Below are 53,230 nucleotides of genomic sequence, written 5' to 3'. Positions count from 1 at the left end.
GTGCGAGCCATAAGCGTTCTATCTTGTTGACCCACGGCGAGTATACCGGCTGAAATAGTAATCTGAATTTGGGATTATGCTTGAGCCAAGCTACGGTCTTACGGCTCTTATGAATAATGTAATTGTCAAGGATGAGCGTGATGGTTTTGGCTTTGCGGTAATGTCGCTTAAGCTTCTCCAACATGGCAATAAACAGCTCTGACGCTTTGCTATCGCGGCTTACACAAAGCACTTTCCCGGTGCTGGCATGCAGGGCTCCAGCTATGTAATGCTTACGGTTGCTGCCTGGGGTGACAACGCGTTTTTGCTGTCCTTTTGGCATCCAATCTGCCCCGATTTTTGGGTTCAAGTCGATGTCTACTTCATCTTCATAGAAAACCGGATGCTCGACGCAACACTGCTCAAGTGCCTGATTTATAGCGGCCATTTTCTCCTCTTTGTGTGGGTCTTTGATACGCAATCTCGGAGCCGAGCGGCGCCAGACCATTCCTGCTTTGGGTAGTAATCGGCGGACGGTGGATGCAGCGATGCTGAGCTTAAGCTGTGCATTAATCACCATGGCAAGCAGTTCACTGCTCCAGCGGCTACGTTGGTAACCAAAGTCCTGTGGGCATAGCTGAATAAGCAAAGATAGACAGAGCAATATGGGGTCTATGGGCAAGCTTGCCGGCCGTCCCAGCGGCAGAGATTTAAGCCCATCAACGCCGCTTTCGGTATACCAGCCTAACCAACGACCAATACTGGAGCGTGCTGCACCAGTAGCATGATGAACGTCAGTAATCGACAGCCCTTGATGCAGCATCAGCATAACGATAAGACGTCGAGCGAAGTGTTTATCCTTGGTTTTATGGATCAATTTCTGTAGTTGTTTGCGCTCTGCGCGACAAAGTGGTGGTAAGATGGCCATTCTCAGTCCTCGGCGAGTGGTGGGTTTGTTTGGCGATAGATCAGATCGCTCAAACAGGACTGAGTTCCCTTCCTTTGATCTACTATTTGGAACAGCTATTTAGCCATGCAAAGCAAACCGAGTAATCTTTACTACCAATTTTAGAATTTAACAATGGGTGGCTCATTAAACCCAAAAGTTATTTACCAATTTATATAGTAGACTCGATCTTATTATTGATACTTCTATAAACTAAATATAAGTGTATTAATTCAACCAATGCAAAATTAACTATTACGATGGTGAAGAATTTCAAACTCCCAATAATCCACAAGCCAAATAAAAAGAACACTCCTAAATTTCGAAACTTAGACCATGCGAAATAGTTTGCTGGATATTCTTTACCTGCAAAAAAAGATAGCAGTTTAAAATTAAACGAGATAGCAGTAGCTGCATACACTAGGATCATACTAAGTAATAATATGAGCAATTTAAAGCTAAACACATTCATCCATGTGAAAATCGATTCATACCAAAATTCAAGCCTAAAATCAACGGCAAGACCGATAGCAACAGATAAAGCCAATACAACGCTCATACCCAATATACTAATTTTATTCATACAATTTCCTTAAGATAAAAATCGTGGAATTCCATTTCACACAAGGATAAATAGAGTTAACGAGGGGGATTAAAATGTGACTGAAGTTGTTTGATTCGCTCTGGGATCAAATCCATTTTATTGTCGGTGTTTAAGTCATCACAGTTTTCAGCAACAACCCGTTCTACGCCATTTTTATCAGTAAAATAGAGTTTTTCGCAGTCGCATCTCAGTTTAGCGATGAGCGGCTTTTCCGCTTTAGCTTGGCGAACCTCGGCAACCCAGCAGGAATCAGCACAACCGCAGGAATGATAAGTCAGTTCCTCGCTTGAGACAGGCCAATCCAGCTGATATTCGCCAGCCAGCGCATTGCCCACACATGTCACAAGAGCAAACAATATGAATAATAGATATCGAATCATTTTTAATTATCTAAAGCTTAACTGATTTTCTTTAGGACTAAGGATTAAACCACCTTGTTTAATGCTTAACCCAATAAAAATCATAATCTTACGACCGCGCCATTAACAATGGGTATCCATTTTATTTTCCTTTTAATCTTTAACTCAAAAAGCCTTCGATGAGCGAGTATTACCTTGACTCATCGGGAGAGTCCATATATAGCTCATTAAACCTTGGCGTTTTTATCATCTAGCTCTCGCTCTATTTCATCGGCTGCGGACTCAATACTTTCGATATTTTCCTCCTCGATATTACTCGCAGAGTCATCTGATTCTTTCTCTGCTTTAGAAGAAAATACACTGTCCATATGGTTATTGAACTCTTCTTTCACAAGTTCTTCTTGTTGAGCATAATCTTTGTCAAATAGTTCTTTAAACGCTTCAAAGAATGGTTCTGTTTTTCTGAATTCCTTGAATAAAGGCCACTCAATTATTTCTTGTTCTGATAAATCGCCTGCACCGACAACAGTTTTTAATAATTTTGCAGCACAATCATTATCTTGATTTAGCACAGCCACAGCCAACTTAAACTCGTAACCAGTTGCGCTCCAATCAAACCGCTTTAACACAGCTTGTGATTTATCTTTTTGATCAGACCTTAAGTAAGCTTGAGCTAAGTTAATAGCCATCATTCTTTTAATGGTTTCGTTATGGTGCTTAGGTAAAGAAATAGCAAACTCTAAAAGATCTGCTGCGAGCGAATTTTTTCCTTTTGAAACTAAATTGTAGCCAACCTCATTTAAGCTATTATCAGCATTTTCACGATCTACAGGGAATAATTTACGCCAGAGTACATGAGCTAATTTTACCGATATCTCGTAAATGACTTTATAAGCCCGTGAAAGATATTCACCATTAACCGTCAAGCGATCACCAACTGAAATATCTTTTATATCACAACCATGCTGCTTACAAACTTTTATATATTGGCTAGATACGATACCATTTGCATGAACAAATAGATTTCTACGCTCAGTTATCTCAATAAACTCACTCCAGACATCCAAGTCTTTTCTTAGTTTAATATCGAATTTACTTTCAAGTATAGAGAAGTGTTCAGAGTGGCTTTTTCTTAATATTGACTCGATTTCCTTTTCTAGCACTTGCTCTTTTGCATCATCCAAAGATTCAAAAGATAGTAAATCTACATAAGTAATTTGACGAGAACTGTCATTAAGTAACTCAGGTTTGTTTGTGTATAACACCCTTAACAATGAACCAAGGAAACAATCAAACTCACTCACATATGAGACTAAAAAATTTCGTGGGATTAACTGTATAGATGTTCTTAAGCTGTTTGACTGCTCTCTTAATCTTCTAACTCTGCCTTGGCGTTCAACGGGAACAGAGTAGATTTTCTTTTCATCATCTTGCTCTGTTATTTCACCATATTTTTCTAGGTAATCACCATGAGCTTTTGTCAATTTAGATGCAACAGTTGCCACTGTTGATAAGACTAGTGGCGCACTTTCGTTTAAAGCATCCATGTTTTCAATAAAGTCAAAAACGACATCACTAATTTTCTTTTCTTCCATAATGCTCTCAATCTGGATTAGTGCTCAAACACCTAACAATTAAACTAACTGGCGAGCAAAAGCGTAGCTTTTGTGAGTCCAGCGAACAAAGTGAGCGACAGTTAAGCTCAATGTTGAACGAAGCCGCTTTGCGGCAGAAACAAGATAAATCAAAAAAGATCGGACAGGCACTTTTTATGCCTTAACAATCGACCAATAACACCTGAGCCGCAGGTGTACACCATCCCCTCGGAGTTGCCGCAGGGCGAATAGACAAATTGCGTGAGTCTCGCCACGGATGGCGAGCTAGCTTTCGCAGGTGCAGGGACGCATCCTTCGGAAGCGATAGCAAATTTGCCAATGAGCACAAGGGGCTTTCAACTCCGCTGCAAAGAGGCAAGAGGGAATTGCTGTTGATCCCCTCTTGGTCGACTCTTGTTTAAAAATCAGGGGTTAAATACCCACGACTTTGATTTATGGTAGAAATATCGACTACTTTATTTCGGGAGTACCAATTCACCAGAGTCATACGCCCTATCAAATTCTGCTTTGGCATCGGCTTTATGGTTTAGGCAGTTAACCATATGTTCATCTGACTTATAGTTTTTGCAGTCTTCGGGGACGATATAGTATTTGCGCCATGCTTCGGCTTTACGTATACGTGCGGCTTCGTTTTGCTGAGCTATACGTTGTTGTTCCGCAGCCTGTTGCATTGCAATTTGTTGCTGTTGATATTCAATAATCTTGCGTTCTTTTACGGCTTGTTGGCGAGCAAGTTCGGTTTGCTTTTGTTGCATAGCATACTCATTAAGCCCTTGCGTCAGGCGGTATTCGATATAACTCAAATAGCCAATTCGCACTAACAAAGTAACCAAACCCGCTAGCAAGATCCCTAAGGTAATTTGTAAAACTGGTTTCATTCCAAAATCCATTTCTATTCTGAACAGCTTTTTTCATCAGAAAACATCAATACTACGGGTTACGCCCGAACTGGCATTGTTGCACCAGTGACCTTCTAAAACATGGATGTTTTAGTAGAGCCTACAGGGACGTATGCACGGCGTGTCACTGGTGTAACAGTGCAAAGGCCTGCGGCAGGCAATGAGTGATACAGTTACTTTGCAGCGATGCAATTGCTAGTTAGTAACACAAAGTGAACCAGCAATATTATTGGGTATGGGATGAAACCCCACGACCTTGATACATCTCGGCCGCTAGGTCGTAATCACCCCATAATTCATCAAGTCACAAAGCATTAACTTCAATTGTTAAGTATTTAATTATGCTTTAAACGCCTAAAAAACAACGTAATCAATAGCATCAACAATGTGAAATCCATAGTCCCACCACCGCCTTCGGATGATTTTTCAGGTTCACCAGTATCATTAACGATAAATGTCACATCAAACGTCAATTGTGCGCCCAACGGATCAGTTGCGGTGACCGTCATCAAGTATTGACCTTTAGTCTTAACTGCACCGTGGAATATTCCATCCTCACTAGCTATTAATCCACTCGGTACATTCTTATATGTATAAGTCACAGCCTCACGATCAGGATCAGCAACAATTTCTGAAAGCATACCATAATACTCTTGATCCTTTTCAAGATACTCAATACCAATCTCCGCAGTTAACATAGGAGCATCGTTAACGTTAGTCGGTGTAATATAAAAGATCTCTGTAGATAATGGAGGAATATTCACTCTCACTTGAATGGGACTGGCTGGAGTTGGATCAATTAAATTTTTTGAGGCAAACATATCTTCATTAGTAAAAGTTCCACGAATATATTCACCATCCCAAATCAATCTTTCATGTATATATTCAGTTTGAAAACCGGTAACCACAAGGTTGTTTCCATTTAGAAAATGCTTCTTAATATTTATCGCCAAAGGAACATCTTGAACAGCTGGAACAGAGCCTTTAGGTAAACCACCTTTATATATAAGAGGATTAGGGTTAGAGAGGGTAAACGTTGTAATATTAGGTGACATTAAGTTAACGAAAAAACCTTTCTTGTCGTTAGTGAGCTGAAACCAACCATCTGCAATAGCATACACCTGGGAAGACTTATAAAAATACTTTTCTTCATCATCAAACACATAAGAATGTCTTCCAGAGCGTTCAATAAAATAATTTTCACTCTTTAAATAAATAGCTTCTTTGGGATAACTAACACTATTCTTCATTTTAGATAGAAAAAACTTATTATCTTCTGATGAGTATTTATAATTCAACAACATATCACTACCCACAATAAGTTCTTTCCCATCATTAATTGTATATATAGCTTCAACACCACTAAATCTAGATGAATCAACTCTTTCTGGGATAACTATTTCTTGAAAAACTACAAAGTCATTAATATCAGACTGCCATTTCAAAACATATAACTTAGGCTCTACCTTCGTTTCATTAATCCCCACCCTTTCTGGAGAGAAGATGACTTCATCACGACCCTCTAATCGATATAACTTGTAGGTACTATTTGATATGAGCGATTTATCAGCTAAGATTTTTTTACGTTCGCAAGAATCTATCACACCATTTACACTTAACTTACAAACACTATAATCGTAACTGGTTTTTCCTGTATGAGTATCATCATAATTAGGGTGTAAAGCAATAATGGTATCTTTATTTACAAATTCAACCTGTTCTACATATGAACCGTACTGATCTGAACTAGATGAAAATTCTACTTCTTGAGACAATGATAACTCATTACCTTCAAGAGTAAATCTAACTAATTTTCTAGCTCCGTCATAATTTGACTCAGATAAGGCGTAATAGTTTTTATTATATTCACCTATAGGTTCCACATTAATATAACCAACGAGATCTGATGCTATACCAAAACTGGCGGAGCTAATATAATCCACTCCATTATTATCAACATTATACTTCCATAAATAAATTCTTTTATCAGCAGAAAATTCATCACCAGCAGTACCAGATATTAATATTTCTTTTTTAGCCTCAGAGAAAGCCACCTTTAAGGATGATTTAGGCAGGTTATTTTCATACGTCTTATCAATTGAATAAGGGCTTTCAACCGCTATAGCTGATACTGAAAAAAAAGATAAAATCACTAATATACTTCTATACATACAGACACCTCACCCAACATCAGTATAATTATTAGTTAATCAACATACTCACGTAAAAATCATCAATTCCAACGGATAAAATCGACAATCATTAGATCCTTAAAACCAATACTAACGTCAAAAATTAACCCACATTCAGTGTTGACATACAAACCAGCACCATCAAAACGTTTCAACTTTGTCGTTCGACAAAAAAGCTCTGCCATGGCTACCGCACTTGGCCAACACCCATTAGCCAAGGGATTCCACTGCTGTAATGCTTTTATAGAATCTAGAATCTAGCACCTAGAGTCTTATCGCATATTGTTCAGGAGGTGTTCTTGCGAAATAAAGACACATCTTCCTGATGCAAGTGAACTGAATCGAGGTCACGATTAAGTTTCATCCTTGTTAAAAACCTAAGATAACGTTGTGCTGAACATCTGTCTACCACTTTCACATTACAAATTAGATAGTTAAGTGATGACTTAAGTTTATTTGAACGGATGCAGGTTTACTCAAGCCCACAAAAAACCAAGGGGCCCGTGGGCCCCTGGTTGATAGCGTGTAAAAGAGCTTTATGCCGTAGCTAACAAAGGCTGATTTTTCGTTTTACGCAGATGATAAGCAGTGAAGAGCACAAACCACAGGGCGCTTACGGCGAATCCAGCTAAGGTTGAATGCATAATCCCCATGGCCAAATAGCCTAAAGTGGCGCCAAAGGCGATGGCTAAGGCATAGGGTAGCTGGGTCATCACATGGTCAATATGGTGGCAACCTGCCCCCGTGGCCGACAAAATACTGGTGCTGGAAATCGGCGAGCTATGATCACCAAACACTGAACCTGCAAGCACTGCGGCAAGCATTGGCAGCATTAACGCGATATCGCTGGCTGCGGCCATGTCGCCAGCCAGTGGCAACATAATACCAAAGGTGCCCCAACTGGTTCCGGTGGCAAATGCCATGGCGCAGGACAACACAAACACCACCGCAGGCAACACTTCAATTGGCAAGTTACCGTTGGCGAGGGAGGCCAGATATTTGCCTGTCTCAACATCGCGAACAACCGCACCAATCGCCCAGGCAAACAGCAAAATATTAATGGCGGGTAACATGGCCATCACGCCTTGCGGGGCGGCTTTAAGCCAGTTTTTAGCGCCTAAATTTAACCGCAGCGCAAGCACAATTGACACCGCCAAGCTGCACAGTGCGCCATACACTAGCGAGGAGCCCACATTGGTGTTTTCAAAGGAGCCAAGTACGCTAAATGGCAGCCCTTTTTCATCCAACACTGCCGCACCAGAGGAGATCATAAAATACACGGTCGCGCCGGTGAGGGTTAGGATCGGCAATACCATATCGATCATGCCACCGTTACTTTCTTCAGGGCTTTCCATATCTAAGCCGATTGGACGAGGCTTAGACGGATCCCAAAGCTTTCCCTCCAGCGCCCATGCTTCATGTTTACGCATCGGGCCGATATCCATTTGAAAGATAATCACCACCAGCACCATCAACAGGGTAAACACGGCATACAGATTCATCGGGATCATCTCAACAAAGGCTGAGATAGGGCTTTGATCGCTAATGCCGTGGGCGGCCATAATGCCACCGATAAGTGCGATAATATAAGCGCCCCAAGAGGAGATGGGCATCAGTACGCACACGGGCGCAGCGGTGGAATCTAAAAGATAAGCCAGTTTGGCGCGGGAGATTTGAAAGCGATCTGTCACCGGACGGCAAATGGCGCCAACCGACAAACTATGAAAAAAGTCGTCAATAAAAAACGCAAACACCATCACGCCTGTTAAGCCTTTTGCGCCGCGACGGGTCTTCGCGCGCTTAGCTGCCCACTCGGCAAAGGCGCGGGTGGCGCCAGAAACCGTCATCAGACTAATGAGTCCGCCAAGCAATAACATAAACAGCAACATATTGATATTGTCGCGATTAAGTGCGCCATCGACCCAAAAAATCTTCAGCACGGTATTGAACATATAGTGCAATGAATCAAGGGGAGAAAACTGATTGAGTAACAAACTGCCGGCCACAATCCCTACGCCAAGGGATAACAGTACGCGACGAGTGATGATCGCCAAGGCGACGGCTAACAAAGGGGGAAGTACTGACCAACCTGAGTCAGCAAAATGACTAATGTCCATGATCTCTTTTCACCAAAAAACGGGTGGAGATCTACCGAGAGGATAAAGAAACAAAACCTATAGGGAGGTATTACTCCTCAGCCCCTTCAGGTAGCGCTCCATAGTGGATGACTATGGCAGTCTTGCACCTATTTGATGCAAAACCAGCAGCTCGGTTTGATGACCTGGCTACTTCGGCGCTGACTCCTTTCCTTGTACATCTGCGGCATCACCCTCCGCACAAGTAGTCATAGGCAGCGCGCCTCTACTTAAAGGTATTCGAGCGGGCATTCTAGCGAGATGGGAACTGATAGCAAGTATTTTGATCCCATTCGCGCATAAAACAACGAATCACCTACAAGTTGGCAACGGAAGAAACATCTGCTTTTCAACCGTCGCAATGGCGCCAAATGGGCTTATACGAGTAAATGTTTGCCAAAGAAATCCAAGGTTCTTGCCCATGCAAGCTCAGCCGTTGGCTCATCATAACGGGCGGTGGAATCATTGTGGAAACCATGATTCACATTCGGGTAAAGATAAGCGACGTAATCGGCTTTATTGGCCTTTAGCTGGGCTTCATACTCGGCCCATGTATCGTTAATCCGTTGATCTAATGCGGCAAATTGCAACATCAGAGGGCCTTTAACTCGGCTGCGCAGCTCAGTGGCCGCTGGGGTGCCATAAAAAGGCACGCCTGCAGCAAGCTCGTCCGGCATGGTTGCGGCAAGCATATTGACGATATAGCCACCAAAGCAGAAACCGACGGCGCCGAGTTTGCCATTACTCTGCGGGTGCGACTTTAAAAAGCGCGCGGCGGCGATAAAATCCTGCTCGATTTTGGCCCTATCGAGGCTCGCTTGCATGGCGCGGCCCGCATCATCATTACCGGGATAACCACCAAGGCTATAAAGCGCATCGGGGGCAAAGGCGATATAGCCCTTGGCCGCTAAGCGGCGAGCCACATCTTCGATATAGGGATTAAGGCCACGGTTTTCGTGTACCACCAATACCACAGGGGCTTTTTTACTGAGATCTAAGGTCTTAGGATCGCCCGCCTTTTGGCCTGGGATCAGCAACGCGCTTGGCAAAACTAAATAACCCCGCCCTTCGCCATAGCCTTCGGGGGACGGAAACTTCACATAACTGGCTTGGATTGTGGGATCGTTAAAGGACACTTGCTCGGCTAAGGCGTAATTAGGCATCAGTGCGCCCGTCAGTGTGGTCATGGTAAAACCCAGTGCCACTAAACCTGCGAGGCGCGCCATAAACTCACGACGATCGATTACGCCGTGGGCATATTCGTCATACCAGTCAAAGGCTTCCTGAGGAATGACAGGGAAAGGTGGTGTGGTTAGTTCTGGCTTATGATCTGGGCTCATCGTTCTTTCTCCATTAAACAAGCTAACCACTGGTTTATATTCCCTAGCTTGTGAGTTATCTAGCGGCCTTACCAAGAGTAAAGGATGAGAGCTTGTCAGGGCAATTAGCTTTATGCCGCCGATTTAATAATTCTCCACTCATCAATAGCCAATTTATTGTTGATCATGCACCCGAATTGGCGTGAGCTTTTTATTCCCTAGGGGCATTTTTGTGTATAATGTCGCCAAACAACATATTAATATCATTACATTTCAATAACATAAGTTACCAATGGAGTTCAAATGGCAATAGGGATATGCAGGGTACTTTGTACCACTGTCACGCTCACGCTTGGGTTAACGGCTTGCGATAATCAGGTTTCTGATAAGTCAGCAAGTATACCCGCTTCGCGCGAGTATCAGATTATTTCTACTTCACACCTCAACGATGGTTTCGAAACCCGTAAAGTGTTGCAGGCACGATTGCTGCTGGATTACCAGTTACAAGATACAGAAGGTAAGGTGGCCAGTTTAACCACGCCACTAACCCATAATGCCCGCTTTTTTATCCAACCTAATCTGCTGCAAATTAGCGATTATGGCATGCCGATCCCGGTGAGTAATATCGACCCAAAAGCCAAATCCAATGAACTCGCTCAGTTGGTTAAAGATGGCTTTAATGTGGAATTTAACAATGGTGAAGTCCGCCAACTGACACCCATTGCCAAGATGGATCAAAAAGATATCAAGGAGTTATTTGAGCGCTGGCAAAATCTTAATAACTTGTTTAAACAAGCCCCAACCTTGCCTGTGGCGCTTGAGCCTCGCGTCGGTTATAGCACAAGCGCCCCGATGGATGGGCGCTTAACTTGGACGGTTGAGCAGGTCAGTGAAGATAAGTTGATCGCCGTGTTACAAGGTGAAAAAGGCAAGTATAAGGCCTATGGCAAGTTCGAAGTTAACCGCAAAACCGGTTGGTTAGAGAGCATGGCGTTTTTTCAACGGGAAGAGCGCCAAGGCAGCACTTTCACCCACCGTACCGTGATGGCGCCTAAGGATAGGCCGTATATCATGAGCACGCTTTGGCATGCCGATGATAGATTTGATGCTGAGCGCGATAGGGATGATCGGCAAAAGGAGCTATACCGCATTAGCGAGGTTCCGCAGGAGTATCGCCCCAATAATGAGGCATTTATAAAATCCTTATTACCAGACCAACAAGGTATTTTAGATAATGTTGGCCCTTGGGGTACTGATACCCCTGAAGATCTGCAATTGCGCTTTGTCCACAATATGAGCCCGCAATATGTGGAAGCCGATGTACGTTATGAGGACTTAAGCGCCTTTGATGCTAACGGTAAACCGATTGACATTCACTTCTGGCAGCACGGTAAAGGTTGGGCGAGGAATTATAATCCCTCGATTGAATCTGCAACCGATATTATTGCGACGGGGTGGGATAACACCGCGAATAAACTCAAGCAGATAGACCATATTAATGCCAAGCTAACGCTTATCCCACAGACGAATAAGATCGTCGAAAAGTCGTGGGATGAATTGCTGGCAACACCTTACACCTTTGGCGATGCCAGCCTAACAATCCAGGTGCTCGATGCCGAGGCGAAACTGTTTAAAGTCATATCAAAGCAGAGTGATGATCAGAGTATTAATCTGCCTTTCCAACAGTTTAAAGGCATGATCGCAGAGGCCCGTCGCGAAGGTAATTATCCCTCCTGGTTAACGGCGACGGAAAAGGAGCTGCTAGAGCAATTAATTGGGGCCGATGAGAGCCATCACCTCACCAGCAACGCACTGTTACTCAAGCTCGATGAGATCCCCAAAACCGTGGTGTTAATCGAGAAACAACCCCAGCCGGAGTTGACTCAAACCAAGACGATTCGCTTTGTACAATTTACCGAGTACAACAAAAATCTGGCGAATCCTCCCACCGAGTTTGGTAACGCCAGCCTAGGTAGCTTCACCAATCCGACGCTAGATAGCGCTAAAAATGAGGTCAATACAATCCAAGGGATAAAACTGGTGTCTGACAATGGCCATAATCTGTATATTCCCATGTCAGCGGCTTTGGCGACCGCCTGTAAACCTGAAATAGAACAGGGTTTTAATGAGGGTAAAAATCCCGTCACTTGGCAGTTTGTTCCCAATGCCCTAAGCGGCAGTGCCTATATGTTGATGACTCCGGATCATGTGCGGCAGTTTTTCTACGATAAACAGATCAAGGGTAAGATCCGTTGCCAAGGTGATATCAGTTGGCAGCCTTTAGAACTGGCCGCGACAGACCGCCCTTGGTTAATCGATTTACAATCTTGGCTGACGCAAACGGGATATGGCAATGAGCCGAGTAGCAATCTTAACAATTACTTTAAGGTCGAAGATGCCCAAGGCAATCTGTTAACCATTCGACTCCCCGAAAATACTCAGCAGCCGATTAACGAGGTGCTAGTCGATGGGCGCTATTTGAGTATTGCAGGCCCCGCCGCCAAGGTGAGTTATATGACGATCGCCAAAGAACCCAGCGATATCCCCTATGAATTCACCTTTAAACCTTTGCCTTAAGGAGCGGTTATGCGTCCATTTACTGTAAAACTGCTCCTAGGAGCACTCGTACTTATCAGTACCCATGCCAGTGCACAAAAGGTGTTACTCGATGCCCATTGGAAGGTTGTCAAAGATGAAAAACAGGCTCAGTACTATCTAAAACAATCGACCGAAGTGATCGACGGCCATTATAAGGCTGAGGTTTATTACAAAAACAAAGATATGCTTTTTTGCGCCAGTGCCCTCGCCGATAACAACATAGGTAAAAAACTCACCAGCGAACAATTTCGCGGTGCATATCAATGTTACTTTGAGGATGGCAAACCATACGAGCAAGGCTTTCGTAACGAGCAAGGCCAACTTCATGGCTTGCTTAAAAAATACATTGCCACCGGCCAACTGTATGTTGAATCGCACTATGAAAATGGTGTGAAACAAGGCCTCGAAACGGGTTATTGGAATGGTGGCAATATCCGCTACAAAACCACCTTTAAAGATGGCCAAGAAGTCGGCATCAGCGAACATTTTGGCCCAGAAGGTGAAGTCACCGCCAAGATCTGCAATGACCCAACCTGCGTGAGTCAATATTTTAATCTTGGCAAACTTAACCGTGAAGAACATCGCGTTGATGGTCTATTGCAAGGTACTGAGACTACTTGGGGCCTAAATGGGCAAGTCATCTCGACCCAAGAGTATGTTAAAGACAAAAGGCACGGTGACTATTTTGAATATTTTGACAATGGCAACGTCAAACACCATTACCAATATCAAGCTGATTATAAGGTTGGTGAGCAACTAACTTACTATGAGAATGGTCAGATCCAATTAAAGGAACTGACTAACGATAAAGGTGATGCGCTCCAAGCCATTGAATACGATGAACAAGGGCAAATTAAAAAAACCACCGACAGCAAATACCAAGGTAATCGTTGGGTTTATCGTAAACAGCAGCGCTTTAGTAAAGGCCAACTGATTGAGAGCGCAGAAAACGATCTACTCAAAAACTGGTCACTTAGCGAAGACTACGAGCAAGGCGAATTAGTGAATCGTCGCGAGGAACTCGATAAAAAATTGACTGGCTTGTATGTTGAATCCGTCAAGAGCCGAAGTGGCACAGACATTATCACCCGCGAGCATTTTAACGCAGGCAAGCGTGAAGGCCCCTATGAAATGGTGAAATTCGACCATGAAACGGGTAAGCGTTGGGTGGCTGAACAGGGTCAATATACCAATGACAAGCCCTCGGGCAAATGGAAGAAGCAGCAAGAAGATGCCAGCCTCACCTTTAGCTATGATGACAATGGTGAACTCCATGGCGAGTTTCGTAATGAGACAAGTTCAGGGCAACTGCTTGAATTAATAAATTTTAACCATGGCAACCCCGACGGCTTAGTGCAACGTTACGCCAACAATGGTCAATTGTATGAAAAAGGCGTATACCGCAATGGTCAACAGGATGGCGATTGGATATTTACCGATGGTGAGTACGGTTTCCGCCCAATACCCAACCCTGAAAGACGTTATTGGTATGGTCGCTTTGATCAAGGTAAACAAGTCGGCCATTGGGAACTGCGCTCATCTGAAGATTATGTGCTCCAAATCGCCAATTATGACGAGCAGGGCAGGCTTGATGGTAAGCAATACGAGTTTGAGGAGCATGGCTGGATAGAAGTGATTAATCGCTACAATCATGGGCAGTTTTTGAATCAGGAAACACCGCCGCCGGTAATTGCTCCTGACCCTGTTTTCTCAACGTTTTAGCTTAATCAATTAACGTAAACCTTGGCGCAGGGCACTGCATTATGTCCTGCGCCAAAGACATAAATTCAACAGAGTAATTACATAGGCCGCACATACCTTGGCCTTAAGACCCAGAGCAAGGAATCAGCATGTTCTATACGACATTTCGCTTTATCAGCCTCTCGACTGCCGCAGCCAGCCTAGTCAGTGTCCATGCTCTGGCAGCGCAAAATCTATCTTCCATGATGGTCGAAATTCGCCAGCAGGACGGTATTCCCAGCTATTACAATCTCGCCACTGGTATGCCGTTAAATGGCGATATTGCCATCGTTCGCGATAACCAAGGCTATACCTTAGGGCAATTTTCTCAGGGAATACCTAATGGGAAATGGCAAGTATTTCATACTAATAACAGCAGAATTGTTGAAGGTAATTACCAACAGGGCTACCAAGATGGCACCTGGCGACTGTTCGATTTAGAAGGCGCCATGACCGAGGAGCAGCAATTTGCCAAGGGTGTCCCCATTGGCGAATGGAAAGAATTTAACGCCACTGGCCATGTTAACCAAAGCACTGTCTATCAAAATGGCCAAAAATCCCAAGTTAAGCGCTTCTTCCCCAGCGGTAAATTGCAGGCGCAAGAAAGCTACCTCGATAACCTTCGCCACGGCAAATGGGAAAGCTTTTATGAAAACGGCACCCTCTCCCAAAGCCAAACCTACGCCAATAACCAACTCACCGGCCCCTATCTTGAACAAAACTCTGTAGGCCAAGTGGTCGTAAGCGGCCGTTTTGATGCTGATGGTCGTCGCCAAGGATTATGGGAAACCTTTTACGATGACGGCACCAAAGCCAGTGCCAGCCAATTTAATCTTGATAAACTTGAGGGTGAAGAACGCACCTTCTACCCCAGTGGTGAACTGGCGAGCCTGTGCCACTATCAAGCGGGGCTGCGCCACGGTAAGTGCCAGCAATTTAATGAACTGGGCAAACTCCAAGTCGAAGAGCAATACCTCAACGATGTGCTAGAGGGACGCCAGCAGTACTTTAGCCTTGAGGGCGTACTGACCAGCGATTTGAACTACAAGCAGGATATGCTCGCAGGCGTGCAAAAGTACTTTCACCCTAATGGCCAACTTAAAGAACTGCGCACCTACCAGGACTCGCAACTGGCTGATAATGGTCAATATCCGTTGCACGGCCCTTCTGAGCGTTACGATGCGGACGGTAATCTTATCGAAAAAAGCAGCTACAACATGGGCTTAAAGGATGGATTATTTGAGCGCTATAACGGCGGTAAACTGCAAACCGCAGAGGTATGGAAGCTAGGTCAACGTGACGGAGAATTTCGCCGTTACCACACCAATGGCCAGCTCCGCAGCTTAGATGTTTATGTGGATGGCAAACTCACCGGCCGCTCTGAATCCTTTTACGAAGATGGCACTGCCAATGAGCGCGGCGAGCGTATCGAGGGCGCTTGGGTCGGTAAATACGAGTCTTTTTATGATAATGGCAAACCGAAAGAACTTGCTCACTATGCCCGCAGCAAAGCGGATAACAGTAATAGTTATCCCCTCGACGGCCACTTTAGTCGCTGGTACTACAATGGCGACCTTAATGAAGAAGGCGAATATAAAGCAGGCTTAAAAGAAGGCCTTTGGGTCCAATATGCTTCTGGCCTTAAGCAAAAAGAACAAACCTTTGTTAACAGCAAACTCAATGGCGATTACGCCGAATATTACCAAGGTCGCCGCCGCGTCACTGGCCAATATGAGGATAATCAAAAAACCGGCCTCTGGATTGATTACCGCTATGAAGCCAAAGATCCAACCTACGGCGCAATCCCCGAGGGCAATATCAGCCAAAAAACCTACTGGAAAGATAATAAACGCCACGGCACTAGCGAGTACTACAGCTTTAAACAAGTGGTTTATCGCTTAGAAACCTATGATAACAATGATAAAACGGGCTCCTATGCCGAATATTATCCCAATAATGGCCAGCTTAAACTTAGCGGCACTATGGATAAAGGCCTGCAAACAGGATTATGGGAAAGCTGGTATGAGGATGGCATTTTAGCCGCCAGCAGCGAATTTTTAGATAATCAGCAGCATGGCAGCAGCAAAGAGTATTACAGCAATGGCCAGCTCAAACTCGAAGCCCAATACACAAAAGGCGAACTCGACGGCGAGCGCAGGGAATACCATCAAAATGGTAACCCTAAACTGAGTGAAACTTGGCTAAAGGGTCAGAAGGAAGGCGAAGCTAGCTATTATCACGTCAATGGCAAACTCGCCGAGCAAGGCACTTATCTTAAGGATCGCCGGGAAGGTTTATGGCAACAGTTTTGGCCCAATGGCGAAAAACGCAGTGAAGGCAGTTATATCGCCGATCGCCAAGCGGGGGATTGGAATCATTACGATCAGCTCGGCAAGTTGATCAATACCGAGCACCATGGCTAAGAAATTGCGTTAGATTGCATGCAGTTTGCCTAGTTTGTGACTCGCAACATCGGCTAAGCAAAAGGTATTAATCGATAACTGGGGTTTTGAATAAAAAAGCGATCTCGCTCAAAATTTTATGCCTAACCCCAAATCTAAAAGAATATTCATGCAAAGTGTGCCATAACCAATGTCTATACTAACGGCATTTTTCCGCTTTGGATCAACTGCCTATGAAGACATTTATCAAAGACGAATTTGCCCTGCTACTCGGAATACTCACATTAGTATTCTTCAAGACTGGCGGTGATAGTTTGCTCGCCGATGGCACGGCTCTCTCAACCTATATTCCCGTTTCACTCGCCCTACTCGGAGTGGTAACTTGGGCGATTTTCTCCGTGGTGCGTCACTCGGATGCGCTTGCCATCAAGCTCGGCGACCCTTACGGTACCTTGATTTTAACCCTGTCGGTAATTTCGCTCGAAGTGGTGATGATTTCTTCGGTGATGTTAACGGGCGAGCCAAATCCAGTGATGGCAAGGGATACCATGTTTGCCGTAGTCATGATTATTACCAATGGCTTAGTTGGTATCACTCTGCTACTTGGTGGCTGGCGCTATCATACTCAGCACTTTAATTTAGATGGGGTGAAATCCTATTTAGTGGCGATTATTCCCCTCGCCCTGCTCTGTTTAGTGCTACCTAACTTTACCGAGGGCGGCACCATTGGCAGCATGTCCAAGCCCATGTCTTGGATGCTCATCATCATCTCGATTTTGCTCTATGGCATCTTTTTGGTGATCCAAACTAAGAGCCATAGCCACTTCTTTGTCGATGCCGACCACGAGGACCACGAAGAGCATCACGGCATACTGCGCAGTAATATCTACCACACTATGCTGTTGATTGGTTATTTGCTGGTGGTGATTCTGCTCGCCAAAACCCTTGCTATGCCCATTAATTACAGCGTGGCCTCTCTCGGGGCGCCGCCAGCACTGGGCGGCTTTATTGTCGCCTGTTTGATCTTATCTCCAGAGGCCGTAGGTGGCTTTAAGGCTGCACTCAATAATCAACTGCAACGGGCGATGAACCTCTATTTTGGTTCAGTGCTCGCCACCATAGCTCTCACCGTGCCCTCAGTATTGATTGTCGGAAGTGTGATAAATCAAGAGGTACACTTAGGCCTTTCTGCGGCGGATATGGTGCTTTTAGCCACCAGTTTAATGGTCTGCAAAGTCAGTTTTAGCAGCGGTAGAACCAATGCTCTCCATGGTGCGACCCATATAGTGCTGTTTATTGTGTACCTTTTCCTGATGTTTGAGCACGCCTAAATAGCGCTTACATTTAATAGTAAAACCCATTAGCCGAGGATTTACCTCGGCTTTTTATTGGCCTACGGTTGCATCTTATTTGGCCGTAGCAGGCTCCCAAGCAATAATCCACAGCCCAAACCGCCAAGATGCGCGGCATTATCCACGCCGCCAAAGAGCCCCATCACAAGACTTGCAGTAACAAATAGGGTCAGATTCAGGGCGAGTGGCATATTGTCCGCCAAGGGCAATAAGCCCAACCAAATCCACATGATCAACACCCCAAATAATCCCATAATGGCGCCCGAGGCACCGATACTGATCATCGCCTCATACCAGCTAATACTGGCAATGCTCGCCACTAAACCACAACATAAATAGACCCCGAGTAAACGCCATTTACCCAGCAGTGGCTCCAAAAACATCCCCGCAAAAAACAGTCCGTATAAGTTAAAAACCAAATGCATCAAGCCGCCATGTAAAAACACATTGCTGATCAACCGCCAAACTTGTTGATCCAAAACCAACTGGCGAAGGTTTGCGCCCCAATCGAGCAACAGACTGTTTGGAAAGGCGATAAAGTGCTGGCTGGCAAAGGCCATCAACATAAATATCAAGCTATTGATATAAAGCAAGATTGGCGTGATAACAAAACCCTGCCGAGGTTTAAATTCAGCCAAAAAGCCATAAAGCTCTGCCTTAGGTTTTTCTATGCTTAGCTGCGCCACCAAAGCCTGAGATGCCTGTGTCTCGTCCAGTTTTAGCATCAAGCTCATCAGTAACCACACAATGGCAGCAAAGCTTAACCAGGCGATAATCCACGCTAATTTATGGCCATTACGCGCCTCGAAGGGCTTATTCACTGGCATCAAGACAGTTTGATAACCATCGAAATACACTGAGCTTTTTTGAGCAGCGGTCAGTAGCTGAGTGTAGCGGGTCGACGGGCCGATACGGTCAAGATAGACAAAGTCTTCAGGCTTAAAGGCATTAAAATCCTGCTGGCTCTGATGAATAAACTCTTGAAATAGCGCTTCTTTCTGCTGAGGTTCGAGTCTATTACTGATCGTTTTCTCATAAACTTTGCCATACCATGCCAAGGCTTTAGCACCGACCAACCAACTCTCGTTACGTTTAGCAAAAATCGGCATCGCAATATACAGGCTCATACGCAACTCACTATTACCCTTGCCAATCGGCTCAATATTGCGCTGTACGCCGATATGTTTTTTATCGATATAAAACTGATTTAATTGGTAATACTTGGTTTGCGGCTGGTGCAATAGTGCATTGATGGACTCGAGTTGAGTCAACTTGCCCGTTGCGCTATTAAGGTATTCCTGCGCCACGATAGTGGGCACGGCTAGCAACAGCACGGCAATCACAAAATAGATAAAACGGCTATTACTCTTGGTAAAGCGGAATAACTTAAGCCGAGGTCTTAAGTAGAAAAACAGCAAGGGCCAAGGCAATATCAGCGGCAGCCAAAAATTGATAATCGATTCGTCAATGCTCAGCAGTTGGAACTCGATAATCAACAGCCAATGGAGCAAGCTGTAGCCTGAGACAAATATCAGGCAGAGCAGTATAAAGGGCACATAGATCAACTGGAGTTTTTTTAAGACTAACGCCACACGCATATCATCCTTGAGAGAAAAAACCTGCCAATAATACGGTGTATCGCCACACAACGCACCCTCTACGGGGTGATTAATTGACTTTTAGTTAAGCCTATCAATCATCTACAACACAAGTGCTAGAAAAATGACAATAAAAAGGCCAGAACGATTCTGGCCTAAAAACGGTCAACCTATCCTGTGACGGGACATGGATAAGCAGGAAACGCCTGCCTTAGGTCTCGCTGACCTTAGCAAATTGCTGCTGATTGCGCTGCTTCTTATATTGCTTAGCATCCGCGGGGATCGGAGTGACTTTGCCTGTTTCTAACCAAGTACGTAAACGGTTAGCATCGGCCATATGGGTATACTTACCATAGGCATCGAGCACAACAAAGGCCACTTGGCGTTTGGCCATTTCGGTACGCATCACTAAGCAGTGCCCTGCTTCATTGGTAAAGCCCGTTTTAGTGAGGTGGATATTCCAGTTATCTTTATAAACCAAGCGATTGGTATTTCTAAAATCGAGGCTGTACTTTGGTTTGCCAAAGGTTACGGTTTTCTTTTCGGTCGAGCTTAACTGGCCTAACATGGGATAGCCTTCGCTAGCCTTTAGTAACACCACCAAATCCCGCGCGCTCGAGACGTTCTTCTCTGACAATCCAGTAGGCTCTACATAGCGAGTGTTTTTCATCCCTAGGGCTTTCGCCTTAGCATTCATCGCTTTAATAAAAGCTTTATGGCCACCGGGATAATGGTGGGCAAGACTTGCGGCGGCACGGTTTTCAGATGACATTAATGTCAGCAATAACATTTCTTTACGGCTAATTTCACTGCCAATACGCACCCGCGAATATACGCCGCGCATTTCCTTAGTATCATTGATATTGATAGTAAGCTTTTCATCCATAGGTAACTTAGCATCTAGGGTTACCATCGCGGTCATTAGCTTAGTCACGGAGGCAATGGGCCTTACGGCATCGGGATTACTGGAATAGAGAATTTCATTAGTTTTAAGATCAACGACTAATGCACTATTAGCTGCCACCTCCTGCTTAGCAGGGGCTTTTTTAGCAGAAGTTGCTTTAGTGGCGGTGCTTTTTGTAGTGACAGAGGCCGAATCGGCTGAATGCGCTGTCGCGGCAACAGTTAAACTGCTGCATACCAAGATAAAACTACCAAGCAGAGAAGGGATCTTCATGTAGAATTCACTGAGTCGTTAATAAGTCGAATGTGCTACGGCACAGGGTTGAGGCTAAGTATAAGAGGTATATGCCGAAAGGAATAGAACTGAACACGACTTTTATCAGCAATATCAGCACTTTTGATGCTCGACTTATAACAAAACCTTTAGTTTTTACCACCTGTAAAAATAACAAACTTAGCATTAAATATCACCAATAAATAAATTGGCAATCAGGACCACTATAAATAGCGACATTTTAAGTATAAAACACCAACATCATAAAAATCTCTACGAGAGCATGTCGACGTTTCAGGGTTATTTTTGCAGCAATTTGACAGGCGATTATGCAAGGCAAAGTCCGTGCTGTGTCGTTATGATACATAAACGGATGATAACGCGGCAGAAACGGTGAACCAAATGCTGCCCGAAGGGTTCTTCTGGCAAGCCCTTGTTCTTACTTTCTGTCATAAGAGCCGCGCGTCATTTGAGTAGAATAACGACACATCGTTTCGCGAGCACGAGCTTGCCTGAACGAACAAAATACAATCTCGAAACGTCAACACCCTAGGCTAATTGCCAATCAGACGAGCCGCCATTTCAATAAAAGCGTTAAAGCGTGATGGCAAAGGCCGAGTGCTCTTATGTACTAAATACAACGACTCTTGCACTTTTTGTTCAAGATCAACAGTCCATAAGCTCTGCCTTGGCGTAAAGGCGTTAACTGTACTTAAAGGAAGCACAGTAAAGCCCAATCCTTTCGCAACGGGCAGCAGAATTTGGCTCAATTGGTTAACATAACCTGTGCGGCGGATGTGATGAGTAAAAGCTATAGCAGGCGCTTTGCTGCGCAATTCTCTAAGGGCGGCAACCTTTGGCTCCCCCCCAAAATTGACCCGCAATACTTGCTGGAGGTAATAATCACCATCGGGATGATCAATAAAGCCAATACGCTCAAGGAGTTCAATCCCAATTTCCTCCGCCATATATTGGCTTGGGAGCACCAACGATAACTCAGCATAACCTAGGGCTTGATAAGTGAGTTCGGCCTCCTCCCCTCGTTTTGTCACTATTCCCATATCGAGCTGGTTAGTTAAAATCCCAGATACGATTCGCTGATTAGGCGCCGCCTCTATCTTCACACAAAGCTCAGGATACTGGATTTGGCGTTCAAGAAAATCAGGATAAAGTAAACTCGCAATCGCACCAGAACAGCCAAATCGGCACTCACCCGCATGGGCATTATCCGTTTGTATACGAGCGAGCAGTTCTGTTTCGGCGTGCTGATATTGTCGGGCATGCTGATAAAGCATGGCTCCGGCCTCTGTTAACTCAAACCGCTTCCCCTTTCGAAGTAATAGCGGCACACCGACTTGTTCTTCAAGCTTTTTAATATGTTGGCTAACCCCTGGCTGTGTCATAAACAGTTTATTAGCCGTATGAGTAAAGTGCCCGACCTCAACGAGAGTGACGAACGTGGCTAACCATTGTTGATTAAGCATAAACATTCCCGAATCGACTACCCCTACCAATAATAACCATAAATTATCAAAATAAGAAAAAATGATAATTTTTATTATTCAAGTCAACTTCATACACTAACGCTATACCCAATGAGGCGGTGATGGTTCAACTTCATTGGTACTTATTCCATTCTCAGTAAGGAGTTAACATGAGCAAACCTTATCCACGTACTTTCTCGCATATTGGCATTTCAGTTCCCGATCTCGATGCTGCCGTTAAATTTTACACTGAGGTTCTCGGTTGGTATTTAATCATGCCACCCACTGAAATTATCGAGGATAATTCGGCTATTGGTGAAATGTGTAGTGATGTATTTGGTCCCAATTGGGGATCTTTTAAAATTGCTCATTTATCAACAGGCGACAGAATTGGCGTCGAGCTATTCCAATTTGCCAATCAAGTAAACCCAGAAAACAACTTTGAATATTGGAAAACAGGCGTATTCCATTTTTGTGTTCAAGATCCAAACCTGGAAGAGTTAGCGGAAAAAATTGTCGCTGCTGGAGGAAAGAAACGCATGAAGGCACCAAGATATTATTATCCAGGCGAAAAACCTTACCGCATGATCTATATGGAAGATCCCTTTGGCAATATCCTCGAAATATATAGCCATAGCTATGAACTACATTATGCCTGCGGCGCCTATCAATAAGCCATTACTAAATAAGCTGCCTATATTTTTCGTGTTGGTTTTATCCATAGCGATATTGATATAGGCAACTCAATAACTACGATCAGCTTCAGCGTCTCACGGTTCGGAATATTAGCATCAGGGTAAAACCAATCATCAGCACAGAAGACTTGACATCTTTAAATATTTTTAAGACTTAAGTTGCAAACCTGTAGCCTATTGTTACAACTTCAGTTATATTGCACTTCATCAGGGATAGAATACTTTAGCATGCTGATTAGAAAGCCTTTTTAGACCAAGCTTTAGTCAGCGCTATAGTGTAAATTTGTGTCAGGATGATATTTTATCTATGCTTCTCCCGCGCAACACCACTCCTTGATAACAGAAAATAGTGCGACACCTATCGGTATAAGTTGATACCGAAGGTTTGCAACGTACTTTTGATTAATATTTATAAGGGATTGATGATGTTAAAAAAAATACTTACCCCCATGTTAACTATTTGTCTATTACTTTCAGGTTGTGCTTCAGTGCCGATGGCATCGAAGGAGGAAGATACTAAATTAAAAACCTTCCAAAAACCGGCTGAAAATAAAAGTGGCATCTATATTTACCGTAATAGTTTTGCAGGACAAGCACTGAAGAAAAATATCTACATTAATGGCAATCTAATTGGTGAGTCAGCAAACAAAGTTTATTTTTACAAAGAAGTTGATCCTGGTGAGCAGAAGTTATCGACCGAATCTGAGTTCAGCGAAAATGATTTAACAGTGAAAACAGAAGGGGGTAAAAATTACTTCTTCGAGCAATATATCAAGATGGGTGTTTTTGTTGGTGGCGCAGGCATAAAAGCCGTATCTGATACAGAAGGCATGAAAAACGTACAAGAATGTAAACTTGCCAAATAGTCATTTTAAAAGGATTTAGAATTGAAAAAGTTTAACTTCATTCTGTTGGCCATGAGTCTTATGCTGTCTAACATAGCATTTTCAGAAGGCATACCAGAAAACCTACCCTTTAATATAGAAGTAACACAGCAAGAAAGTGAGCTAATTTCATTTAGAAATTTATCAAATGAAAAAATTATCATTGATATTTATGGAGAAGAAATAGCATTAGAAAATAATTCTGGGGCTATTTTTAACTGTACTGGGTATGGCTTTGTTGAGATTCAATTTAAAGATACTCTTCATGACTACTTCGAAGTTGCCTGTAAATCATCAATTACAATTAAGAACTGAGAATGCATATAAATGAAAAGCACAAATTTTAAAATGAAATTAATGTTTGTTTTAATATCAGCATTTGCATTATCAGGTTGCGGAGGAAGTAACTCTGATGGTTCATCGAAGTCAACCTACAACTCCTGCAAGATCATAAGTTCACAAGCAACGTTTGCCGCTGACAAAGATAATGACCTTAAGCAATGTTGGAACGCTCCAGGAAACGGTTATGAAAGCAAAGGAGATGCTATGCAATGGTGTGAAAGGCAGATTAATGCATATATGTCTTCGCGTTATGTTATTGGGCACACAGTGTCTTACATGGTCGAGTCAACCTACTGTAAGTAATTGAACATATAATAGAAAAACCAGCCAAAAGGCTGGTTTTTTTATATTTATCCAATGCAATTGGGTCGCAGTTTTTATCTGCAACCCAATACCGCACTTAGGCTTGTGGGCGCATCGCTGGGAATAGGATCACGTCACGGATAGTGTGAGTGTTAGTAAATAACATCACTAAACGGTCGATACCGATACCTTGACCTGCTGTTGGCGGTAAACCGTGTTCCAGCGCAGTGATATAGTCTGCATCGTAGAACATGGCTTCATCGTCACCCGCGTCTTTGGCGTCAACCTGCGCCTTAAAGCGGCTGTCTTGATCTTCAGCATCGTTTAACTCGCTGAAACCGTTAGCCACTTCACGGCCACCGATGAAGAATTCAAAACGGTCGGTAATGAAGTGATTGTCATCGTTACGACGTGCCAGTGGCGAAATGTCCGCTGGGTAGCCAGTGATGAAGGTCGGTTGCATTAGCTGCCATTCAGCGGTTTCACCGAAGATTTCTTCTAATAGCTGACCACAGGTCCAGAACTTCTCGATCTTGATGCCTAAGCTAATAGCCAGTTCACGCATGAATTCAAGATCTTTCACTTGCTCATAGGTCATGGCTTGGATAGTCGCGTTGTCAGGATTGTACTTCTGAATCGCTTCTAACATGCTTAAACGGGCATATGGGCCACCGAAATCAACAGTGTGCTCGCCGTATGGCATTTGCGCGCTGCCTAACAGTTCAATCGCGATAGAGCTTAACAGTTCTTCGGTTAAGTCCATCAGATCTTTGTAGTCAGCATAGGCCATATAGAATTCCATCATAGTGAATTCTGGGTTATGGCGTGGCGACAGACCTTCGTTACGGAAGTTACGGTTGATTTCGAACACACGCTCAAAACCACCTACCACTAAACGCTTGAGGTATAACTCTGGCGCGATACGCAGGTACATTGGCATGTCCAGCGCATTATGGTGCGTGATAAATGGACGGGCAGAAGCGCCGCCTGGGATCACGTGCATCATTGGGGTTTCAACTTCCATGAACTCTTTTTTGATCATGAAGTTACGGATAGCTGCAACCACTTTTGAACGCATTACGAAGGCTTGACGAGATTCTTCGTTAACGATTAAGTCCACATAACGTTGGCGGTAACGGGTTTCTTGGTCAGTTAAGCCGTGGAATTTTTCTGGCAGAGGACGCAGTGCTTTAGTCAGCAGTTGGTACTCTTCCATGTTCACGTACAGATCGCCTTTACCAGACAAGTGCAACTGACCAGTTACGCCGATGATGTCACCGATATCCAAACCTTGGTATTTATCCTTCAGATCCGCTTGAACGCCCTTTTCAGCATAAGCTTGGATGCGACCAGACACGTCTTGGATCACTAGGAATGGGCCACGTTTTGCCATGATACGGCCAGCGATGCTGGTTCTAAAACCTAAGGCTTCGAGTTCTTCCTTAGTGTTTTGACCGTATTTTTCCTGCAACTCAGCCGCTTTATGGGTGCGACGGAACGTATTAGGGTGAGCATTCGCGCTGCAGTTCGGGCGAATGCTGTCTAGCTTGGCACGACGCTCGGCAATCAGTTTGTTTTCATCTTGTACTTGTTCAGTCATCTTATTTCTCGTCTATACCTTTGAATTAATTACAGCCCTGATTTCAAACTGGCTTCGATAAACTTGTCCAGATCGCCATCGAGTACCGCTTGGGTATTGCGCGTCTCCACGCTAGTGCGTAAGTCTTTAATACGGGAATCATCCAATACATAAGAACGAATTTGGCTGCCCCAACCGATGTCAGATTTGGCATCTTCCGCGGCTTGCTTTTCGGCATTTTGCTTATGCATTTCTAATTCGAACAGTTTGGCTTTTAACTGTTTCATCGCCGAATCTTTGTTCTTGTGCTGTGAACGGTCGTTCTGGCACTGCACTACCGTGTTGGTCGGTAAGTGGGTAATACGTACCGCAGATTCGGTTCGGTTTACGTGCTGACCACCGGCACCCGAGGCGCGGTATACGTCGATACGTAAGTCAGCAGGGTTGATATCGATGGTGATATCGTCATCAATCTCAGGGTAAACGAATACCGAGCAGAAAGACGTATGGCGACGACCCGATGAGTCAAATGGTGATTTACGCACTAAACGGTGCACGCCAGTTTCGGTACGTAACCAACCAAAGGCATATTCACCGGTAAACTTAATGGTCGCGCCCTTAATACCAGCCACGTCACCGTCGGTCACTTCCATCAGCTCAGGACTGAATCCGTGGGCTTCACCCCAACGCAGATACATACGCAGTACCATGTTGGCCCAATCTTGCGCCTCTGTACCACCACTGCCCGACTGAATGTCTAAGTAACAGTTTGAGGCGTCCTGTGGACCAGAGAACATACGGCGGAATTCGAGTTCGGCCAAACGGCTCTCTAAATAATCCAGCTCTTTGGTGGTTTCATTGAAGGTGTCTTCGTCTTCTTCTTCGATGGCAAGCTCAAGTAGACCTTCAACGTCTTCTAGACCTGAGTCCATATCATCGATAGTTTTTACGACGGCTTCGAGGCTGGCGCGCTCTTTACCTAGGGCTTGAGCACGTTCTGGCTCGTTCCACACCTCAGAACTTTCAAGTTCACGGCTGACTTCTTCTAGACGCTCATGCTTAGCATCGTAGTCAAAGATACCCCCTAAGAAGCTGCGTACGCTCGGCAAGCTCCTTAATTTTGAATTTTACTGGATTAACTTCAAACATGGATTTTTAACTTCGCTTATTTTTGCCGTTTTAATGGGTTTCCCATCAAAGCAGGCGGCGCTTAACGGTAATTGCAACCGCGCATTTTAACCTAACAACGCTGGTAAACCTAGGGCGTGATAGCGTTTCACTGCGATTTTATCAGCATAAAAAGCACCGTTAGGGTCAGCAGATTAACAGACAAAGCCGAGTTAAGACTGTGATCTTACATGAAATTGCCAGCTTGACGCCCCGATTCAATTAAAAATTAAGTTTACTAAACAGTGATAATCACTAAAAACTGCATAGGATTAAACAAGATACAGATAAAACACATATAAAATGCTGAGATAATCACAGTATTCCACCAATAAACTTTCATCAGCGCACAGTCTGACGCCTGTTTGTGATGACAGCAGCAATTTAGCATCAAACTTCCCTCGACCATAAGCGTCTTCTAAAGCGCTCTAGTTATACTCAAATCCACCTTAAGCCTGCCATGCAGCAAGCACCCTACAAATATAAAAGGCCATGGGATGATAGAACTTCGAATCGATAATCAGATAGTCTCGGCCGAGCCGAGCGATAACCTATTACACGCAGCCCGTAAGGCGGGTATTGCTATTCCCAGCCTGTGCGATCCCACTGACGCCTCACGGCAATTGGACACGCAAGCCCATGCCGAAAAGCAGGACTGTAACCTCTGTCTGGTGCAAATCGAAAATAGCGATGCCAGTCTGCGCTGCGTTAAAGCCTGTGAAACCCCAGCCCAAACAGGCATGAAGGTCATCACCCAATCGGCGTTTTTAACCAAACAGCGCCAAGCGGCACTGAACACCATCTTGAGTGATCACTTTGCCGATTGTGAAGCGCCCTGCCAACAGGCCTGCCCTGCGGGGGTCGATGTACAAAGCTATCTCTACCACATTGCCCAAGGTGACCACACCCAAGCGATTAAAGTCATTAAAGACACTCTGCCACTGCCGCTGTCGATTGGCCGTGTCTGCCCCGCGTTTTGCGAAACCGAATGCCGCCGCGGCCTCGTCGACGACCCTATTGCCATCCGCCAACTCAAGCGCCACGCTGCCGATTTAGATTTAGCCGATGACGAGCACGGCAATAGCTATCAACCGCCACGCCTCGCTGACACGGGTAAGAAAATTGCCATTATAGGCGCAGGTCCTGCGGGCTTAAGTGCGGGTTATTATCTTTCGAATCAAGGGCATAATGTCGAGATATTTGAAGCCATGCCCAAGGCGGGCGGTTGGCTGCGCTACGGTATTCCCGAATACCGTTTACCCAAGGCGATTCTCGATAAAGAAATCGAGCTGCTGTGTCGTAATGGTTTAATCATTCATACCAATACTCGCCTCGGCCATGAGATCCACTTAGCCCAGTTGGTCACCGACTTCGATGCGGTGTGCCTTGCGATCGGCGCCCAAAAAGCGGTGCCAATGAATTATAAAGGCTCGGAGCTGGCGGGCTGTTATCTTGGAGTAGATTTTCTTAAGGATCATTGCCTCGATAAGCAATTGAAGTTGGGTAAAAAAGTCGCAGTCATCGGCGGCGGCAATACCGCCATCGATTGTGCTCGTACAGCGGTACGTGAAGGCTGCGATGTTACTTTAATCTACCGCCGTACCCGCGCCGAAATGCCCGCCGAAGCTTACGAAGTACACGAGGCCGAAGTCGAAGGAGTAAAATTCCACTTCTTAACCAATCCCATTGAAAATCATAGTGATGCCAATGGACATGTACAGTCGGTTACCTTTAGTATAATGGCGCTCGGCGAAGCCGATGCTTCAGGCAGACGCGCCCCCGTGGACACAGGGGAAACCTTTACCGAAGCCTTTGATACTGTTATCGCCGCCGTCTCGCAGGCACCAGACCTGAGCTTTATGCAAGATCCCATGGGGCAACTCAGCCATGGCGAGCTGGCACTCAGTCGCTGGAACACCCTCATTGGTTGTGAGCAAACCATGTCATCGGGTGTGGAAAAACTGTTTGTGATGGGCGATGCCCGCCGCGGCCCAGCGACTGCCGTTGCCGCGATCGGTGATGGCCGAAAAGCGGCAAAAGCCATTGATAAAATGCTTCAAATTGGCCTTAGCTGTGATTTACATGCCCACGATTTTAACTCGGTAAAAACCATTCCGAGCGGCCTTAAGCAAGCGAAAGCAACATCAGAAGCTGCACCAACGCTTTATCCCCATACGCCACGTCAGCCCCGCTTGAAAATGCCCGAACTCACAGCACTACAACGGCTGCTGAATTACAGTGAAGTCGAATTGGGCTTTCCCGCAGATGCCGCTATGCAAGAGGCGGCACGTTGCCTTGAGTGCGCCTGCCAGGCCAATACCGACTGTAAACTGAGGGATTACGCCACGGATTATGGTGTTGAGAGCAAAAGCTTACTCACTGAAAATGCACGGCATTTCAGCGTAGATAAGAGTTCACCCTTTATTCAATTCGATGCCAACCGTTGCATTAGCTGCGGCAAATGCGTTGATGTGTGCCAGCAGCAGAGCGGCCACTGCGCCATCCAATTTACCGAAGATTCCTATCAGGCGCTGCCACAGGAAATCAGTCAAAGCCAAGTGCGCCGCGCGCCGAGAGTTGGCTTTAGCGCAAGTATGGCCGATAGTCGCTGTGTACAATGTGGCAACTGCGTGCAAGTGTGTCCCACTGGCGCACTGGTCGATGCGCGGGACAAACGCCAAGGTGATAAAACAGCACTTAAAACCGCCTCGACGATTTGTACTTACTGCGGTGTAGGCTGTCGTCTGGATCTTAAAATTGACCCTAACACCAATCGCATTCGCCATATCGAAGGCAATAAAGACTCGGTTGTTAACCAAGGCATGTTATGTGTTAAAGGGCGTTTTGGTTTCGATTTTATTCACAGCGACAAACGCCTAACAACGCCATTGATACGTAAAAAAGGCGAGCTACAACCTTGTAGTTGGCCCGAAGCCATCGCCTATGTGGCGAAATGCTTAACCGAGATAAAACAGCAAGATGGCAGCAACGCGATCGCTAGTCTCGCCTCGGCCAAAGCGACTAACGAAGATAACTTTGTGCTGCAAAAGTTTGTCCGCAGCGTTCTTGGTACCAATAATATCGATCACTGCGCCCGCCTATGCCACTCATCGACGGTAACGGGCTTACAGCAGAGTATTGGTAGTGGCGCGATGACCAATGATATTCCAAGTATTAAGGACTCGGATGTTATCTTTATCATCGGTTCAGACACCACCTGCGCCCATCCGATTATTGCCTCAAAAATCCAGCAGGCGGTAATGCAGCACGGCGCACGATTAATCGTGGCCGATCCTAAACGCGTAGGCATAGCAGAAAAGGCCGAACTCTATGTTGCCCACAGACCGGGCACGGATGTGATGCTATTAAACGCCATTATGGCGGAAATTATTCGCCACGATTGGCAAGATAAAGCCTATATCGCCGAGCGTACTGAAGGGATCGAGGGCCTCTATGCGGAATTAGCGAAGGAGGATTACTCCCTCGAAAACGCCGCCCTAATCACAGGCGTTAAGGCTGAGAATATCGCCCGCATCGCGCGTACCATAGGCACTGCACAAAAAACGGCGGTTTACTACGCCATGGGCATCACTCAGCATACGACAGGCCACGATAACGTCACCGCCATTTCTAACCTGCAACTACTCTGCGGCAATATCGGAGTATCAGGGGCGGGTATCAATCCGCTACGCGGCCAGAGTAATGTGCAAGGGGCTTGTGATATGGGTGCATTACCCAACTACTTCACAGGCTATCAAAAGGTCACGGATATTCATGCCAGAATGCGCTTCGAAAACCACTGGCAAACGCCGTTATCGGGGGAAATTGGCGTCACGGCAACCCACATGATGCACGACATTGCCAAGGGCAAAATCAAAGCCTTATATGTGATGGGTGAAAATCCAGTGCTGAGCGATCCCGATCAAGCTCATGTGCTTAATGCACTGAGTCAAATCGAGTTTCTGGTAGTGCAGGATATCTTTTTAACCGAGACGGCCGAGCTTGCCCATGTGGTCTTGCCCGCCGCCGCTTTTGTAGAAAAACGCGGTCACTTTACCAATACCGAGCGCCGGGTGCAGCGACTCGAGCAAGCGCTTGCCTCACCGGGGGAAGCCTTACCCGATTGGCAGATCGTACAAGCGCTGGCTAATGCCATGGGCGCAAACTGGGATTACAAAGATGAAGAGGCTATTTGGTCTGAAATCAATGTATTAACACCCCAGTATCGCGGTATTCGTTGGGAAAGATTAACCACAAGTGCAGAGGGTAAAGTGCCTCAGGGTATTCAATGGCCCTGTCCAGATGAAAATCATCCGGGAACACCGATTATGCACCAGAGTCAATTCACCCGCGGTTTAGGCTTATTTACGCCCGTCAGTTATCGTCTTCCCGCCGAAATGCCCTGCAACGAGTACCCACTGACGCTATCAACGGGGCGGCTCTTAGAACAATTCCACACAGGTACACTCACCCGTAAAACACCGGGACTGGATTTACTCGGCGCACCTAAAGTGATGATTTCAGTCTATGATGCCGAGCAACTCGGGATAAATAATGGCGACAAAATTAGCCTTATCACCCGCCGCGGCGAGATTGAGATAGATGCCTTTGTGACTAAACGCGCCCAAGCCGGTGTACTGTTCTTGCCGTTCCATTTTGTCGAAGCCGCAGCGAACAAACTCACCATCAATGCCTTAGATCCCGTGGCTTATATCCCTGAATATAAGGTTTGCGCAGTAAGAGTTGAAAAGGTGACTAAGCGGGTTATCGAACCAGCCTAAACAGATATTTGGGGATACGACTCAATAAATGGATATAAAAAACGGGAGATGTTATCTCCCGTTTTATTTTATAACTCAATAATTAATCAGTATTAAATTTTAAACTGCCCAACTAACTTGCCAAGATTGGTCCCTTCCTGCGACACAGTCTGACTCACCCTTGCCGCATCTTCACTGGAATGCAGCAGCTCATTCACGATTTCTTGGATAGCATAAACGTTACGGTTAATTTCCTCGGTCACAGAGCTTTGCTCGGTCGCCGCAGTGGCAATTTGGGTACTCATATCGTTAATCGCCGTTACCGCCGAGGTAACCGAACCTAAGCTTTCAGAAATAGCACGGGAAGATTCAACCGAGCGCACACAACTCTGCTGACTCTCGTCCATGGTTTTCACCGCCTGCGAGACCAGCTTATGCAGCTCAGATAGCATTTCATTAATTTCTAAGGTGCTTGCCTGAGTTCGGCTGGCTAAGTTACGTACCTCATCGGCTACCACGGCAAAACCTCGTCCCTGTTCACCGGCTCGGGCGGCTTCAATGGCTGCGTTAAGAGCGAGCAAATTGGTTTGTTCGGCAATGCCACCAATCACCGACAATACGCTGTTAATCTTCTGCGATTGTTCACTCAACGATTTGATACTGCCCGCGGCATTATTAATTTGTGCCATCAACCCAGTAATTTCTTCTAATGATGCATCGACACAGCGCTGAGCATTAGCAACATCGCCTGTGGCCGCATGCGTAGCTTCGGCCACTTGGGTGGTGTTTTGCGCGACTTCACTCGCGGTAGATGACATTTCAGTAATCGCGGTAACGACTTGGTCAGTCTCATTGTTGTGACTGAGCAGTTGGTGTGACATCACTTTCGTTTGGTCATGAATAGCATTGGCAGCCGTTTTGACTTTGGCGGTCGCATTGGCCACATCACCGATAATGGTTTGTAGCTTATCGACAAACAAGTTAAAAGCTCGACCTAATTGAGCAATCTCGTCTTCACCTTTAACTATTAAGCGCTTAGTTAAATCCCCTTCACCCTTAGCAATATCATTAAGATTATCAGCCATATTTTTGATCGGCACGACCATTCGATGGGCGGCGACCATAATGATAAACGCCGTAATCCCCGTTAACACAATGGCGATTAGGAGGATCATAAACGATTTCTCAGCCATCTGTTCAGTCACAGTTTGACGATAATCTTCAACTACGGCTTCAATATCATCAATATAAGCGCCAGTTCCTAACATCCAGTCAGTACCTGGAACCATCATCACGTAGCTTATCTTCTCAATTTGCTCATTGGTATTAGGCTTCTGATAATAGTAAGAAAAGTTACCATCACCCCGTTTCGCCGCATCCAGCAAACCAACAATAATCTTGGTGCCGCGCGGGTCGGTCATATCGATTTTGTTTTGACCTTCTAAATTAGGTAATAAAGCATGGAATATATTTTTACCTTGGGAATCATACATAAAGAAGTAACCCGCACTGCCAAAACGAATATCTCGCAATGCTTGATTCACATTACCTTGCTCCTTTAAGGACAATTGGTATTGCACAATTCCCGCGGCAATTTCGGTCGCTTCTTTAATTTGTTGTTTACGTTCGCCCACTAATTTTGTTCTAAAGGTCACAACCTCTTCCGCGAGAGATTCCTGTTCGACATAGTAGGAAACAGTCATTAACACTAATAAGGTCAAGATGAGGGGAAACAAAGATAACAGCAGTAATTTATTACGCAGGCTTAAATTCGACATGCTCGCTTACTCCAGAGTGATTTAGCTTATATTTATTATATTGTTGAAGTATAGCCAAAAAGGTGCATCCACTTAGCGCCTAGGTTAACAAAATTTTCTATAGAGGATAAAAATTATACTCAACTGATTTTAAGCTAATAATATCAGTCCTATACCACATAGACTGAAACCTAAGACTAGTAACAACATCTGCGGTTTAAAGAGTTTTAATGCACCCAAACCAAGCAAGACAACAGCCATATCCACCGCAGATAACACCCCTTGGGTAAACACGGGTTGATACAGCGCCGCCGCCAATAATCCCACCACACAGGCATTCACGCCCGAAAGCATGCCAGCAATCTTGGGTCTGGCGGCAATCGCGTGCCAACTCTTTAAGCCCACCAGCATCAATAAAAATCCCGGTAAGAATATTGCTACAGTTGCGATGGCCGCACCGACAAAGGGATTGTCTAGCATCATCTCAGCGCCAAGGAAGGTGGCAAAGGTAAACATCGGCCCAGGCACAGCTTGGGCAAAGGCGTATCCGGTGAGAAAACGATCGCCGCTCATCGTATCACCCACAGCGGTTTCAAGCAGTGGCAGCACCACATGGCCGCCACCAAAGACTAAACTCCCGACACGAAAAAACTCACCAAAAATCCCTGCTTCAATCCCCAGATTTAAGGCAAAAAAACTCGCCACAAATAAGACAATGAATAATCCTAAGCTCAGGTAATTTAACCTAATCGGTTCATCTTTACTGGACTCGCTCTCAGTCGCACTCAGGAATGACATACCTAAAATGGCAGCAAGCAACAGTAAGGTGATTTGTGTCCATAAGAAAGGCAGAATGAGTATCGCAGCGGCACTACCGAGCATGAGTAAACGCGCCGTTTGCCGTTGACAAAATTGCTTAAACATCGCCAATACCGCATCAGCAACAACCACGACGGCCAGCAGTTTTAAGCCATGCACAATGCCTTGCATGTACTCGTTACCTAACCAAGCGGCAGTCGTCACAGCGAGTAAATACATCAGCACGAAGGAAGGCAAGGTAAATCCAGCAAAGGCGGCTATCGCCCCTAAAAGCCCACCACGATGATAACCAATGGCAAACCCCACCTGACTCGATCCCGGCCCCGGCATAAATTGGCTTAAGGCTACAAAACTGGCATAACGTTTATCATCAAGCCAGGCGAGTTCGTTGACAAAGGTCTGGCGAAAATAACCAATATGCGCCGCTGGTCCACCAAAGCTCATCAGACCAAGAGAAAAAAAACGTAAGAATATCTGTAGCATAAACTTTGCCCTTCGATGCATAAAGTGAACAAGATTATGTCACTAAAAAGACAGTTTAATGAAAGCTAAATCAGCAAGACACAAAAATACTCAACCAAAGGTAAAATGAGCAAAATTCCTTTTTATCGACTTCTAAATTGACTATAGCGATCTACTGCTCAGGCGAGCATTCATTTAGATCGCTTAATCTTTTACCAACATGGCTAAGACTTCGAAATGATCCGAATGGGGAAAGAGATCGAATAACTGCACCTTAGTTAATCGATAGCCACGAATATGGGCGAGATCTTTAGCAAGGGTTTTGGGATTACAACTGGAATACAACATCGCCCTAGGGGCAAATTCACTTAAGGCGTGACACAGGGACTCACCAATCCCACGACGCGGCGGATTAACAATAATCAAATCGGGCTTTGTTTGCGCCGCATCACCCTTGGCAAAATCGGTGGAGTCGAGCGCCATAAACTGCACGTTATTCAGCCCCATCATTTGCGCCGACATCTTCGCGCAAGCAATTGCCTCAGCTTCGATTTCAATCCCAGTTAAAGGGATATCTTTGGAGGCACAGTGCAAACCAAAACCGCCCACACCACAAAATAAATCCCACAGCGAGTTTGGCGCAAATTCGCCAACCCACTCGCGGGCGGTTTGATACAGTTTTGCAGCAACCTGTGGATTCGTTTGAAAAAAGCTTTTTGGGCGAATAAATAACGGCACATCGTTAAAGCGCTCTTCAAGACGAGTATTTTCAGTTAAGAAAATTTCCTCATCCCCTTCAAGGATCGCCATATGAATGGGCTGAATATTTACCGATACGACGCTGATTTGTGGATATTCAGCCAGCAACGCGGGTAATTCCCGTTCAATACGGGCAATGGCATCGGATGAGCGCAGCACAAAACGCAGCATATATTCGCCGCGCACTTGGCTGCGCGTCAGTAGAATAAACTTAAGCTCGCCCTTGGCTTTATCGATACGATACGGCGGGATACCCGCTTGCTGCACAAAACGCTCCAGACGGTGGAGCAACGCTTGCATATCAGCAGGATACAGCAAGCAGTCACAGAGACTAACCGCCTCACCGCTTGGACTGACAATCCCCAGTACAGGCGCATGAGCCGCGCCAAGCACCACCATTTTCGCCTTGTTACGAAAACCTTGGTCTTCGCCCACTACGGGCGGCAAAAATTGGGTATTAGTATGCTCAACAAATGGGGCTAACAATTGCTGTAATTCTTGGGTTTTCACCGCTAATTGCATCGACATAGGGAGCTTAATATGACGACAGGATTGGCATTGGCCTTGTTCAAAATACCCACATTGCACTAATGTACTCACAGCATCGTACCCACAGCAGTTCCCGTCTATCTAATCTATTGAGATGGCGAGTGAAATTGAGATAACAACTGAAGCATAACAAATACCGTAACGGCCTCAGTTAAAAAGCGCCACACTTTAGCGTTTTTATGCCGAAAGATCATCTTCAACCACAGCATCACACCCAATGTTAGACAGAATTAAGTTAATCTGAGGCTGTCTACATCGGCGATTGGTGGACGTTTCCCTAACTTTTGTTCAATCCATTCAATTACTTCAGCAGAAGTGCTTCTAAAGGTCGTGAGTTTGCCACCATATAAACTCAGCAGCCTTGGATGTGAAACTGAGGTTTGCATTAAGGTATCCCTAGGCCGCTCAAAAGCGGAACTAGCCTGTTTAGGTAGCACTCGCACGCCGCAATAGGTTTGCACTATCTTAGCCTTAAGCTCCTCAATCGATGGGGAAAGTGGAAAGTAATGACGATAAATACCTAAGAGGTACTGAGTTTCAGATTCCGTTACTTGGGGAGGGGTATCGATGGACGTCAGCACTGTTTCAGTGGTGCCGATGAGCATTTGTCCATACCAAGGCATCACAAAAATCACCCGCTTATCGAAGCAGGATTCTAAATATAAAATCCCCTCAGGTGCAGGCAAGTCGAGCAATAAATGCGCTCCCTGCACCCAATCGATTTCAACACCCGCAAGAGGCGGCTCAACGTTAGCTAATACCTGATTAACCCAAGGGCCAGCAGCGTTTATCACAAGCTTGGCATCAATTTGTTGTACTTGGTCGCAATGGCGAAAGCTAAGCTCAATATGCTCCCGTAAATGATTGAGCTGCAAAAACTCTGCCTCAGCATAAATATGCGCGCCAAGTGCTTGAGCGCTTCGCGCCACTGCTTGAGTGAGTAATTTATCATCGGTTTGTGCATCCCAGTATTGGAATACCGCTTTTAACCCCGTGAGTTTAAGCCCGTTAAAACGATGCCAATGCACCGCGGGAATAGAGACAAAACGCCCAAGCGGGTCAAATTCACTCAACAATGCATATAAAGTCAGCCCAGCACGTATCGTCAACGGATTGCGTTGACTGTCCTGATAGACGGGAATGTAGAAAGGAACGGGTTTGACTAAGCTAGGCGCCAGATCCAGTAAATTACGCCGCTCAAGCAGTGACTTGCGCACGAGATTAACTTGCCCACTCTCAAGGTAACGTAGGCCACCGTGGATAAGCTTACTGGAATTGGCTGAGGTTTGGCCGCCAATCTCACCTTTTTCAATAAGTAAAGTTGAATACCCTGCCGCTGCGGCATATTGGGCAATGCCGACACCGCTGATGCCACCACCGATAATAGCAATATCGAATGAACTCATAGAGGTTTTATCCATCCTGACGTGCTTCTGGCTAATGTATCCCAATTCTTTCGAACAGAGATACCTAATCTACACTGTGCAACTGTGCCAATGCTTTATCACACATGGCTTTTAGCGCTTTAAGATCATCAATTTCAGCCCCAATTTTACAGCGCATTAAATGTGGGATCTCACTGGCCTGTCGCTTTAACGCCTGACCAGCAGAAGTCAAACTGAGCACCCGAACCCTTTCATCCTGTTCACTACGACCGCGACTCACTAATCCCTTCGACTCTAAACGTTTAAGTAACGGCGTCAATGTACCCGAATCGAGGAACAATTTATCTCCTAAGGTCTTCACGCTAATCCCCTGCTCCTGCCACAACACTAGCATGACCAAATATTGGGGATAGGTTAAATCTAGCTTATCAAGCATAGGACGATAGGCTCGCACCATGGCATTTGCTGCACTGTATAGAGAAAAACAAACTTGATTCTCTAGGCATAACACATTGTCTGTATTGGTGGTTTCAGACATTTCTAACGCCTTTTCCATTGAAGTTAACTCAGAGCTTGGCATAGTCATTCCAAAAAACTTAAATATATTGCGCACAATATACTTGCATTCACACTAAAGATCGAACTATAGTTTATCACAATTAAATTGCACGCAACTTAAATTAACTATTTAAACACTGAGGATCTAAACATGAAAACATTGTATGAAACCCGAGCAACCGCCAGAGCAGGTCGTCAAGGCCAAGTCAGTACCGATGATGGGTTACTCGATGTAGCACTCGCCTATCCAAAGGCAATGGGCGGAAGTGGATTAGCAACTAACCCTGAGCAACTGTTTGCAGCAGGTTATGCGGCTTGTTTCTCTAATGCGGTTTTGCACGTTGCCAAAATCGGCAAAGTGGCCATTACTGAAGCGCCTGTCAGTGCTGTGGTTGGCATTGGCGCCAATGATGCGGGAGGTTTTGCCTTAACTGTCGCCCTAGAAGTCAATCTTGACCTGCCGCAAGCTGAAGCCGAAGCCTTAGTACAACATGCCCATCAAGTGTGTCCATATTCTAACGCTACACGTAATAATATCGATGTAAAACTGAGTGTTAATGGCATAGCATTAAACTAAGCGCTTAACCATAGACTGAAAAGCACCTTGGGGTGCTTTTCAGTTATTCGCAGCTTATTTCCCCAACAGTAAACCTGCCTCACTTCCCAAAAACCAGTTAATCGCGAGTTAACTAACATTTCTTAATGCTTAATTTAATCAAAAGGATTGAATTCAGTAGAGTAATAGTCAGAAATCCATTTAAAACACATCTTGTCCACAATTGTGGAGGCACTATGACTAAATACTTAACCCAATTCGCTCTGCTATGCTCTCTCGCATTAGCAATGCTCAGTGCACCTAGTTGGGCCGACACCCCAAATACTTCCGATCAAACGTGGCATTACGTCAACGCCCAAGGTGAGCTTAAGATTAAACTCTACTTTTTTTGGTCGAAAACCTGTCCACACTGCGCACAAGCTCACCCTTTTATTGATTCACTACCGCAAAAATATCCGTGGATAGAACTTGAATCCCATATGGTTTCTGCACCTGGCGTACAGGATATTTGGCAAAATATTGCCGCCAAAACCGCCACAGAAGCCCGCTCAGTTCCTTATATGGCGAGCTGCGAAAAAGCCATTATCGGTTATTCCAGCGAAGCGGTTACTGGCGAGTTCCTCGTTAATCGTTTGAAGAATTGTTACTTATCCTTAGGTGGTCAGCTAAGCGAAGCGGATATGCCAACAAAGGGAGCTGCGTCAACTGCACCGACCAATAGTGAACCTCTGTTTGGCACTTGCGGAACCGACTCAGGTGAAGGCACCTGTGATGCAACTAGCCTGGCAAGTACCGACCAAGCTGAAGTACAACCCGTTGAATTACCACTTGTCGGAGTGGTCACTCCCGAGACGATGTCACTCCCGCTGCTAACGTTAGTACTTGCTGGCGTCGATGCCTTTAACCCTTGCGCCTTCTTCGTATTGCTGTTTTTACTGTCGATTATGGTTAATGCGAAGAGCCGTAGCCGTATGCTGTTAGTCGGCGGTATCTTCGTGTTCTTCTCTGGCTTTATTTATTTCCTGTTTATGACGGCATGGCTGAATATCTTCAAACTGCTAGGAGCAGGTAGTGATGGTGGAATGATCATCTTAGCGGCCGGGGTCTTAGCCTTGATCGCAGGCACCATTAACGTAAAAGACTACTTCTTTACTAAAGGAGAAGTCACCCTCTCAATGTCAGCTGAAAACCGTACGAGCCTGATCAAACGCATGGGGAAACTCTCTAATTCCAGTAGTTTAGGCGCCTTAATTCTGGGATCGACTGTACTGGCGATTTTAGCCAATGCCTACGAACTGCTCTGCACCGCAGGCTTCCCAATGATTTATACCAGCGTACTATCCATGCATAACCTGCCTGAGATTGAGCGCTATATGTATCTGGTTTTATACAACATTGTCTATGTGATCCCGCTGGCAATTATTGTGATTGTATTTAGTGCGACCTTAGGCAAACGTAAACTGACAGAAAAAGAAGGCCAAGCACTCAAGCTGATGTCGGGTGTGATGATGTTTGGTATGGGGGTTGCGCTAGTGATTGATCCCACTGCGCTACAGAGTGTTGGGCTGGCACTGGGGTTAATCCTAGGCTCTTTAGGGCTCACCTTCATCATAGTGCTAAGTCGCAAGTTACTGACGGCAAAAGCCAACAAGGCAGTATAAGCATTAACGCTCGGCTTTGGATTGGCAAACTTGGGATAACGGACTAAAGTAAAACCTGAGCTTGCCGATACAAAGACTCAGCTTACAATTGAGGTTAGTTATGTCTATTTCACTGAACACCCAAGCTATCACGCCCAACTTAGAAAACGGTGCCGTTGGCGTTAAAGTGGCGCAGTTAGCCAAAGAGCAGCAAAAGGCAGAAGGTCAAATTGCCGTTGATTTAATTAACGCTGCAACACCTCAACCCGTGGGAAATACCGGCCACAATATCAACACTACGGCCTAATCCTAGCTCAATGTGTAACCAAAAAACGCCCCGAAGTTCGGGGCGTTTTTATTTACAATTTTTAATGCACTGATGCTGAGGGGAACCAATCAAGCTTAAGAAAAGGCATTACCATTCACATGCATAATAGTGAAAGTCCACACAACAAAGGCCAGAGGAATATGCACCAAGGCATAAAAACATTGGTCGAGTCGACTCATCCCTTTGGCAAGCCAAATCAAATATAAATGCAGCCCAATAACAGCAGGAAACAAGGTAAACAGTGGATACAAGGCAAAAGGGCTAGCATCGGCTAACAAGCTGTGGCTTAACAGGGCCCAAGCCACCATTAGCGCCGTGGTTATAGGTGGCATGGCAACACGATACTGCTCTGGATACGGAAACATCCTTGGCCTCTTACACTTATTTAATACTTATGGTGGCAGTTGACCCCCAATGGGATCACTGGAGCGGTTTTCGCGCGATCAACTGCGCCTTAGCACTTTCAATACCCGTAACAGCATCGCTTAACCGCCCTTCAAAGTAATGCAAAGGTTGCCAGTTAGCAAATACGGATTGTAGTTCGTGTTCTTTGAGTAAAAAATCGGGATTGCGAGGGCGGCCAATTTCCGCCTGTTGCCACGTAAAAGTCTCATAGACAATGAGTCCACCGTGCTTAAGGCTAGCGGCAATTTGCGGGAACAGTGGCCGATGTAAGTAATTAAAGACTAGCACTATATCAAAAGTGTCTTGGGGTAACAGAGGGGCGCTGCCATCTTCTAAATTCCACTGCCATTGATGTGCTTTGTCGTGTGTTAGCTTGACCAATGTACTCAAATCCTGGTCGATAAAGGTCACTTCACAGCCTTGATTCAGAAACCACAATCCATTTCGCCCAGAGCCACAGGCTAAATCCAATACCTTAAGCCCTACAAGCTCGGGCCATTGAAACTGGGTAATTAAGCTCGAAGCTGTGCAGAGTGTAGCGTGTGTCATCCCTTTATCTCTTTTTTAGTGTCTATCTGTTTGCGATGCACTATCGAATAGTGTCTGAGTCCAGACGGGCCATGAGAGACTATCACAGATAAAAATAACACCAAGATAAACAACTCTGGCTTGTAATTGGCAAGGGGGATAAACAGACAAAGCAAACCTAATTTTCCAAGGGTTAACACACCCTTAAGTTGAATTAACCAACGCCAATCCCGCATAATTTCCCACAACATTAATATGCTGCCGGTGCTCATGGCGAGATACCAATAATTTAACCAAAGGGATTTATCAATGTTTAATAATATCCCTCCACCCGCACCTGCAATGCCTAATATATGCAAAGCCCTTAAGGCTGTTTTACTAAGTCGCTGTACCCAAAAACGTTTTTCAGAAATCTGCTGCCTAGGCATAAATTTAACCCCTCAACACCACTTAAATAACATTTTGGAAAAATATAATATATTTATTCAAAAAACACTGGTGGAATTTAATTATTTATAGAATACTCACATTATAAATTCTCGCACATTCACGACCAAGAGCAAAATCAAAAATAAGCCATTAAAATCAAAGCCATAACAACAAAAAGCTGACTATACCCACGCTAAAAAACAATTATTAAATTATAATTAAGCCCACCAAAATATGTTAACTCACGCAAGTTATACCGTATTCTCTAAGTGATTAACTTCAATTTCAGTAATATTTTCAGCCATATTGCACATTTCAATTATGTAATTCTCACTGTAACAATCGTTATGTGACCTAAGTACGCATATACCTCTTTAGATAGTGGTAACTTTGTTCATGGAGAATACTCTAAAAGCGCGTGAGCCACGTAAAATATAAATATCACGCCATGATGAATAACCCTTATTAAGTAGATGAAATGTACGGCGGAGGAACAATTATGTTCACAAGAAAGATTCAAAAAACAGCACTAGCCATGCTGATCTCTGGTGCAATGGCTGGCACAGCCTATGCTGCACCAGAAGTACTAGCCGATTTTCACGGTGAAATGGGTGGCTGCGATAGCTGCCACGTATCAGACAAAGGTGGCGTAACCAACGACAACCTGACTCATGAAAATGGCCAATGTGTTAGCTGCCACGGTGATCTAAAAGAACTGGCTGCTGCAGCGCCAAAAGATAAAGTTTCTCCGCACAAATCTCACTTAATCGGTGAAATCGCTTGTACCAGCTGCCACAAAGGCCACGAAAAATCAGTAACCTACTGTGATGCTTGCCATAGCTTCGGCTTTGATATGCCATTTGGCGGCAAGTGGGAACGTAAGTTTGTTCCTGTTGATGCAGACAAAGCGGCTCAAGATAAAGCCATTGCCGCAGGCGTGAAAGAAACAACTGACGTTGTCGTTATCGGCTCTGGTGGTGCAGGTCTTGCTGCTGCCGTTTCAGCCCGTGACGCTGGCGCAAAAGTGATCCTGTTAGAAAAAGAACCTATCCCAGGTGGTAACACTAAACTGGCTGCTGGTGGTATGAACGCCGCAGAAACTAAGCCACAAGCTAAGTTAGGTATCCAAGATAAGAAACAAATCATGATCGACGACACCATGAAAGGTGGTCGTAACATTAACGATCCTGAATTAGTGAAAGTCCTGGCCAACAACTCTTCAGACTCTATTGATTGGTTAACCTCTATGGGTGCCGACATGACTGACGTAGGCCGTATGGGTGGCGCAAGCGTTAACCGTAGCCACCGCCCAACGGGTGGTGCAGGTGTTGGTGCTCACGTTGCACAAGTACTGTGGGACAACGCCATTAAACGTGGTACTGATATTCGTTTAAACAGCCGTGTTGTACGTATCCTTGAGGATGCGAGCGGTAAAGTGACCGGCGTTCTAGTGAAAGGTGAATACACTGGTTACTATGTAATCAAAGCCGATGCGGTAGTCATTGCTGCTGGTGGTTTCGCGAAAAACAACGACCGCGTTGCTAAGTACGATCCTAAATTAAAAGGCTTTAAAGCAACTAACCACCCAGGTGCTACCGGTGACGGCTTAGACGTCGCTCTGCAAGCTGGCGCAGCAACACGTGACTTAGAATACATCCAAGCTCACCCAACTTACTCACCAGCCGGCGGTGTGATGATCACCGAAGCCGTACGTGGTAACGGTGCGATCGTGGTTAACCGTGATGGTGACCGCTTCATGAACGAAATCACTACCCGTGACAAAGCATCTGCTGCGATCCTGAAACAAAAAGGTGAAAGTGCTTACCTCGTATTCGATGACTCTATCCGTAAGAGCTTGAAAGCCATCGAAGGTTATGTTCACTTGAACATCGTTAAAGAAGGTAAAACCATCGAAGAGTTAGCGAAACAACTCGATATACCAGCAGCTGAACTGGCAAAAACAGTGACTGCTTATAATGGTTTCGTGAAATCAGGTAAAGATACTCAATTCGAACGTCCTGATTTACCACGTGAGTTAGTTGTCGCACCTTTCTATGCCTTAGAAATCGCGCCAGCGGTTCACCACACTATGGGCGGTATCGTGATTGATACTAAAGCCGAAGTGAAGAGTGAAAAAACTGGTAAACCTATTGAAGGTTTATACGCTGCGGGCGAAGTCACTGGTGGTGTGCATGGTGCTAACCGCTTAGGTGGTAACGCTATCTCTGATATCGTGACCTATGGCCGTATCGCAGGTGCATCAGCCGCTAAATTCGCGAAAGATCACTAATATCAATTCTTTCTAGGTTAATGGACTAACCTTAGGCTCACATAGCACGACCATGAGAGCCAAGCTTGAACACTCAAGCTTATCGACACAAGCGAGCCGTCAGGGGCTCGCTTTTTTTATGCTTTTTTGAGCAATTGATGACTAAGCTCACTCTTTTTACGGGGTAAATTCATCACCAGAGGACAAATGTCGCCGAGTCACATACACTCAGTGCCAGTAACAATGTAACCCTTAGGTGATTGAAATGAGAATTGGATTTTTTAGCGCAAAACATTATGACATGCAGCATTTTAACCGTACTAATGCCGCATTTGGTGCGCAAATTGAGTATTTCGATTATCGTCTCTGCATGCAAACGGTAAAGCTTGCCGAAGGTTTTGAGGTGGTATGCGCCTTTGTTAACGACTCTCTCTGTGAAGAAGTGTTAGTCGAGCTCGCTAACGGCGGCACAAAAATCATCGCTATGCGCTGTGCAGGCTTTAACAATGTCGATTTAGTCGCCGCAAAACGTTTAGGTATGCAAGTGGTCAACGTGCCCGCCTATTCCCCCGAATCCGTGGCCGAGCACACGGTCGCCTTAATGCTGACCCTAAACCGCAAAATCCACAAAGCCTACCAACGCACCCGTGATGCTAACTTTTCACTCGAGGGGTTAGTCGGCTTTAACATGTTTGGCAAAACTGTTGGTGTAATTGGCACTGGTAAGATAGGGGTCGCCACCATTAAGGTCTTGCTCGGTTTTGGTTGTAAAGTGATTGCCTTTGACCCCTACCCAAATCCCGCGGTAGAAGCGCTCAATGTGGAATATTTAGATCTCGATACCATTTACGCCACCAGCGATATTATCAGCCTGCATTGTCCATTAACCGCCGATAACCACCATCTGCTGAATAAAGAAAGTTTTGCTAAGATGAAACCCGGCGTCATGGTGATCAACACTAGCCGCGGCGGTCTGCTCAATGCCTTCGATGCGATGGAAGCCTTAAAGCTCGGCCAAATTGGCTCCTTAGGGTTAGATGTGTATGAAAACGAAAAAGAACTGTTTTTCGAGGATAAGTCGAACCAAATCATTCAGGACGATGTGTTCCGTCGCTTATCCGCCTGTCACAACGTGATTTTTACCGGTCACCAAGCCTTCCTTACCGAAGAAGCATTGGGCGCGATCGCCAATACAACCCTGAGCAATGTGAAAGCCGTGCTCGCAGGCGGGCGCTGTGGTAATGAACTGTTTTAACTGACAGATTAATACCTGACTGCTAAAGTGAGGCTTCAACGTTTGAAGCCTCACAGAGAGAATCTCAATATGTTAGTCACTCAGGAAACTCAGGATATCTCCACGCCTTCAGGGCTAATGCGTACTTACCTCTACCGCCCAGATGCCACCGGGCAATTCCCCTGTATCATTTTTTACTCGGAGATATTTCAGCAAACCGCGCCCATCGCCCGCACCGCAACAATACTCGCAGGTCACGGTTTTGTGGTATTAGTGCCAGAGGTATTTCACGAGCTTAATCCGATAGGCACAGTGCTGGCCTACGATGATGTGGGTAAAGACAAAGGCAATGCCGATAAATTTGCCAAGCCCTTAGAGCAGCACGACAGCGACACCCAAGCCCTTATCGATTTTGCCCGTCAGCAGAGTTATTGCACCGGTAAAGTCGGCAGTATGGGCGTGTGTATTGGTGGCCACTTAGCTTACCGGGCAGCACTCAATCCCGAGATTTTGGGCGCGTTTTGCCTCTATCCCACCGACATTCATTCCAATACCCTGCCCTGTGCCTATGGCAATGACTCGCTGAGTCGCACAGGCGATATTCAAGGGGAATTAGTGTTAGTGTTTGGTAAGCAAGATCCCCATGTTTCGCCCGAGGGGCGGGTATTGATCCACCAACAGTTGATGGCTAAAAACCGCAACTTCAGTTGGCTTGAGGTGAATGCTCAGCATGCCTTTATGCGTGATGAGGGCGAGCGCTACGATCCCGCGCTAGCACTGCAGATGTATCAGCAAGCTGTGGCGTTTTTCCAGAGGGTACTGCGATAATATTGTTATTATCCAACCCATAAATCTAAACCATTTTATGGGTTGGATAATTCAAAAGCTTAAGCAGCAGGTGTTGCTGGCGCATGTAAACGGCTTTGGCTATAAGCAACAAGTTCTTGGTTACTCACTCGCGTGATAAAAGCACCATCGAGGAAAAAGTCCACATCTTCGCCAACTTTACGGCCCGATAATAACTGGGTGCTACCGTCTTCGTAGGCTAAGGTCATAGTGACCGTATGCTCATCGGGGTAAGCAATTTGCGCTTGAGTCAGCTTCACTGGCGCAGATCTAAGCTCATCACTCACGTGTGGATTAATCTTAAAAATCGCCTCAACTGGCATATCAACCACAGCGGGTGATTTATCGGTAATCGGATTCTTGCCAGTCCAAAACTCAATGGTATTAAAGATGAACAGATCGCCTGTCGCCGCGATGCCATACACAGGGCTTAACAGCATAAACAAGCCTGCACGCCCATAACGGTTATCCACCGCACTTAAATTTCCCTTAGTCACCATTTGGCTTAAACCCATTTGCCCCATACAACCGGTTAACTGGGTCGCGAGTAGCGTGCCAATCGTCACAGCTAAAAGTGTAGATTTCATTAAATTAGATCCATTAGGTAAAAACAAAAGCGCGGATTCTACGGATTCGTGGGCACTAAACCGTGCAACAGGGCACAATCTAAGGTAAAAAAATGGAGGAAAATGTAATCAGTAACACTGATTTTGTTATATAAAACAGATTAAGCAACGAAAGCTAACGCCAAGATAATAAAACTAAGTGCTTGCGAGTGCGCCGACAACAGTTTGCTAATAAATGTACAGCGATGGCGCACATACAGGAGAATGATTACTCGAGGTCGAGTTTCTTTTTGCCATCCTGCAACGCTTGACGCTCGGCAAGCGGTGACTGATCGGCCAGCTTTAACACCGCCTTCTGCAGCATCAAGTTATTGGGATAGGTGATGGTATCGCCATTATCCCTGAGGATAAGTACATGAAACAGCGCGATTTCAATAATCACTCCACTGATATCTTCATCCTTATCCACCACCCGAATACGTTCACCAATCCGATACGGAAATACAAAAAAGATCAGTACGCCAGCAGTCAAGTTGCTCAAGATCGACCATTGGGCAACTAAGGCGACCCCCATCACCGCAAACGCGGAGGAAACAAACAGCGACACATCTTGATAACCTAATCCAAGTGAAACCGCCATTAACGACAAAGTGATAAAAAACATCACATAGGAAATAAACCGCGTGACCAGGCTGGTACGGGCCGCACTCACCTGCTTCATTAATGAGAGTTTTTTCACCCATTGAGTTAATGCTCGCTGCAAAAAGATAAACACCACAAGATAAATACAGGCAAGCAGGATTTGATTTGTCATAATAGCCACTTAAAAAACGAAACCAGCTGAATTCTAACTTTTTTATACCTGCACGCAAATCAGCTCAACGCAAATAGAGTAATAATGACCATGGCCGACGCAATTTTGTTACACGAAACTCACGATACATTCGGGCCTATCCGCGTGCTCGACTATGGTGATTCGCGCGTGCTCTCCTTCGGTGACAACGATGAACAAAGCAAAATCCTAAAAACCGCTCCCCATATTCCACAGCATACCTATGTACAGGGCATGATGCTGGTTCTGTTATTTTGTAAGCCCAAAAGTGCGATAGTACTGGGTCTGGGTGGCGGTGCACTTATCCATGTGCTGCGCCGATTTGACGCAGCCATCAAGCTAACCGCAGTAGAGCTTCGTCCCACGGTTATCGAACTGGCCAAGCGTTACTTCCAACTCCCAATAGGTAAAAAGCTGAATGTTATCAATGATGATGCCCTCGTCTTTATGGCATCGGCCGAGCATAAAAAAGTCGATGTGATTTTTGCTGATATCTACAGCGCCAAAGGCGTTAACACCGGGCAACTCTCGGCGACCTTCCTTGAGCAATGTACTCAACGGATTAAACCCGATGGCTATTTAGTGCTTAACTGCTGGAAGGAACATAGCCAAAATCGCGAGTTACTCGCCGATTTGCAGCACCATTTTGCCCACGTGCATGCTTGCCTCACCAGTGGTGGAAACTGGGTGATTTTTGCTAGCCAAATACCGCAATCACTTGGCGCCAGCGCACTTAAGAGCCAAGCACAAAGCCTGTCACAGCAATTGGATTTTGCCCTTGAACGCTCACTAACACGGTTTGGCCCTTGGAATTAAGATTAATCTCAGTCAAATGGCGTAAATTAGTTAACCCTAAGACTCAGCTTTGCTATGCTTCTCACTCTCCACAGATATGAGTTGTCACCATGAAAAATAAGAATAAATTTTTGTTAAGCGTTATGGCTCTGGCGTGCCTTAACTCTCTCAATGCTAACGCCGAAACCTTTAGCTTTGACACTCGTAATTCACTTAATTCAGATACCTTAGTACTGTTCCAAAGTACTGATTCAACAACCTATAGTCTCGATTTTTTGCCCCAGTCGACTCAGGATCAACTCAATCTTGCGGTAGCTGATAACAGTTTTTCGGGTAAACGCGGTGAAATTTTAGAGATTTTAGTCCCGAGCGAAATTGACGCTAAGCGAGTATTACTGGTTGGGATTGGCGATGCTAAAACCCTAACACCCGGTGAAATCAATACCTTAGGTGGCAACATTGCCGCCAAACTTGAAACCGTGCCACAAGCCACGGTACGCGTGCTGACCCAAGGCCTCAGTAACGCACCTCTCTTTGGTTCAGAGCTCGCCCACGGCATTGAGCTGCGCAGCTACCGCTACACTCAATTTAAAACCAGTAATCGCGCCGAGAAGAACTATCAAATCGGCGTTGATGACTTAAGCAAAAACCAAAAACATCATAAGAATCTGCAAGCTATCGAAGCAGGTGTGTTTTTAGCTCGCGATCTTACCAATGCCCCAGCGGGAAACATGTATCCCGAAAGCTTTGCTAACGAGGCGCGTAAACTCAAAGCCCTCGGCGTAAAAGTCACAGTACTCGAAGCCAAAGATATTGAACGCTTAAATCTTGGCGCCTTAGCGGCCGTAGGTAAAGGCAGTGAGCGCCCACCTAAGCTGGTTGTCGCCCACTGGCCCGGCAGCAAAGAAGCACCTATCGCCCTCGTCGGTAAAGGTATTACTTTCGACTCTGGCGGTTACAACATTAAAGCAACAGGCACTTCCATCGCGCGAATGAAGTCCGATATGGCGGGCGCGGCAACTGTACTCGGCACAGTCAAGGCGATGGCGATTCAAAAGGCGCCAGTTAACCTTGTCGCCATTATGCCCATGGCTGAAAACATGGTATCGGGCCATGCGATGATCCCAGGCGATGTGATTAAAACCGCCCAAGGCCTTACGGTTGAAGTGCTCAACACCGATGCCGAAGGCCGTTTAGTGCTCGCCGATGGTCTCTGGTATGCCCGTGAAAACTACCGCCCATCGGTCATCATTGATGTTGCCACCCTTACAGGCTCAAAAGTCAGTGCGCTAGGCACCGTTTATGCGGGGTTATTTACCGATTCAGAGCCGCTAGTGCAGCAACTCACCTTTGCGGGTCAACAGGTGGGTGAAAAAGTCTGGCGCTTGCCGTTAGATCAAGCCTACGACGACGAGCTAAAATCCACCATCGCCGACTTAAAGAATACCGGTAAAGAAGGCAGCGCGGGAGCATCAGCAGCCGCCATGTTCCTCAAACGCTTTGCGGGTGAGCAACCTTGGGCTCACCTCGATATCGCTGGTAATGCCTTAACTGCCACCGATACCGCCGTTGTGCCCGCAGGTGCCACAGGCTATGGTGTGCGCCTGCTCAGTACCTGGTTAACCCAGCCTAAGACGCAAAACTAGAACCTAGAACTTCAGTAGCTTGTTGCAACCGTTTTTATGTTTAAAGGGATATCGTCGATATCCCTTTTTTATTGCCCTTCCCTAACGCTACATAACCAAATTAAACAATCGATTAGCCGCTAAGACACGCCAGTGCTGAAAAATCGATTAATCCATCATATCAAACCCAATGAATTCGATAAAATCGATTAGGATGATAGTTTTTATCCGTTATATTTATCGTCGTTAGGTCAGTAATATACTTCTCATCGACGGGGGAACAAGCTAATGCCCGTCACTAAATTCACCATAATCAACTAAATGGAAGCATAAAATGACTCAATCAATTATCAACAGCACCATCAAACCATTCAAAGCCACTGCTTACCACAATGGTGAGTTCGTGCCTGTAACAGAACAAGATCTGTTAGGTAAATGGTCAGTTGTATTCTTCTATCCAGCAGACTTCACTTTCGTTTGCCCAACTGAATTAGGCGACATGGCGGATCACTACGCTAAGTTACAATCAATGGGCGTTGAAGTTTACTCAGTATCGACTGACACTCACTTCACTCACAAAGCATGGCACGATACTTCTGACACTATTAAGAAGATCAACTTCCCAATGCTGGCAGACCCTACTGGTGTGATCAGCCGTAACTTCGGTGTGATGATCGAAGAAGAAGGTTTAGCACTCCGTGGTACTTTCGTTATCAACCCAGAAGGCCAAGTGAAAGTTGCTGAAATCCATGACTTAGGTATCGGCCGTAGCGCTCAAGAACTGGTTCGTAAGATCCAAGCCGCTCAATACGTTGCGACTCACGATGGTGAAGTTTGCCCAGCTAAATGGCAACCAGGTGACGAAACCCTAGCACCATCTTTAGACCTCGTTGGCAAAATCTAATCTCGCCTAAAGGTCAACCCCGCCAATCTGACTCCCCCCTGCATGAGTCAGATTGGCACCCCTCGCGTTTTTCAATATTTTTCAATTTTTACGCTGATTTGGAGTCATCATGTTAGATGCGAATTTAAAAAATCAACTGCAAACCTATCTGCAAAACCTCAAGAGACCAGTTGAACTTGTCGTGTCAGCAGATGAAAGCAAGAAGTCTCAAGAATTAAAAAGCTTAGCCAATGACATCGTTAGCCTTTCAACGTTCGTGAGCCTCAAAGAAGCTCAAGGCCAACGCACGCCAGCGATGACAGTGGTTAACCCGCAGCTCAATACTCAGATTAGCTTTGCTGGTCTGCCTATGGGTCACGAATTTACCTCACTGGTGTTAGCTCTGCTGCACAGCGGTGGACATCCGATCAAACTCAGCGATGACATCATCGAGCAGATCCGTAATCTGCCCGGCAAATATGAGTTTGAAACCTACGTGTCACTCACCTGCCAAAACTGCCCTGATGTGATTCAGGCGCTGAATATGATGGCCGCGATTAACCCGAACATCACCAACGTGATGATCGACGGTGCCCTGTTCCAGGACGAAGTCGCCAGCCGCAACATCATGGCCGTACCTTCTGTGTACTTGAATGGTGAAGTGTTTGCCGCAGGCCGCATCAGCATTGGTGAGATTTTAAATAAACTCGATACTGGCGCTGCCAACCGTAAAGCCGAAGAACTTAGCCAAAAAGCCCCATACGAAGTCTTAGTCGTTGGCGGCGGCCCTGCTGGCGCTGCGGCAGCAATTTACGCCGCCCGTAAAGGTCTACGTACTGGAGTGGTGGCCGATAAATTCGGTGGCCAAGTCGCAGAAACTGTTGGTATCGAAAACTTTATATCGGTTAAAGCGACTGAAGGTCCAAAACTAGTGGCAAACCTTGAAGCCCATGTGCGTGACTACGAAGTCGATATTATGGATAACCAAAAAGCCGTTAAACTGGCGAGCGATGGTTTATTCGAGCTCGAGTTAGCAAGCGGCGCGAAACTGCGCAGCCGTACAGTACTGCTGGCAACCGGTGCCCGCTGGCGCGAAATGAACGTCCCCGGCGAGAAAGAATACCGCGGTAAAGGCGTAGCCTACTGCCCACACTGTGACGGCCCATTATTTAAAGGCAAACGTGTAGCGGTTATCGGTGGCGGTAACTCAGGTATCGAAGCGGCTATCGACTTAGCCAACATCGTTGAGTATGTCACAGTACTCGAGTTTGATAGCAAACTGCGCGCTGACGATGTATTGCAACGTAAAGCGGCATCTATGGGTAACATCAAAATCATTACTCAGGCGATGACCACAGAAGTGACAGGCGATGGTACTCGGGTGAATGGCCTGAACTACACCGACCGAGCAACGGGTGAAAGCCACCATATCGCGCTGGCAGGGATCTTCGTACAGATCGGTTTAGTGCCAAACGCTGAATGGTTAAAAGGCACTGTGGATTTGACTCCTCGCGGCGAAATCATCGTCGATGAGCGCGGCCAAACCTCTGTACCAGGCGTATTTGCCGCAGGTGACGTGACTAACTCACCTTACAAGCAAATCATCATCGCCATGGGTAGCGGTGCCAATGCCTCACTGGGTGCATTTGATTACTTAATTCGCCATAGCGATGACAGTACCGAAACCACAGCGACTAAAGCGGCTTAATCGTTAACCGATTAATCCCCTCACTAAAAAGCCAGCTTATGCCTGTCTCTTGATCACAAGTCTTCGTGATTGAGAGACATGGCCAATTCGTAACCCTCAAGGATGGTTTGTAACCTAAACCATCCTTCCCACAATACCTCTACACAAGCTCGACCTGTCCGCTTGGT

General features: G+C 45.6%; 41 protein-coding genes and 1 riboswitch. Of the genes, 18 read left to right on the top strand and 23 right to left on the bottom strand.

The features are described from left to right. The 8 genes from IEY09_RS17180 to IEY09_RS17145 form a co-directional block, all read right to left on the bottom strand. Positions 1 to 907 (bottom strand): IS630 family transposase (locus IEY09_RS17180; RefSeq protein ID WP_188872018.1); only part of this gene is annotated, 907 nt, incomplete at its 3' end. Between the two features lie 190 nt (positions 908 to 1,097). Next, on the bottom strand, positions 1,098 to 1,508 hold the full coding sequence (locus IEY09_RS17175) for a hypothetical protein (protein WP_188872016.1): 411 nt from the start codon (positions 1,506 to 1,508) through the stop codon (positions 1,098 to 1,100). Between the two features lie 56 nt (positions 1,509 to 1,564). Continuing rightward, positions 1,565 to 1,864 carry a hypothetical protein gene (locus IEY09_RS17170; protein WP_229778005.1) on the bottom strand — a complete coding sequence of 100 codons (300 nt, stop codon included), beginning with the start codon at positions 1,862 to 1,864 and terminating at the stop codon, positions 1,565 to 1,567. A gap of 251 nt (positions 1,865 to 2,115) precedes the next feature. Next, a complete protein-coding gene (locus IEY09_RS17165; protein ID WP_069453406.1) occupies positions 2,116 to 3,483 on the bottom strand; it encodes a hypothetical protein in 1,368 nt (455 codons plus the stop codon). Positions 3,484 to 3,959: 476 nt separating this feature from the next. Next, positions 3,960 to 4,382 (bottom strand): hypothetical protein, encoded by a 423-nt coding sequence (locus IEY09_RS17160; protein WP_069453407.1) that lies wholly within the window; start codon positions 4,380 to 4,382, stop codon positions 3,960 to 3,962. Positions 4,383 to 4,738: 356 nt separating this feature from the next. After that, positions 4,739 to 6,574: a putative Ig domain-containing protein gene (locus IEY09_RS17155; protein WP_069453408.1), complete on the bottom strand. Its 1,836-nt coding sequence runs from the start codon at positions 6,572 to 6,574 to the stop codon at positions 4,739 to 4,741. Between the two features lie 557 nt (positions 6,575 to 7,131). After that, on the bottom strand, positions 7,132 to 8,712 hold the full coding sequence (locus IEY09_RS17150) for a Na+/H+ antiporter NhaC family protein (protein ID WP_099456914.1): 1,581 nt from the start codon (positions 8,710 to 8,712) through the stop codon (positions 7,132 to 7,134). Positions 8,713 to 8,795: 83 nt separating this feature from the next. Continuing rightward, a riboswitch (Lysine riboswitch) is annotated at positions 8,796 to 8,967 on the bottom strand. Positions 8,968 to 9,107: 140 nt separating this feature from the next. Next, positions 9,108 to 10,070, bottom strand: a complete 963-nt coding sequence (locus tag IEY09_RS17145; RefSeq protein WP_099456915.1) for a dienelactone hydrolase family protein — start codon at positions 10,068 to 10,070, stop codon at positions 9,108 to 9,110. A gap of 282 nt (positions 10,071 to 10,352) precedes the next feature. On the opposite strand from IEY09_RS17145, the gene IEY09_RS17140 reads away from it, so the two are divergent. The 4 genes from IEY09_RS17140 (at position 10,353) to IEY09_RS17125 (ending at position 18,120) form a co-directional block, all read left to right on the top strand. Further along, positions 10,353 to 12,626, top strand: a complete 2,274-nt coding sequence (locus IEY09_RS17140; RefSeq protein ID WP_188872012.1) for a hypothetical protein — start codon at positions 10,353 to 10,355, stop codon at positions 12,624 to 12,626. Between the two features lie 9 nt (positions 12,627 to 12,635). Continuing rightward, the gene (locus IEY09_RS17135; RefSeq protein WP_188872010.1) at positions 12,636 to 14,369 is read left to right on the top strand and encodes a toxin-antitoxin system YwqK family antitoxin; all 1,734 of its coding nucleotides are present in this window, start codon (positions 12,636 to 12,638) and stop codon (positions 14,367 to 14,369) included. A 128-nt stretch (positions 14,370 to 14,497) separates the two neighbouring features. Then, positions 14,498 to 16,810: a toxin-antitoxin system YwqK family antitoxin gene (locus tag IEY09_RS17130; RefSeq protein ID WP_188872008.1), complete on the top strand. Its 2,313-nt coding sequence runs from the start codon at positions 14,498 to 14,500 to the stop codon at positions 16,808 to 16,810. A 212-nt stretch (positions 16,811 to 17,022) separates the two neighbouring features. After that, positions 17,023 to 18,120: a calcium:cation antiporter gene (locus IEY09_RS17125; protein ID WP_047538288.1), complete on the top strand. Its 1,098-nt coding sequence runs from the start codon at positions 17,023 to 17,025 to the stop codon at positions 18,118 to 18,120. Positions 18,121 to 18,182: 62 nt separating this feature from the next. Here the strand turns inward: IEY09_RS17125 and IEY09_RS17120 are convergent, their stop codons facing one another. From IEY09_RS17120 to IEY09_RS17110, 3 genes are all read right to left on the bottom strand, one after another. After that, on the bottom strand, positions 18,183 to 19,739 hold the full coding sequence (locus IEY09_RS17120) for a rhomboid family intramembrane serine protease (RefSeq protein ID WP_188872007.1): 1,557 nt from the start codon (positions 19,737 to 19,739) through the stop codon (positions 18,183 to 18,185). A 211-nt stretch (positions 19,740 to 19,950) separates the two neighbouring features. Further along, positions 19,951 to 20,916, bottom strand: coding sequence for a D-alanyl-D-alanine endopeptidase (pbpG, locus tag IEY09_RS17115; RefSeq protein ID WP_037414829.1), 966 nt, complete (start codon positions 20,914 to 20,916; stop codon positions 19,951 to 19,953). A gap of 554 nt (positions 20,917 to 21,470) precedes the next feature. Beyond that, entirely contained in the window at positions 21,471 to 22,400 is a 930-nt protein-coding gene (locus IEY09_RS17110; RefSeq protein WP_051714042.1) for a LysR family transcriptional regulator, read from the bottom strand. A 170-nt stretch (positions 22,401 to 22,570) separates the two neighbouring features. On the opposite strand from IEY09_RS17110, the gene IEY09_RS17105 reads away from it, so the two are divergent. The 3 genes from IEY09_RS17105 (at position 22,571) to IEY09_RS17095 (ending at position 24,294) form a co-directional block, all read left to right on the top strand. Then, on the top strand, positions 22,571 to 23,074 hold the full coding sequence (locus IEY09_RS17105; protein ID WP_037414837.1) for a lactoylglutathione lyase family protein: 504 nt from the start codon (positions 22,571 to 22,573) through the stop codon (positions 23,072 to 23,074). 446 nt (positions 23,075 to 23,520) lie between these two features. After that, positions 23,521 to 23,961 (top strand): DUF2846 domain-containing protein, encoded by a 441-nt coding sequence (locus tag IEY09_RS17100; RefSeq protein WP_172587458.1) that lies wholly within the window; start codon positions 23,521 to 23,523, stop codon positions 23,959 to 23,961. 21 nt (positions 23,962 to 23,982) lie between these two features. After that, complete coding sequence (locus tag IEY09_RS17095; RefSeq protein WP_172587386.1) at positions 23,983 to 24,294, top strand: hypothetical protein; 312 nt, start codon at positions 23,983 to 23,985, stop codon at positions 24,292 to 24,294. 427 nt (positions 24,295 to 24,721) lie between these two features. Here IEY09_RS17095 and lysS read toward each other — a convergent pair whose 3' ends face one another. Next, a complete protein-coding gene (gene lysS, locus IEY09_RS17090) occupies positions 24,722 to 26,224 on the bottom strand; it encodes a lysine--tRNA ligase (RefSeq protein ID WP_037414843.1) in 1,503 nt (500 codons plus the stop codon). A 29-nt stretch (positions 26,225 to 26,253) separates the two neighbouring features. Then, positions 26,254 to 27,352, bottom strand: a protein-coding gene (prfB, locus tag IEY09_RS17085; protein WP_164925631.1) for a peptide chain release factor 2 whose coding sequence is annotated in 2 segments (ribosomal slippage) — positions 26,254 to 27,276 and positions 27,278 to 27,352 — 1,098 coding nt in all. Because the reading frame shifts where the segments join, the coding sequence is not laid out codon by codon here. A 515-nt stretch (positions 27,353 to 27,867) separates the two neighbouring features. On the opposite strand from prfB, the gene fdhF reads away from it, so the two are divergent. Continuing rightward, positions 27,868 to 32,151 carry a formate dehydrogenase subunit alpha gene (fdhF, locus tag IEY09_RS17080; RefSeq protein ID WP_188872005.1) on the top strand — a complete coding sequence of 1,428 codons (4,284 nt, stop codon included), beginning with the start codon at positions 27,868 to 27,870 and terminating at the stop codon, positions 32,149 to 32,151. Positions 32,152 to 32,243: 92 nt separating this feature from the next. Here fdhF and IEY09_RS17075 read toward each other — a convergent pair whose 3' ends face one another. The 5 genes from IEY09_RS17075 to ohrR form a co-directional block, all read right to left on the bottom strand. Further along, positions 32,244 to 33,908, bottom strand: coding sequence for a methyl-accepting chemotaxis protein (locus IEY09_RS17075; protein ID WP_188872003.1), 1,665 nt, complete (start codon positions 33,906 to 33,908; stop codon positions 32,244 to 32,246). Positions 33,909 to 34,037: 129 nt separating this feature from the next. Beyond that, positions 34,038 to 35,189, bottom strand: a complete 1,152-nt coding sequence (gene chrA, locus IEY09_RS17070) for a chromate efflux transporter (RefSeq protein ID WP_188872001.1) — start codon at positions 35,187 to 35,189, stop codon at positions 34,038 to 34,040. 183 nt (positions 35,190 to 35,372) lie between these two features. Beyond that, positions 35,373 to 36,527 carry a 23S rRNA (uracil(747)-C(5))-methyltransferase RlmC gene (gene rlmC, locus IEY09_RS17065; RefSeq protein WP_188871999.1) on the bottom strand — a complete coding sequence of 385 codons (1,155 nt, stop codon included), beginning with the start codon at positions 36,525 to 36,527 and terminating at the stop codon, positions 35,373 to 35,375. A gap of 179 nt (positions 36,528 to 36,706) precedes the next feature. After that, entirely contained in the window at positions 36,707 to 37,882 is a 1,176-nt protein-coding gene (locus IEY09_RS17060) for a glycerol-3-phosphate dehydrogenase/oxidase (RefSeq protein WP_188872020.1), read from the bottom strand. Positions 37,883 to 37,946: 64 nt separating this feature from the next. After that, positions 37,947 to 38,441: a transcriptional regulator OhrR gene (gene ohrR, locus IEY09_RS17055; protein WP_099456924.1), complete on the bottom strand. Its 495-nt coding sequence runs from the start codon at positions 38,439 to 38,441 to the stop codon at positions 37,947 to 37,949. 129 nt (positions 38,442 to 38,570) lie between these two features. Between ohrR and ohr the strand changes: the two genes are divergently transcribed. The 3 genes from ohr to IEY09_RS17040 all read left to right on the top strand — a co-directional run bounded on the left by ohr (position 38,571) and on the right by IEY09_RS17040 (position 40,922). Continuing rightward, entirely contained in the window at positions 38,571 to 38,996 is a 426-nt protein-coding gene (gene ohr / locus IEY09_RS17050) for an organic hydroperoxide reductase Ohr (RefSeq protein ID WP_047538267.1), read from the top strand. Positions 38,997 to 39,211: 215 nt separating this feature from the next. Beyond that, entirely contained in the window at positions 39,212 to 40,636 is a 1,425-nt protein-coding gene (locus IEY09_RS17045) for a cytochrome c biosynthesis protein (RefSeq protein ID WP_037414667.1), read from the top strand. A gap of 100 nt (positions 40,637 to 40,736) precedes the next feature. After that, positions 40,737 to 40,922: a hypothetical protein gene (locus tag IEY09_RS17040; RefSeq protein WP_011621607.1), complete on the top strand. Its 186-nt coding sequence runs from the start codon at positions 40,737 to 40,739 to the stop codon at positions 40,920 to 40,922. Between the two features lie 95 nt (positions 40,923 to 41,017). Here the strand turns inward: IEY09_RS17040 and IEY09_RS17035 are convergent, their stop codons facing one another. Genes IEY09_RS17035 through IEY09_RS17025 form a run of 3 tightly spaced genes read right to left on the bottom strand, consistent with a single transcriptional unit; the run spans position 41,018 to position 42,304 of the window. Next, positions 41,018 to 41,308, bottom strand: a complete 291-nt coding sequence (locus tag IEY09_RS17035; protein ID WP_037414668.1) for a hypothetical protein — start codon at positions 41,306 to 41,308, stop codon at positions 41,018 to 41,020. 55 nt (positions 41,309 to 41,363) lie between these two features. After that, on the bottom strand, positions 41,364 to 41,897 hold the full coding sequence (locus tag IEY09_RS17030; protein ID WP_055647424.1) for a class I SAM-dependent methyltransferase: 534 nt from the start codon (positions 41,895 to 41,897) through the stop codon (positions 41,364 to 41,366). Next, positions 41,894 to 42,304 carry a hypothetical protein gene (locus IEY09_RS17025; protein ID WP_047538262.1) on the bottom strand — a complete coding sequence of 137 codons (411 nt, stop codon included), beginning with the start codon at positions 42,302 to 42,304 and terminating at the stop codon, positions 41,894 to 41,896. The genes IEY09_RS17030 and IEY09_RS17025 overlap by 4 nt, the downstream gene beginning before the upstream one ends. A 500-nt stretch (positions 42,305 to 42,804) precedes the next feature. On the opposite strand from IEY09_RS17025, the gene fccA reads away from it, so the two are divergent. The 3 genes from fccA to IEY09_RS17010 all read left to right on the top strand — a co-directional run bounded on the left by fccA (position 42,805) and on the right by IEY09_RS17010 (position 46,636). Beyond that, entirely contained in the window at positions 42,805 to 44,595 is a 1,791-nt protein-coding gene (fccA, locus tag IEY09_RS17020; protein ID WP_099456928.1) for a fumarate reductase flavoprotein subunit FccA, read from the top strand. 244 nt (positions 44,596 to 44,839) lie between these two features. Beyond that, the gene (gene ldhA, locus IEY09_RS17015) at positions 44,840 to 45,829 is read left to right on the top strand and encodes a lactate dehydrogenase LdhA (protein WP_055647423.1); all 990 of its coding nucleotides are present in this window, start codon (positions 44,840 to 44,842) and stop codon (positions 45,827 to 45,829) included. A 69-nt stretch (positions 45,830 to 45,898) separates the two neighbouring features. Further along, a complete protein-coding gene (locus IEY09_RS17010) occupies positions 45,899 to 46,636 on the top strand; it encodes a dienelactone hydrolase family protein (RefSeq protein ID WP_188871997.1) in 738 nt (245 codons plus the stop codon). Positions 46,637 to 46,695: 59 nt separating this feature from the next. Here the strand turns inward: IEY09_RS17010 and IEY09_RS17005 are convergent, their stop codons facing one another. Beyond that, entirely contained in the window at positions 46,696 to 47,241 is a 546-nt protein-coding gene (locus IEY09_RS17005; protein ID WP_188871995.1) for a DUF3332 domain-containing protein, read from the bottom strand. A 247-nt stretch (positions 47,242 to 47,488) separates the two neighbouring features. Then, positions 47,489 to 48,034 (bottom strand): mechanosensitive ion channel family protein, encoded by a 546-nt coding sequence (locus IEY09_RS17000; RefSeq protein WP_037414676.1) that lies wholly within the window; start codon positions 48,032 to 48,034, stop codon positions 47,489 to 47,491. A gap of 90 nt (positions 48,035 to 48,124) precedes the next feature. Between IEY09_RS17000 and IEY09_RS16995 the strand changes: the two genes are divergently transcribed. The 4 genes from IEY09_RS16995 to ahpF all read left to right on the top strand — a co-directional run bounded on the left by IEY09_RS16995 (position 48,125) and on the right by ahpF (position 53,063). Then, complete coding sequence (locus IEY09_RS16995; RefSeq protein ID WP_037414750.1) at positions 48,125 to 48,868, top strand: spermidine synthase; 744 nt, start codon at positions 48,125 to 48,127, stop codon at positions 48,866 to 48,868. A gap of 89 nt (positions 48,869 to 48,957) precedes the next feature. Next, positions 48,958 to 50,493, top strand: a complete 1,536-nt coding sequence (locus tag IEY09_RS16990; RefSeq protein ID WP_037414678.1) for a leucyl aminopeptidase — start codon at positions 48,958 to 48,960, stop codon at positions 50,491 to 50,493. Positions 50,494 to 50,806: 313 nt separating this feature from the next. Then, the gene (ahpC, locus tag IEY09_RS16985) at positions 50,807 to 51,376 is read left to right on the top strand and encodes an alkyl hydroperoxide reductase subunit C (protein ID WP_011621596.1); all 570 of its coding nucleotides are present in this window, start codon (positions 50,807 to 50,809) and stop codon (positions 51,374 to 51,376) included. A gap of 109 nt (positions 51,377 to 51,485) precedes the next feature. Further along, positions 51,486 to 53,063 (top strand): alkyl hydroperoxide reductase subunit F, encoded by a 1,578-nt coding sequence (ahpF, locus tag IEY09_RS16980; RefSeq protein ID WP_188871993.1) that lies wholly within the window; start codon positions 51,486 to 51,488, stop codon positions 53,061 to 53,063. The last annotated feature ends 167 nt before the right edge of the window (positions 53,064 to 53,230 follow it).

The organism is Shewanella xiamenensis (genome assembly GCF_014647135.1).
Lineage (GTDB): Bacteria > Pseudomonadota > Gammaproteobacteria > Enterobacterales > Shewanellaceae > Shewanella > Shewanella xiamenensis.
This window is presented reverse-complemented; position numbering and strand designations above follow the sequence as displayed.

What these genes read in the sequence shown, in the direction of transcription:
- IEY09_RS17175 (WP_188872016.1), bottom strand. Translation starts at nt 1,508, where the DNA reads ATGAATAAAATTAGTATATTGGGTATGAGCGTTGTATTGGCTTTATCT.
- IEY09_RS17165 (WP_069453406.1), bottom strand. Translation starts at nt 3,483, where the DNA reads ATGGAAGAAAAGAAAATTAGTGATGTCGTTTTTGACTTTATTGAAAAC.
- IEY09_RS17160 (WP_069453407.1), bottom strand. Translation starts at nt 4,382, where the DNA reads ATGAAACCAGTTTTACAAATTACCTTAGGGATCTTGCTAGCGGGTTTG.
- IEY09_RS17155 (WP_069453408.1), bottom strand. Translation starts at nt 6,574, where the DNA reads ATGTATAGAAGTATATTAGTGATTTTATCTTTTTTTTCAGTATCAGCT.
- IEY09_RS17150 (WP_099456914.1), bottom strand. Translation starts at nt 8,712, where the DNA reads ATGGACATTAGTCATTTTGCTGACTCAGGTTGGTCAGTACTTCCCCCT.
- IEY09_RS17145 (WP_099456915.1), bottom strand. Translation starts at nt 10,070, where the DNA reads ATGAGCCCAGATCATAAGCCAGAACTAACCACACCACCTTTCCCTGTC.
- IEY09_RS17140 (WP_188872012.1), top strand. Translation starts at nt 10,353, where the DNA reads ATGGCAATAGGGATATGCAGGGTACTTTGTACCACTGTCACGCTCACG.
- IEY09_RS17135 (WP_188872010.1), top strand. Translation starts at nt 12,636, where the DNA reads ATGCGTCCATTTACTGTAAAACTGCTCCTAGGAGCACTCGTACTTATC.
- IEY09_RS17130 (WP_188872008.1), top strand. Translation starts at nt 14,498, where the DNA reads ATGTTCTATACGACATTTCGCTTTATCAGCCTCTCGACTGCCGCAGCC.
- IEY09_RS17125 (WP_047538288.1), top strand. Translation starts at nt 17,023, where the DNA reads ATGAAGACATTTATCAAAGACGAATTTGCCCTGCTACTCGGAATACTC.
- IEY09_RS17120 (WP_188872007.1), bottom strand. Translation starts at nt 19,739, where the DNA reads ATGCGTGTGGCGTTAGTCTTAAAAAAACTCCAGTTGATCTATGTGCCC.
- pbpG (WP_037414829.1), bottom strand. Translation starts at nt 20,916, where the DNA reads ATGAAGATCCCTTCTCTGCTTGGTAGTTTTATCTTGGTATGCAGCAGT.
- IEY09_RS17110 (WP_051714042.1), bottom strand. Translation starts at nt 22,400, where the DNA reads ATGCTTAATCAACAATGGTTAGCCACGTTCGTCACTCTCGTTGAGGTC.
- IEY09_RS17105 (WP_037414837.1), top strand. Translation starts at nt 22,571, where the DNA reads ATGAGCAAACCTTATCCACGTACTTTCTCGCATATTGGCATTTCAGTT.
- IEY09_RS17100 (WP_172587458.1), top strand. Translation starts at nt 23,521, where the DNA reads ATGTTAAAAAAAATACTTACCCCCATGTTAACTATTTGTCTATTACTT.
- lysS (WP_037414843.1), bottom strand. Translation starts at nt 26,224, where the DNA reads ATGACTGAACAAGTACAAGATGAAAACAAACTGATTGCCGAGCGTCGT.
- fdhF (WP_188872005.1), top strand. Translation starts at nt 27,868, where the DNA reads ATGATAGAACTTCGAATCGATAATCAGATAGTCTCGGCCGAGCCGAGC.
- IEY09_RS17075 (WP_188872003.1), bottom strand. Translation starts at nt 33,908, where the DNA reads ATGTCGAATTTAAGCCTGCGTAATAAATTACTGCTGTTATCTTTGTTT.
- chrA (WP_188872001.1), bottom strand. Translation starts at nt 35,189, where the DNA reads ATGCTACAGATATTCTTACGTTTTTTTTCTCTTGGTCTGATGAGCTTT.
- IEY09_RS17060 (WP_188872020.1), bottom strand. Translation starts at nt 37,882, where the DNA reads ATGAGTTCATTCGATATTGCTATTATCGGTGGTGGCATCAGCGGTGTC.
- ohrR (WP_099456924.1), bottom strand. Translation starts at nt 38,441, where the DNA reads ATGCCAAGCTCTGAGTTAACTTCAATGGAAAAGGCGTTAGAAATGTCT.
- ohr (WP_047538267.1), top strand. Translation starts at nt 38,571, where the DNA reads ATGAAAACATTGTATGAAACCCGAGCAACCGCCAGAGCAGGTCGTCAA.
- IEY09_RS17045 (WP_037414667.1), top strand. Translation starts at nt 39,212, where the DNA reads ATGACTAAATACTTAACCCAATTCGCTCTGCTATGCTCTCTCGCATTA.
- IEY09_RS17040 (WP_011621607.1), top strand. Translation starts at nt 40,737, where the DNA reads ATGTCTATTTCACTGAACACCCAAGCTATCACGCCCAACTTAGAAAAC.
- IEY09_RS17035 (WP_037414668.1), bottom strand. Translation starts at nt 41,308, where the DNA reads ATGTTTCCGTATCCAGAGCAGTATCGTGTTGCCATGCCACCTATAACC.
- IEY09_RS17030 (WP_055647424.1), bottom strand. Translation starts at nt 41,897, where the DNA reads ATGACACACGCTACACTCTGCACAGCTTCGAGCTTAATTACCCAGTTT.
- IEY09_RS17025 (WP_047538262.1), bottom strand. Translation starts at nt 42,304, where the DNA reads ATGCCTAGGCAGCAGATTTCTGAAAAACGTTTTTGGGTACAGCGACTT.
- fccA (WP_099456928.1), top strand. Translation starts at nt 42,805, where the DNA reads ATGTTCACAAGAAAGATTCAAAAAACAGCACTAGCCATGCTGATCTCT.
- ldhA (WP_055647423.1), top strand. Translation starts at nt 44,840, where the DNA reads ATGAGAATTGGATTTTTTAGCGCAAAACATTATGACATGCAGCATTTT.
- IEY09_RS17010 (WP_188871997.1), top strand. Translation starts at nt 45,899, where the DNA reads ATGTTAGTCACTCAGGAAACTCAGGATATCTCCACGCCTTCAGGGCTA.
- IEY09_RS17005 (WP_188871995.1), bottom strand. Translation starts at nt 47,241, where the DNA reads ATGAAATCTACACTTTTAGCTGTGACGATTGGCACGCTACTCGCGACC.
- IEY09_RS17000 (WP_037414676.1), bottom strand. Translation starts at nt 48,034, where the DNA reads ATGACAAATCAAATCCTGCTTGCCTGTATTTATCTTGTGGTGTTTATC.
- IEY09_RS16995 (WP_037414750.1), top strand. Translation starts at nt 48,125, where the DNA reads ATGGCCGACGCAATTTTGTTACACGAAACTCACGATACATTCGGGCCT.
- IEY09_RS16990 (WP_037414678.1), top strand. Translation starts at nt 48,958, where the DNA reads ATGAAAAATAAGAATAAATTTTTGTTAAGCGTTATGGCTCTGGCGTGC.
- ahpC (WP_011621596.1), top strand. Translation starts at nt 50,807, where the DNA reads ATGACTCAATCAATTATCAACAGCACCATCAAACCATTCAAAGCCACT.
- ahpF (WP_188871993.1), top strand. Translation starts at nt 51,486, where the DNA reads ATGTTAGATGCGAATTTAAAAAATCAACTGCAAACCTATCTGCAAAAC.